The organism is Burkholderia sp. IO2 (assembly GCF_029522185.1).
Taxonomy (GTDB): domain Bacteria; phylum Pseudomonadota; class Gammaproteobacteria; order Burkholderiales; family Burkholderiaceae; genus Burkholderia; species Burkholderia cenocepacia.
The window spans coordinates 111,768-167,138 of sequence record NZ_JAKWFH010000003.1 but is presented as its reverse complement, the minus strand read 5'-3'; the positions used below and the strand labels follow the sequence as shown (position 1 = coordinate 167,138).

General features: G+C 67.4%; 55 protein-coding genes (2 of these 55 running past the window's edge). 32 read left to right on the top strand and 23 right to left on the bottom strand.

All coding sequences use genetic code 11. The annotated features are described in order from the left end of the window. Together MMB92_RS03130 and MMB92_RS03125 are read right to left on the bottom strand one after the other, a co-directional pair. A protein-coding gene (locus MMB92_RS03130) for an MFS transporter (protein ID WP_080747331.1) crosses the window boundary here: on the bottom strand, window positions 1–260 show its start. It extends 1,174 nt beyond the left edge of the window; 260 of the gene's 1,434 nt are visible here — the first part of the coding sequence; it begins with the start codon at window positions 258–260; its stop codon lies beyond the left edge, outside the window. Window positions 261–282: 22 nt separating this feature from the next. After that, on the bottom strand, window positions 283–984 hold the full coding sequence (locus MMB92_RS03125) for a flavin reductase family protein (protein WP_069353699.1): 702 nt from the start codon (window positions 982–984) through the stop codon (window positions 283–285). Between the two features lie 211 nt (window positions 985–1,195). Here MMB92_RS03125 and MMB92_RS03120 point away from each other — a divergent pair, with 211 nt between their 5' ends. Both MMB92_RS03120 and MMB92_RS03115 read left to right on the top strand, forming a co-directional pair. Further along, the gene (locus MMB92_RS03120; protein ID WP_006485487.1) at window positions 1,196–1,522 is read left to right on the top strand and encodes a thioredoxin family protein; all 327 of its coding nucleotides are present in this window, start codon (window positions 1,196–1,198) and stop codon (window positions 1,520–1,522) included. Window positions 1,523–1,532: 10 nt separating this feature from the next. Further along, entirely contained in the window at window positions 1,533–1,952 is a 420-nt protein-coding gene (locus MMB92_RS03115; protein ID WP_012493085.1) for a secondary thiamine-phosphate synthase enzyme YjbQ, read from the top strand. Between the two features lie 56 nt (window positions 1,953–2,008). On the opposite strand, the gene atsR is transcribed toward MMB92_RS03115, so the two are convergent. The 3 genes from atsR to MMB92_RS03100 form a co-directional block, all read right to left on the bottom strand. Next, window positions 2,009–3,829 (bottom strand): hybrid sensor histidine kinase/response regulator AtsR, encoded by a 1,821-nt coding sequence (atsR, locus tag MMB92_RS03110; RefSeq protein ID WP_264835972.1) that lies wholly within the window; start codon window positions 3,827–3,829, stop codon window positions 2,009–2,011. 1 nt (window position 3,830) lies between these two features. Continuing rightward, window positions 3,831–4,334, bottom strand: coding sequence for a molybdopterin-dependent oxidoreductase (locus MMB92_RS03105; RefSeq protein WP_264835971.1), 504 nt, complete (start codon window positions 4,332–4,334; stop codon window positions 3,831–3,833). 68 nt (window positions 4,335–4,402) lie between these two features. Next, window positions 4,403–5,278: a helix-turn-helix domain-containing protein gene (locus MMB92_RS03100; protein ID WP_034202876.1), complete on the bottom strand. Its 876-nt coding sequence runs from the start codon at window positions 5,276–5,278 to the stop codon at window positions 4,403–4,405. Window positions 5,279–5,642: 364 nt separating this feature from the next. Between MMB92_RS03100 and MMB92_RS03095 the strand changes: the two genes are divergently transcribed. The 3 genes from MMB92_RS03095 to MMB92_RS03085 all read left to right on the top strand — a co-directional run bounded on the left by MMB92_RS03095 (window position 5,643) and on the right by MMB92_RS03085 (window position 8,310). After that, window positions 5,643–6,230, top strand: coding sequence for a tetratricopeptide repeat protein (locus MMB92_RS03095; protein WP_006491392.1), 588 nt, complete (start codon window positions 5,643–5,645; stop codon window positions 6,228–6,230). 122 nt (window positions 6,231–6,352) lie between these two features. Then, window positions 6,353–7,180 (top strand): hypothetical protein, encoded by an 828-nt coding sequence (locus MMB92_RS03090; RefSeq protein WP_006498538.1) that lies wholly within the window; start codon window positions 6,353–6,355, stop codon window positions 7,178–7,180. 131 nt (window positions 7,181–7,311) lie between these two features. Next, window positions 7,312–8,310, top strand: coding sequence for a hypothetical protein (locus MMB92_RS03085; RefSeq protein WP_277562506.1), 999 nt, complete (start codon window positions 7,312–7,314; stop codon window positions 8,308–8,310). 199 nt (window positions 8,311–8,509) lie between these two features. On the opposite strand, the gene MMB92_RS03080 is transcribed toward MMB92_RS03085, so the two are convergent. Further along, window positions 8,510–9,526 carry a 1-aminocyclopropane-1-carboxylate deaminase gene (locus tag MMB92_RS03080; RefSeq protein ID WP_006485468.1) on the bottom strand — a complete coding sequence of 339 codons (1,017 nt, stop codon included), beginning with the start codon at window positions 9,524–9,526 and terminating at the stop codon, window positions 8,510–8,512. Between the two features lie 195 nt (window positions 9,527–9,721). Here MMB92_RS03080 and MMB92_RS03075 point away from each other — a divergent pair, with 195 nt between their 5' ends. The 6 genes from MMB92_RS03075 to MMB92_RS03050 all read left to right on the top strand — a co-directional run bounded on the left by MMB92_RS03075 (window position 9,722) and on the right by MMB92_RS03050 (window position 16,919). Next, window positions 9,722–10,222, top strand: coding sequence for an Lrp/AsnC ligand binding domain-containing protein (locus MMB92_RS03075; protein ID WP_058902658.1), 501 nt, complete (start codon window positions 9,722–9,724; stop codon window positions 10,220–10,222). A 146-nt stretch (window positions 10,223–10,368) separates the two neighbouring features. Next, window positions 10,369–12,090, top strand: a complete 1,722-nt coding sequence (gene poxB, locus MMB92_RS03070) for a ubiquinone-dependent pyruvate dehydrogenase (protein ID WP_034178655.1) — start codon at window positions 10,369–10,371, stop codon at window positions 12,088–12,090. 467 nt (window positions 12,091–12,557) lie between these two features. Continuing rightward, window positions 12,558–13,148, top strand: coding sequence for a methyltransferase domain-containing protein (locus MMB92_RS03065; protein WP_034202873.1), 591 nt, complete (start codon window positions 12,558–12,560; stop codon window positions 13,146–13,148). Window positions 13,149–13,301: 153 nt separating this feature from the next. Beyond that, a complete protein-coding gene (locus tag MMB92_RS03060; RefSeq protein WP_058902659.1) occupies window positions 13,302–14,735 on the top strand; it encodes an alkaline phosphatase in 1,434 nt (477 codons plus the stop codon). A 32-nt stretch (window positions 14,736–14,767) separates the two neighbouring features. After that, complete coding sequence (locus MMB92_RS03055) at window positions 14,768–16,159, top strand: alkaline phosphatase (protein ID WP_077021670.1); 1,392 nt, start codon at window positions 14,768–14,770, stop codon at window positions 16,157–16,159. Window positions 16,160–16,175: 16 nt separating this feature from the next. After that, window positions 16,176–16,919, top strand: coding sequence for a hypothetical protein (locus MMB92_RS03050; RefSeq protein WP_058902661.1), 744 nt, complete (start codon window positions 16,176–16,178; stop codon window positions 16,917–16,919). A gap of 105 nt (window positions 16,920–17,024) precedes the next feature. Here the strand turns inward: MMB92_RS03050 and MMB92_RS03045 are convergent, their stop codons facing one another. Continuing rightward, window positions 17,025–18,164: an acyltransferase gene (locus tag MMB92_RS03045; RefSeq protein ID WP_062885221.1), complete on the bottom strand. Its 1,140-nt coding sequence runs from the start codon at window positions 18,162–18,164 to the stop codon at window positions 17,025–17,027. After that, window positions 18,161–18,967 carry an OXA-1043 family class D beta-lactamase gene (gene blaOXA / locus MMB92_RS03040; RefSeq protein WP_277562505.1) on the bottom strand — a complete coding sequence of 269 codons (807 nt, stop codon included), beginning with the start codon at window positions 18,965–18,967 and terminating at the stop codon, window positions 18,161–18,163. Before blaOXA ends, MMB92_RS03045 begins: the two co-directional genes overlap by 4 nt. Before the next feature lie 328 nt (window positions 18,968–19,295). Between blaOXA and MMB92_RS03035 the strand changes: the two genes are divergently transcribed. After that, on the top strand, window positions 19,296–19,646 hold the full coding sequence (locus MMB92_RS03035) for a hypothetical protein (protein WP_058902662.1): 351 nt from the start codon (window positions 19,296–19,298) through the stop codon (window positions 19,644–19,646). Window positions 19,647–19,774: 128 nt separating this feature from the next. Then, window positions 19,775–20,341 (top strand): hypothetical protein, encoded by a 567-nt coding sequence (locus MMB92_RS03030; RefSeq protein WP_006492966.1) that lies wholly within the window; start codon window positions 19,775–19,777, stop codon window positions 20,339–20,341. Between the two features lie 27 nt (window positions 20,342–20,368). Here MMB92_RS03030 and MMB92_RS03025 read toward each other — a convergent pair whose 3' ends face one another. Continuing rightward, complete coding sequence (locus MMB92_RS03025; protein WP_006485479.1) at window positions 20,369–21,244, bottom strand: LysR family transcriptional regulator; 876 nt, start codon at window positions 21,242–21,244, stop codon at window positions 20,369–20,371. Between the two features lie 161 nt (window positions 21,245–21,405). On the opposite strand from MMB92_RS03025, the gene MMB92_RS03020 reads away from it, so the two are divergent. Together MMB92_RS03020 and MMB92_RS03015 are read left to right on the top strand one after the other, a co-directional pair. Then, a complete protein-coding gene (locus MMB92_RS03020) occupies window positions 21,406–22,725 on the top strand; it encodes a DUF3422 domain-containing protein (RefSeq protein WP_006495844.1) in 1,320 nt (439 codons plus the stop codon). Between the two features lie 34 nt (window positions 22,726–22,759). After that, window positions 22,760–22,960, top strand: coding sequence for a hypothetical protein (locus MMB92_RS03015; RefSeq protein ID WP_058902663.1), 201 nt, complete (start codon window positions 22,760–22,762; stop codon window positions 22,958–22,960). A gap of 107 nt (window positions 22,961–23,067) precedes the next feature. Here the strand turns inward: MMB92_RS03015 and cynR are convergent, their stop codons facing one another. Next, window positions 23,068–23,997, bottom strand: a complete 930-nt coding sequence (gene cynR / locus MMB92_RS03010) for a transcriptional regulator CynR (RefSeq protein WP_006495842.1) — start codon at window positions 23,995–23,997, stop codon at window positions 23,068–23,070. A 113-nt stretch (window positions 23,998–24,110) separates the two neighbouring features. On the opposite strand from cynR, the gene MMB92_RS03005 reads away from it, so the two are divergent. From MMB92_RS03005 to MMB92_RS02990, 4 genes are all read left to right on the top strand, one after another. Beyond that, window positions 24,111–24,770, top strand: coding sequence for a carbonic anhydrase (locus MMB92_RS03005; protein WP_006485475.1), 660 nt, complete (start codon window positions 24,111–24,113; stop codon window positions 24,768–24,770). Between the two features lie 30 nt (window positions 24,771–24,800). Next, complete coding sequence (gene cynS, locus MMB92_RS03000; protein WP_006495841.1) at window positions 24,801–25,271, top strand: cyanase; 471 nt, start codon at window positions 24,801–24,803, stop codon at window positions 25,269–25,271. A gap of 97 nt (window positions 25,272–25,368) precedes the next feature. Further along, window positions 25,369–25,836, top strand: a complete 468-nt coding sequence (locus tag MMB92_RS02995) for a nucleoside deaminase (RefSeq protein ID WP_006485478.1) — start codon at window positions 25,369–25,371, stop codon at window positions 25,834–25,836. A 163-nt stretch (window positions 25,837–25,999) separates the two neighbouring features. Further along, window positions 26,000–26,422, top strand: coding sequence for a GNAT family N-acetyltransferase (locus MMB92_RS02990; protein ID WP_124633937.1), 423 nt, complete (start codon window positions 26,000–26,002; stop codon window positions 26,420–26,422). Window positions 26,423–26,483: 61 nt separating this feature from the next. Here the strand turns inward: MMB92_RS02990 and MMB92_RS02985 are convergent, their stop codons facing one another. Next, window positions 26,484–27,380: a LysR family transcriptional regulator gene (locus tag MMB92_RS02985; protein ID WP_006485476.1), complete on the bottom strand. Its 897-nt coding sequence runs from the start codon at window positions 27,378–27,380 to the stop codon at window positions 26,484–26,486. A 138-nt stretch (window positions 27,381–27,518) separates the two neighbouring features. Here MMB92_RS02985 and tam point away from each other — a divergent pair, with 138 nt between their 5' ends. After that, window positions 27,519–28,304 (top strand): trans-aconitate 2-methyltransferase, encoded by a 786-nt coding sequence (gene tam, locus MMB92_RS02980; protein WP_124633938.1) that lies wholly within the window; start codon window positions 27,519–27,521, stop codon window positions 28,302–28,304. A gap of 30 nt (window positions 28,305–28,334) precedes the next feature. Here tam and MMB92_RS02975 read toward each other — a convergent pair whose 3' ends face one another. Beyond that, on the bottom strand, window positions 28,335–28,925 hold the full coding sequence (locus MMB92_RS02975) for a GNAT family N-acetyltransferase (RefSeq protein ID WP_034202864.1): 591 nt from the start codon (window positions 28,923–28,925) through the stop codon (window positions 28,335–28,337). 745 nt (window positions 28,926–29,670) lie between these two features. Here MMB92_RS02975 and MMB92_RS02970 point away from each other — a divergent pair. After that, window positions 29,671–30,843: a porin gene (locus tag MMB92_RS02970; RefSeq protein ID WP_112750960.1), complete on the top strand. Its 1,173-nt coding sequence runs from the start codon at window positions 29,671–29,673 to the stop codon at window positions 30,841–30,843. A 69-nt stretch (window positions 30,844–30,912) separates the two neighbouring features. On the opposite strand, the gene MMB92_RS02965 is transcribed toward MMB92_RS02970, so the two are convergent. From MMB92_RS02965 to MMB92_RS02950, 4 genes are all read right to left on the bottom strand, one after another. Next, window positions 30,913–33,360, bottom strand: coding sequence for a phospholipase C, phosphocholine-specific (locus MMB92_RS02965; RefSeq protein WP_124633940.1), 2,448 nt, complete (start codon window positions 33,358–33,360; stop codon window positions 30,913–30,915). Between the two features lie 41 nt (window positions 33,361–33,401). After that, on the bottom strand, window positions 33,402–33,539 hold the full coding sequence (locus MMB92_RS02960) for a hypothetical protein (RefSeq protein WP_226244975.1): 138 nt from the start codon (window positions 33,537–33,539) through the stop codon (window positions 33,402–33,404). A gap of 168 nt (window positions 33,540–33,707) precedes the next feature. Then, the gene (locus MMB92_RS02955) at window positions 33,708–34,385 is read right to left on the bottom strand and encodes an HAD family hydrolase (RefSeq protein ID WP_080330856.1); all 678 of its coding nucleotides are present in this window, start codon (window positions 34,383–34,385) and stop codon (window positions 33,708–33,710) included. A 23-nt stretch (window positions 34,386–34,408) separates the two neighbouring features. Further along, window positions 34,409–35,350 carry a choline ABC transporter substrate-binding protein gene (locus tag MMB92_RS02950; protein WP_034203411.1) on the bottom strand — a complete coding sequence of 314 codons (942 nt, stop codon included), beginning with the start codon at window positions 35,348–35,350 and terminating at the stop codon, window positions 34,409–34,411. A 267-nt stretch (window positions 35,351–35,617) separates the two neighbouring features. Here MMB92_RS02950 and MMB92_RS02945 point away from each other — a divergent pair, with 267 nt between their 5' ends. The 3 genes from MMB92_RS02945 to MMB92_RS02935 all read left to right on the top strand — a co-directional run bounded on the left by MMB92_RS02945 (window position 35,618) and on the right by MMB92_RS02935 (window position 37,594). After that, window positions 35,618–36,298: an MgtC/SapB family protein gene (locus MMB92_RS02945; protein ID WP_034202860.1), complete on the top strand. Its 681-nt coding sequence runs from the start codon at window positions 35,618–35,620 to the stop codon at window positions 36,296–36,298. 44 nt (window positions 36,299–36,342) lie between these two features. Next, window positions 36,343–37,110, top strand: coding sequence for a DeoR/GlpR family DNA-binding transcription regulator (locus MMB92_RS02940; protein WP_006482225.1), 768 nt, complete (start codon window positions 36,343–36,345; stop codon window positions 37,108–37,110). A 160-nt stretch (window positions 37,111–37,270) separates the two neighbouring features. After that, a complete protein-coding gene (locus MMB92_RS02935) occupies window positions 37,271–37,594 on the top strand; it encodes a LysR family transcriptional regulator (protein WP_006495828.1) in 324 nt (107 codons plus the stop codon). A 30-nt stretch (window positions 37,595–37,624) separates the two neighbouring features. Here MMB92_RS02935 and MMB92_RS02930 read toward each other — a convergent pair whose 3' ends face one another. The 5 genes from MMB92_RS02930 to MMB92_RS02910 all read right to left on the bottom strand — a co-directional run bounded on the left by MMB92_RS02930 (window position 37,625) and on the right by MMB92_RS02910 (window position 43,254). Further along, window positions 37,625–38,974 (bottom strand): DUF2325 domain-containing protein, encoded by a 1,350-nt coding sequence (locus tag MMB92_RS02930; protein WP_277562504.1) that lies wholly within the window; start codon window positions 38,972–38,974, stop codon window positions 37,625–37,627. Between the two features lie 119 nt (window positions 38,975–39,093). Then, window positions 39,094–39,642 carry a hypothetical protein gene (locus MMB92_RS02925; RefSeq protein WP_346828512.1) on the bottom strand — a complete coding sequence of 183 codons (549 nt, stop codon included), beginning with the start codon at window positions 39,640–39,642 and terminating at the stop codon, window positions 39,094–39,096. 119 nt (window positions 39,643–39,761) lie between these two features. Beyond that, on the bottom strand, window positions 39,762–41,243 hold the full coding sequence (locus tag MMB92_RS02920; protein WP_277562502.1) for an aldehyde dehydrogenase family protein: 1,482 nt from the start codon (window positions 41,241–41,243) through the stop codon (window positions 39,762–39,764). A gap of 22 nt (window positions 41,244–41,265) precedes the next feature. Further along, window positions 41,266–42,216, bottom strand: a complete 951-nt coding sequence (speB, locus tag MMB92_RS02915) for an agmatinase (protein WP_006495824.1) — start codon at window positions 42,214–42,216, stop codon at window positions 41,266–41,268. 153 nt (window positions 42,217–42,369) lie between these two features. Beyond that, on the bottom strand, window positions 42,370–43,254 hold the full coding sequence (locus tag MMB92_RS02910; protein ID WP_060267389.1) for a helix-turn-helix transcriptional regulator: 885 nt from the start codon (window positions 43,252–43,254) through the stop codon (window positions 42,370–42,372). Window positions 43,255–43,459: 205 nt separating this feature from the next. Between MMB92_RS02910 and MMB92_RS02905 the strand changes: the two genes are divergently transcribed. The 4 genes from MMB92_RS02905 (at window position 43,460) to MMB92_RS02890 (ending at window position 47,672) form a co-directional block, all read left to right on the top strand. Beyond that, on the top strand, window positions 43,460–43,804 hold the full coding sequence (locus tag MMB92_RS02905) for a cupin domain-containing protein (RefSeq protein WP_060267391.1): 345 nt from the start codon (window positions 43,460–43,462) through the stop codon (window positions 43,802–43,804). 85 nt (window positions 43,805–43,889) lie between these two features. Next, window positions 43,890–45,350: an FAD-dependent oxidoreductase gene (locus MMB92_RS02900; RefSeq protein WP_006495822.1), complete on the top strand. Its 1,461-nt coding sequence runs from the start codon at window positions 43,890–43,892 to the stop codon at window positions 45,348–45,350. A gap of 87 nt (window positions 45,351–45,437) precedes the next feature. Continuing rightward, entirely contained in the window at window positions 45,438–46,628 is a 1,191-nt protein-coding gene (locus MMB92_RS02895; RefSeq protein WP_060267393.1) for an MFS transporter, read from the top strand. Window positions 46,629–46,751: 123 nt separating this feature from the next. Further along, entirely contained in the window at window positions 46,752–47,672 is a 921-nt protein-coding gene (locus tag MMB92_RS02890) for a LysR family transcriptional regulator (RefSeq protein WP_012493096.1), read from the top strand. A 15-nt stretch (window positions 47,673–47,687) separates the two neighbouring features. Here MMB92_RS02890 and MMB92_RS02885 read toward each other — a convergent pair whose 3' ends face one another. Then, window positions 47,688–48,518 (bottom strand): helix-turn-helix transcriptional regulator, encoded by an 831-nt coding sequence (locus MMB92_RS02885; RefSeq protein WP_277562501.1) that lies wholly within the window; start codon window positions 48,516–48,518, stop codon window positions 47,688–47,690. A gap of 240 nt (window positions 48,519–48,758) precedes the next feature. On the opposite strand from MMB92_RS02885, the gene MMB92_RS02880 reads away from it, so the two are divergent. The 4 genes from MMB92_RS02880 to MMB92_RS02865 all read left to right on the top strand — a co-directional run bounded on the left by MMB92_RS02880 (window position 48,759) and on the right by MMB92_RS02865 (window position 54,636). After that, on the top strand, window positions 48,759–50,483 hold the full coding sequence (locus tag MMB92_RS02880) for an amidohydrolase (protein ID WP_060267396.1): 1,725 nt from the start codon (window positions 48,759–48,761) through the stop codon (window positions 50,481–50,483). Between the two features lie 177 nt (window positions 50,484–50,660). Further along, window positions 50,661–51,776, top strand: coding sequence for a polyamine ABC transporter substrate-binding protein (locus MMB92_RS02875; RefSeq protein WP_277562500.1), 1,116 nt, complete (start codon window positions 50,661–50,663; stop codon window positions 51,774–51,776). 88 nt (window positions 51,777–51,864) lie between these two features. Further along, window positions 51,865–53,463 carry a DUF3138 family protein gene (locus tag MMB92_RS02870; RefSeq protein WP_060267398.1) on the top strand — a complete coding sequence of 533 codons (1,599 nt, stop codon included), beginning with the start codon at window positions 51,865–51,867 and terminating at the stop codon, window positions 53,461–53,463. Between the two features lie 96 nt (window positions 53,464–53,559). After that, the gene (locus MMB92_RS02865) at window positions 53,560–54,636 is read left to right on the top strand and encodes a C45 family peptidase (protein ID WP_060267400.1); all 1,077 of its coding nucleotides are present in this window, start codon (window positions 53,560–53,562) and stop codon (window positions 54,634–54,636) included. A 64-nt stretch (window positions 54,637–54,700) separates the two neighbouring features. Here MMB92_RS02865 and MMB92_RS02860 read toward each other — a convergent pair whose 3' ends face one another. Further along, on the bottom strand, window positions 54,701–55,371 hold the 3' end of the coding sequence (locus MMB92_RS02860) for an MFS transporter (protein WP_060267402.1). 721 nt of this gene lie beyond the right edge of the window; 671 of the gene's 1,392 nt are visible here — the last part of the coding sequence; its start codon lies beyond the right edge, outside the window; its stop codon occupies window positions 54,701–54,703.

Sequence of the window (55,371 nt, the reverse complement as noted above, 5' to 3'; positions counted from 1 at the left end):
CTGCCGTACAGGTCGCCGATCAGGCCGCCCGTGAGCAGCAGCACGGCATACGCGAGGTTGTACGCGTCGATCACCCATTGCAGCGCACCGACGCGGGCGCCGAACGCGGTGCCGATCGGTTCGGTCGCGAGATTGACGATCGCCGTGTCGATCTGCGCGATCAGCACGGCGATGCACAGCGCCGGCAGTGCCAGGCGGTGCCGGGCCGGCGCGGCGACATCGGCCGCACGGGGGGCAGCAGGGCGGCGTATCGGATTCACAGGCGTTCTCCCACGCGCTTCATTACCGTGCGCTACCGGCCAGCATGCCCGCGTCGCGCGAACGCTCGATGTCGGGGCTGCGATACGCGCGTTCGGGAATCTCGGCGAGCCGCGACGGATGCACCTGCTGCGGCGCCAGCCCGTAAAACTTCTGGAAGCTCATGATCAGCGGCGACCACTTGTCCGGATCGATGCGGTCCGGATGACCGTCCATCAGCAGGTCGGGATGCACGTGCACGCGCTGGATGCGCAGCTCGAACACGCGGATGCGGCCGCGCAGGTCGGGCGTGTCGTCGCCGATTCCGTAGGTGGCCGCGACGATCGCCTCCATGTGCACCGGGCATTCGAGCGCGCGCGGCGGCGTGACGGTTTGCGATGCCGCTTCGGTCAGCCCAGCCGTGCCGAACTTGTCCGGTTCGAATACGTAGCCCTTCGCGCGTTTGCCGTCGGGTACCGGGTACGTGCCCGTCGTGCGCGCGATCCGGTCGACCGCGTCCGCCTGCGCCGACGACGGCAGGTTCAGCACGCATTCGCCGGTGCGCAGCAGGTTGCGGGTGGTCTGCGAACTGGCAGCGATGCCGATCACGCCGCGCCAGCCGAGCCAGAACGCGGACGAGATCGGCGCGAGATTGGCCGTGCCGTTTTCGTTCAGCGTGCTGACCAGCACGACGGGCGTGCCGAAGTAGAGGATGTTCGGTTCGGTGACGCAATGCGGTGCATTCATGGTCGAGGCCTTTGTTGACGGGATCGGTTCCCATGCTGATCCCGTCGCGGCGATGCGGCGCTCCGAATCTTGTCGTGTCATTCCGGACGATGCGCGCGGACCGCGCCGGCAGCGCGCGGGCTTTTCCGCTACAGTAAGAAATCGAAGGCCGCACCCGCCCGCATCGCGCCGGCGCGTGCAGTCACGTTCCGCCAACGCACACGAGGGCCTGATGGACACCGAGCAACGCTACACCGCCAACGCGCCGACCCGCGCGGAAGTCGACGCACTGGGCGGCGCAACCGTCATCGAATTCGGCGCGAACTGGTGCGGGATCTGCGCAGGCGCGCAGCCCGCGATCACGGCGTCGTTCTCCGCGCATCCTGCCGTGCGGCACTTGAAGATCGAGGACGGCCCCGGCCGTCCGCTCGGCCGCTCGTTCGGCGTGAAGCTGTGGCCGACGCTGGTGTTCCTGCGCGACGGGGTCGAAGTCGCACGCGTCGTGCGCCCCGCCGACGCGAAACAGATCGAAGCCGACGGCTTCGCCGCGCTGGCCTGAGGTCATGGCGATGCAACAGGCCATCACGCACGTCGGCGTCGACACGCGCGGCGGCGGCCTCGTCGAAATTACGCCGCAGGTGCGCGCGTTCGTCGACCAGCAGGCGATCCGAACCGGCCTGCTCACGGTGTTCTGCCGCCATACGTCGGCGTCGCTGCTGATCCAGGAGAACGCGGATCCGTCGGTGCAGCGCGATATCGAACGCTATTTCGCGACGCTCGCGCCCGAGGACGACACGCGCTACGAGCACGACACCGAAGGCGCCGACGACATGCCCGCGCATCTGCGCACGGCGCTCACGCAGGTGCAACTATCGATCCCGGTCGAGCACGGACGCATGGTGCTCGGCACGTGGCAGGGGATCTATCTGTTCGAGCATCGTCGCGCGGCGCACCGGCGCGATATCGTGCTGCATCTGCTCGGCGAGTAGGCGAGTAGGCGAATCGCGGGGCAACGGGCACGCGTGATGCCGCGCCGGCGCGCGGCTCAGGCGAGCAGTGTCTCGACGAGCGCGCCGAGCTCGCGCAGGTGGACCGGCTTCGGCAGGAACGCGTCGAACACCCGCTGGTTCTCGCGCAGCGCCGCCGATTCATACGCGCTGACGCCGAGGATCGCCGGATGCCGACCGTTGTCGTCGGGTTCCGCCACCGCCCGAATACGCCGCGCCACGTCGAATCCGCTCAGGTCCGGCAGTTCGAGATCGAGCACGACGAGGTCGTAGCGGCCCGTGCCGAAGCGCGCGACGCCTTCCTGCCCGGTGCCGCACAGATCGGCGTCGACGCCGAGCGCCGAGAGCATCGCGCCGAGCGTTTCGCGCGCGTTGTCGTTGTCGTCGACCACCAGCGCGCGCCGGCCGTGGCACGCCAGCGCGGGTGGCGGCGCGGGCGCATCGCCGGCGGCAGTGCCGGCCGTATCGACGCCCGGCACTTCGACCGGCAGCGTCACGACGAACTCGCTGCCTTCGCCGACCACGCTGCGCACGTCCACATGCCCGCGTAGCGTCGTCACGATTTCGCGCACGACCGCGAGCCCCATGCCGATCCCGTCGACGTGCAGCCCGACCGCGTCGTTCGCGCGATAGAACGGCTCGAAGATCTTCGACAGATGTTGTTTCGCGATGCCGGCGCCGGTGTCGCGCACGGCGATCTTCAATTGCTGGCCGGCCGCCGCGTCGGCAAGCGTGATCGCGACCGTGATCGAGCCGCCGACAGTGTACTTGACCGAGTTCTCGATCAGATTCGACAGCACCTGTCGCAGCAGCTTGCGATCGGAGCGGATCGCGAGGCCGGGCGGCTCGACGAGCTGCGTGACCGCGATCCGTTTCGCGACGATCTTCTCGCGTAGCGGTTCGAGCGCTTCGGCGAGCAGCGGCGCGATGCCGACGGTCTCCAGTTCGGCGACGCGCTTCGTCGAGCGCAGCTTGATGTAGTCGGTGAGGTCCTTGACGAGCGCCTCCAGCGACAGCGCGGAGTTCTGCAGCCGCCGAATCGTCTTCAGGTTCGCGTCGGACTGCGAGCGCGCGAGCAGGATCTCGATCGATCCGCAGATCGCCTGCAGCGGCGTGCGCAGTTCGTGGCTGACCATCCCGAGGAACGCATTCTTCGCCTCGATCATCTCGAACGCGCGGTCCGACGCCTTGCGCTCCGCATCGAGCGCGGCGTTTTGCCGTTCGAGCAGGTCGTCGCGCGTGCGCATCGTATAGAGCAGCAGCAGGAACAGCGCGCACAGGAGCACACCGAGCACGATGCCGAGGATCAGGATCGCGCGCTGTTTGTCCTTCAGTTGATGGAACGTGAAATCGCGCTGAGCCATTTCGATCGCGCGGAAGTAGTTCGCGAGGCCGTTAACTTTCGGCCAATACGCATTGACTTCGTCGATCACCTGCCGCGCCTGCATCGGCGACTCGCGCAGCAGCGGCACCTCGCGCTTCAGGCGCGTCATGAATTCGCCCAGCGCGTCGATCTCGTTGCGCGCGCGCGGGATGCGCAGCCAGTATTGGGACACTTCCGACGGCCGCTGCAGGAACCCGAACGACACCGACAGGCTGTCGAGCTGCATCTGCACGTGATCGAAGTCGTCGTCCTCGCGCGTCGCGTAAAGAATCAGCTGACGATCGAAGCGCGTATAGACGTTTCGGTATTGCGCGGCGGTCCAGAACACGCCTTCGCGCGGCCCCTCGAGCACGCCCTCGTTGACCGAGGTGGCGAGGAGATCCCACAGCAGGAACGCCCACGCGGCGAACCCCATGATCCACAGCGAGCCGAGGACCAGGATGATTTTTCTATTTTTCCATCGCCGCCGCGTCATGTCACTTCACGGTCAGACCGATGATCTGCCACGCGAACTTGGCTTCGCCGAGCGGCGTCTTCAGCTCGTCGGGATACTGGTCTCGCGGATACATGATCCACAACGGGCCGTAGTTGTCGTTGCCGAGCACCTTGCCGTTCATCGTCCGCGCGAGGATCACGCCGTACTTGTCGGCGTCCGACACGGGAATCGTGAACGTGTATTCGTCGATGCAGCGAAATTCGATCTGCGTGCCGTGCGCGCCGACCGTCTTCAGCACGTCGGACAGGCGCGGGCCGGTGAAGGTCGCCTTCGGCGTCCAGCTCGTCGACGTGACGATCGTATGCTGCGGCAGCGCCATCAGCGCCTGCTCGGAAAAGACGTAGCTCATCTTTCCCTGCTGGTTACTCTTGCTGATCTTGCCGTCGACGGTGAACGTGAACGACGACGCGGCCCATGCCGCAGCGGCCATCCCGAGCAGGCAGGTTGTCAGCAGGCTTTTGATCCAGATGGTTGAAATGCGCATGTTTTTCCCTCGGTCTTATGGTGCGTGTAGTGGGTTGTCGCGCCGGTCGCCGTTTCCGTGCTCGGTGCTCAGTTCGTCGCGGCCGCTGCCGCCGGCAGCGTGAGTTTCAGTTCGCGGGCGACTTCCGCGAACAGGATCGGCAGGCGCACGGGCTTTTCTTCGCAGCGCGCGTTGTAGTGCGACACGATGTGCGCAATCTCGTCCTCGCTCGCTTCGCCGGTCGAGATCTTGCCAGTCAGCAGGAAGATCGGCGCGCCGCTGTTCTCGCTCGAGCGGATGCCGCGCACGAGTTCGGCGGCCGTCTGGTCGCCGAGCATCCAGTCGAGGATGTAGCCATCGAAATCCTCGACCTCTAGCGCCTTGCGGAAGCTCACACCGTCGAAGTACGGAATCGCGTTCACGCCTTTCTCGATGAAGTATTCACAGACCGTTTCGGCGACGTCGTGCGAATCGTCGACCACGGCGATGCGCGCCGCGTACACGTTCGGCTGCGCCGAGCGCAGCTCGATCACGTCGACCGGATACGTGCGGCCCTCACGCGCATGCTCGCGTTCGGTGACGATCCATTCGCCCTGCCACTGCAGCGCGACGAAATCCGTTTCGATCTGGCTGGTCGCCTTCGTCGAGATCGCGGCGCGGCAGCGAAAGCGCTTCGACTCGATCACGAACGTCGCGTCGATCATCTCGGCCGCGGCCGGCTGCGTGCCCTTGTCGTCGAGCAGGATCGCGGGTGGCACGCCGAAGTGCGTCGCGATGTCCTGCAACTGCGACAGGTTCCACGGGATCAGGCCTTTCATCTTGCGCGTGACGACCGAGAAGCTCAGGCCGAGCACGTTCGCGATCGTCGTGTTGTGGCTGCGCGGCGGAATGCCGTTCCGGTTCAGGAGATCGCGCACCTTGTTGGCGGTGATGAGATCGACGTTGGCCTGCTCGGTGGTGGACATCTCGATGGGGTCTCCAGGGGTTTTGGGCGAGGTAGAGCATATCAAAGCTGACGTGTCACGCAAACTTCAAACACGCTAAGGGCCTTGACATGCCGTTTTTCTCCATTATTATTGCTCACCACGTCACTATTGTTTGTTGCGTCATGTTTGGAGATCGATTCCGGCCCTGATCGGACAGCGAAAAGCGGCAGCAATGAAGTAGTGATGGAACGATTCGAAGAGAGAACCTGAGAGAGCCTAGGACTGCGTGTCGGCGTTGGCGGATGGAATTGTATCCGCTGCGCCGCGCGCAACCGGGTACGAGCTCGCGGGGTGGGATAGCTCGAAGCATTGCGGCGCCGATAAAAATTTGAGGAAAGTACCCATGTATCGCCGTTTACTCGCACCGGGGCTGTTGTTGCTGTTGGCCGCGTGCGCGCAGGATCCGTCCGTCACCGGGAACACGGTACGGATCTGCGACGACACAGGTTGTTCCGATCGCCCTAAAGATCAGGTCTCCTATCAAAAAAGGGACGAGGCGGAAGACCGCGAAGAGCCGCGCATCGCCGCGCTCAAGCAGACCGCGAAGACCCAGCCGAAGGCCGCCTACGACCTCGGCCTGCGCTATTTCCGCGGCGACGGCGTGCGCCAGGACAGCTACCAGGCGCTCAAGTGGATGCGCGAGGCCGCCGAACGCGGCGACCTGAACGCGCAGAAGGCGCTCGGCAGTTTCTACCTGTTCGGCCTCGAGGAAATGGGCTCGGATGCGCGCGAAGCGGAGAAGTGGCTGTCGATCGCGGCCGGCCGCGGCGACAAGGAATCGAAAAAGCTGCTCGATCTCGCGCGCAAGGCGAAGAAAGAAGACGAAGAAGACTGGAAATGGCGCACGCAATGGCGTGACGTCTATTACGGCTACTGGTACTCGGGCTATCCGTACTACGGCGTCTGGCAGCAGACGTACTGGTACTACTGACCGGGCATCGAGCAACGGGGGCAGCCGCGGGGAGACCACCATCGCGCGCCACGCCGGGGGGCTTATCGAAGTTCGCACGGACACATAAGCCGAACAACGACTCTAATCGATCGACAACGACAATGAAGACCAACCTTCTCCAACGTCTCACTCAAGGTGCGCTGGTTGCAGCGCTTGGCGCGTCCGTCGCGGGTTGCGGCGGCGTGGTGACGCCCGGCGGGCAGAACGCCGGCGTGACGGGCGCCGCGGCTGGCGGCGCGAGCGCCGGCGCCGATTCGCAACTGCAGCGCTGCACGTCGCCGCTCGGCACGATCGCGGTCGACGACGGCCGCAATGCCGACTGGTGGGGCCCGTTCGGCAGCGCGACCAAGATGACCACAATCGACCCGCTGCTGCGCCTGGCGGTGCAGCAGTCGAACTGCTTCGTGATCACGTCGATCGGCAACCAGAAGAGCGACGCGCGCCTGTCGCGCATCACGCAGCTGCAGCGCAACTCGGGCGAATACCGCGCGGGCTCGAAGCAGCAGAAGGGCCAGCGTGTCGCGGCCGACTACTACATGGAGCCGCAGATCGTGATCAACGATTCGCCGATCGGCGGGATCGGCAGCATGATCGGCGGGCTGATCGGCAACAGCGCGGTGGCGGCGGTGGCGGGCCACCTGCAGACGAAGGCGTCGGTCGTGACGCTGACGCTGTTCGACGTGCGCTCGGCGGTGCAGATCGCGGCGTCGGAGGGCAGCTCGACGGCGACCAACTACGGCGCGGCGCTGGGTGGCTTCGGTGGCGGCGTGGGCGGCGCGCTGGCGGGCTTCTCGTCGACGCCGGAAGGCAAGGCGACGGTCGTCGCGTTCATCGATGCGTACAACAAGATGGTCGTCGCGCTGCGCAGCTACAAGGCGCAGGACGTCAAGGGCGGGCTGGGCCGCGGTGGCCAGCTGCAGGTCAACTGACGTCGCCGGGCCGGCGAGGGCCGCCGGCCGATTGCCTTGATTCCTGGTGTCCGATTCGTGAGGGTCGGTGCGTGCGGCACGATGCGCGCGTACCGGCTGCGTTCGTCCTGTTCGTTCGGAGGGTGATCCCGATGAAAGCCGTTGCACTGATTGCATTGACCTGTCTGGCGCTGACCGCTTGCGGCGGTGGCGACGACAATTCCTCGCCCGCGGCGTCCGGCGGGTCGGGCACGACCAACAACGGCGGCAGCGGCGGCACGGGTTCCGGCGGCAGCGGCGGTTCGGGTGGCTCGGGCGGCGTCACGCTGACGTGGCGCTACGAGGCGCAGCCTGTCGCGGCCGACAAGGCGAGCTTCCTGACGCTGATCAACAACGAAGGCGCGAAGGGCTATCGCTATCTGGGTGACTACTTCTACACTGCGGGCAATGGCGGAACGCAGTCGATCTTCGTGAACGATGGCACCGCGCAGACCTACACATACCAGTTGCAGACGGCACCGGCCGACATGACGTCCTTCGTTAATGCGGCCAACGCGCAGGGGGCGAGCGGCTACCGCTACGAAGGGCCGCTCACGTACGGCGATCTCTATCGCAAGGATGGCGGTTCATCCGCCACCTACACGTACACGACGACTAGCCTGCCGGCCGATGCCAACGCGTTCCTCACGCAGGCGAACGGCCAGGGCCAGTCGGGCTACTGGTTGCTCGGCCCGCTGATGGTGGGCGCCGTGCAGGCGAACGTGTACATGAAGAATAACGCGTCGAACGCGACCTATACGTACGACGCGCTGGCGCCGACGTCGACCGTCAACGACTTCATTGCACAGGCCAACAGCGAAGGGGCGAAGGGTTATCGCGCGAAGGGCGGCATGGCATTCGGTACCGCGATCTCGTGGATCTACGTGAAGGACCAGACGCAGTCGCCGACCTTCACGTACCAGTCGGCCGCGATCCAGTCGACCGGCGCGAGCTTCGTGCAGCAGGCCAATACGTTCGGCGCGCAAGGAGGCGCCTATCTGAGCGATCTGGCTCTGGGCACCCCCACGCCGGTGATGGCATCGTTCTATTTCACGCCGAAGAACTGCACGGGCTTCCTGTGCACGACGCTAAATCCGCTCACGCAGAATTAGGCGGGCGCGTTGCCCGCTGCTGCATTGCGCGAGTCGTTGCAACTAGCACGATCCGAGTACGTCGAATCGAGTGCCTCAGGTGCGCCACGTGATATGCGGCTGCATCTTTCGCCGCCGGCTTGCCGGCGGCATTTCAATTTATACGTGTGTCGGTTTGGGTACCGGGGCCGTTAAGTGCGAACTGTCTCGAAAAGCGACGTCACCCGTTGCGAAAAATCCCGTTATACGCACTCAACGCCGGCGCCCCGCCGAGATGCGCGTACAACACCTTCGACCCCGGCTCGAATTCCCCGAGCCGCACCTTGTCGATCATCCCGTGCATCGATTTTCCTTCATAAACGGGATCCGTCAGCATGCCTTCCAACCGCGCGCACAGCCGAATTGCTTCCAGCGTGCCGTCGCTCGGTAGCCCATATTCCGGGCCGCCGTAACGCGTGTCGAGCACGACATCCCGTTCGACGATATCGCGGCCGAGCCCGACTAGCTCGGCCGTATGCCGTGCGATGCGCGTGATCTGTTCGCGCGTCTGTTCCGGCTTCGCCGAAGCATCGATGCCGATCACGCGGTCCGCGCGCCCGTCGGCCGCGAAGCCGACGACCATCCCTGCCTGCGTGCTGCCCGTCACCGAGCAGACGACGACGTAGTCGAACCTGAAGCCGAGCTCGGCTTCCTGCGCGCGCACTTCTTCGGCGAAGCCGACGAACCCGAGGCCGCCGAGCGGATGCTCGGAACAGCCGGCCGGAATCGGATACGGCTTGCCGCCCGCCTGTCGCACGCTCTCCATCGCTTCTTCCCAACTACGGCGAATGCCGATGTCGAAGCCGTCGGCTACGAGCCGCACGTCGGCGCCCATCATCCGCGACAACTGGATGTTGCCGACCCGGTCGTACACCGGATCTTCATAGTTGACCCAGTGCTCCTGCACGAGCACGCACTTCATCCCGAGATGCGCGGCGACGGCCGCGACCTGGCGCGTCTGGTTCGACTGCACGCCGCCGATCGACACGAGCGTATCCGCGCCTTGAGCGAGCGCGTCGGGAACGAGATATTCGAGCTTGCGCGTCTTGTTGCCGCCGAACGCGAGACCGCTGTTGCAGTCCTCACGCTTCGCATACAGCTCGACCTTGCCGCCGAGATGCGCGCTCAGGCGCTTGAGCGGCTGGATGGGCGTCGGGCCGAACGTCAGCGGATAACGGGGGAAGCGTTGCAGATTCATCGGCGGGGCTCCGGAACAGGGGACGAGGCGGAAATCGGATCGTTCGGGCGCGGCCGGCAGGCCGTGGTCCGATGACGAAAATGATAGGCAGAAGCACGGGAAATGAGCTTGCGAAATCAATTGCGGCAGCCTACGTTATCGACGATATGAGCGGAAGATAAACAATTTCAATTCGTCTAAAACGAGGTTTGCGCAATGAAATTAGATCGAAGCAGTGCATCGCCGGCCGACGCCGCACCGGCGCTCGACCGGATCGACCGCGCGATCCTGCGGCAATTGCAGCAGGACGCGTCGATCTCGAACGTGAGCCTCGCGGCGAAAGTGAAGCTGAGCGCGCCGGCGTGCCTAAGGCGCGTCGAGCGGCTGAAGGAAATGGGGCTGATTCGCGGCATCGTCGCGTTGCTCGAGCCGAAGCCGCTCGGCGCCGGGATGCTGGTCGTGATCGGCTTCGTGCTCGATCGCTCGACGCCGGAAACGTTCGCCGCGTTCGAGAAGGCCGCGCAGAAGGTGTCGGGGTGCGTCGAGTGCCATGTCGTGACCGGCGAGTTCGACTATTTCATGCTCGTGCGCACGCGCGACAACGACAGCTTCAATCGGCTGCACGCGGAACAACTGCTGTACCTGCCGGGCGTACGGCAGGTGCGTTCGTTCATGGTGCTCAAGGAGATCCTGTCGACCCATGCGTTGCCGCTGTAGCGCGGCGGGACGGCCGGTTTCGCGTCGGTCGGCCGCGCGGAACGAATCGCGATTGCACCGTTCATACGTCAGTTCGCGTCCTTGACTATCATGCGCCGATGCAGGGCAGTGGCTGCATGTCGCGACAACCCAACTGTGAGGGCATCATGGCAAGACAGACGATGGCGGAATACCTGGCGAAGACGCTCGCGGCAGCGGGCGTCGAGCGCATCTGGGGCGTGACGGGCGACAGCCTGAACGGCCTGTCGTTCAGCCTGAGCCAGCTCGGCTCGATCCGCTGGATGCACACGCGGCACGAGGAAAGTGCGGCGTTCGCGGCCGGCGCCGACGCCGCGTCGACCGGGCGGCTCGCGGTGTGCGCGGGCAGTTGCGGCCCAGGCAACCTGCACCTGATCAACGGGCTGTACGACTGCCACCGCAATCACCAGCCGGTGCTCGCGATCGCCGCGCACATCCCGTCCACCGAGATCGGTCTCGGCTATTTCCAGGAAACCCATCCGCAGGAGCTGTTCCGCGAATGCAGCCACTTCGCCGAACTCGTGACGAACGCGTCGCAGTTCCCGCGCGTGCTGGCGCGCGCGATGCGCACCGCGATCGACGAGCGCGGCGTGGCGGTGATCGTGCTGCCGGGCGACATCGCGCTCGGCGACGGCCCCGACGAAGCGCCCGCGTGGAGCGACGCGGCGCCGCCGGCGATCCTGCCGGCCGATGCCGACCTCGACCGGCTCGCGGCGCTGCTCAACGGGTCGGATGCGGTCACGCTGCTGTGCGGCAGCGGCACGCAGGGCGCGCACGACGAGGTGGTCGCGCTGGCCGACACGCTCGGCGCGCCGGTCGTGCATGCGCTGCGCGGCAAGCAGTTCGTCGAATGGGACAACCCGTTCGACGTCGGGATGACGGGGCTGATCGGTTTCAGTTCCGGCTATCACGCGATGGAATCGTGCGACACGTTGCTGATGCTCGGCACGGATTTCCCGTACCGGCCGTTCTATCCGGCCCACGCGAAGATCGCGCAGATCGACTGGAAGGGCTCGCAGCTCGGCCATCGCGCGCCGCTCGCGCTCGGGCTGGTGGGCACCGTGAAGGAAACGATCGCGGCGCTGCTGCCGCGGCTCACGCGCAAGACGCAGCGGCGCTTCCTCGAGAATGCGCTGAAGCACTACGCGGCCGCGCGCAAGGGGCTCGACGATCTCGCGGTGGCCGAGCCGCCGGGCCGCGCGATCCATCCGCAGTACCTGACGAAGATCATCGACGAGGTCGCGGCCGACGATGCGATCTTCACGGCCGACGTCGGCACGCCGACGCTTTGGGCGGCGCGCTACCTGACGATGAACGGCAAGCGGCAACTGCACGGCTCGTTCAACCATGGGTCGATGGCGAATGCGATGCCGCAGGCGCTCGGCGCGCAAGGTGCGCATCCGGGGCGGCAGGTCGTGTCGCTGTCGGGCGACGGCGGGCTGTCGATGCTGCTCGGCGATCTGCTGAGCGCGCGCCAGCTCAAGCTGCCGATCAAGATCGTCGTGTACAACAACAGCCTGCTCGGCTTCGTGTCGATGGAGCTGAAGGCGGCCGGCTATCTCGACACGAACGTCGACCTGAGCCCGACCGACTTCGCGGCGATTGCGAAGGGCGCCGGCATCTTCAGCGTGCGCGTCGAGCATTCGGAGAACGTCGAACACGCATTGCGCACCGCGTTCGAGCATGACGGGCCGGCGGTGGTCGACGTCGTCACGTCGAAGTACGAGCTCGCGATGCCGCCGAAGATCGAGCTCGCGCATGCGAAGGGCTTCAGCCTGTTCATGCTGCGTGCGATTCTCAGCGGGCGCGGCGACGAGATCGTGGAACTGGCGAGAACCAACTTGCGGTGACGGTGTATCGCGCGTCGTGCGGCGAGCGTGACGCGCGGTTCGCAGGCGGGGCTGTACCGCTCACTTGCGCACGGTTTCGATGAACGGCGGGAACAACGATATGGCGGCCGAAGTGCTGACCCCATTTCGGCCGCCGTACCCATAAGGACCGCACTCGCGCCGCGATCGACACGGCGCTGCGGCAGGCCCGGTTGGTCGACGCGCGTTATCCCGCGCAGTCGCGGCAGCGCATCGATGATGGCTCGGCAATCGACGGCCGATCCGGCACGAATTGGTCAGGAGAATCAGGGTCAATCTTCACGTCGTCTTAAGTTTGCGTTTCCTAGAATCGATTGATCGTCGCGTGTCCCGCGGCGGACCGATTCGCCCAGGAGGATGCGCATGAACCTTGCCCGTGTCGCCGTAGCCCTGTCCCGCGCAGTCGTCGGCCTGTCGCCGCCGCGCGCGCATGCGCCGGAGGCCCGCCTATGACGTGGCCCAACGCGTGGCGTGTCTCGGCACTGTTCGTGCGCGAGTGGGTCGGCCGGCCGGCCGCGGTCGGCGCGTTGTGCCCGAGTTCGCGGCATCTGGCGCGCGAGATGGCCGACGCGGTGCCGGATGGCGACGGGCTGGTCGTCGAACTCGGCGGCGGCACCGGCGCGATCACCGCGGCGCTGCTGGAACGCGGCGTCGCGCCCCGGCGTCTCGTCGTCGTCGAACGCTCGCCGGCGTTCGTGCAGCATCTGCGACGGCGCTTTCCCGGTATCTCGATCGTGTCGGGCGACGCACGGCAGCTCGAGCGGTTGCTGCCGCCGGGCGCGACGGTCGACGCGATCGTGTCGTGCCTGCCGCTGCGCACGCTGCCCCGTGAAGCCGTGGCGGCGATCGTCGGTCAATGCCATCGCGTGCTGTCGGCCGACGGCGTGATGATTCAATTCACCTACGACCTGCGCCCGCCAGGCCGTCATCCGCTCGGCGACTCGGCATTCGTTGCCAGCGGCAGCCGGATCGTCTGGGCCAATCTTCCACCTGCACGAATCGTCACCGTGCGCTGCGCCGCCGCCGCATACGCCGGCTGAGCCCGGTCGCGCGGGGCGCCCGGACGCGGCGCCTCGTTCCATCCTTTCATCAGCCATACCGATCCTTCCAGTTTCCATTCATCTTGCCGTCACATCGGCTTCCTACCATCGCCTTTCATTTCGAAAGCATCAACGGCGGGGGAGATCGGCAACATGAATCGAATCAAAATGGCGGCGCTGCTGTGTGCCGGCGCCTTTGCGCTGGCCGGATGCGGCAGCGACGACGGCCCGACCAGCTCGACACCCGCCCCGGTGAAGACGGCGGCGCGCAACGTGATCTTTTTCCTCGGCGACGGGATGGGGATGACGACGCTGACGGCGGCACGCATCTACGGCGTCGGTGAAGACGGCGCGCTGACGATCGATACGTTGCCGGAATCCGCGTTCGTGAAGACCTATTCGAACGATGCGCAGGTGACGGACAGCGCGCCGTCGATGTCGGCGTACATGACCGGCGTCAAGACCAACAACGAAGTGATCTCGATGTCGCCCGACACGAAGGCGATCGAGCCGAGCGCGGGCCTCACCGGCAACTGCGGCGCGAACAACGGCAAGTCGGTGTCGACGCTGCTCGAAATCGCGAAGGCGAACGGGATGGCGACCGGCGTCGTGACGACCACGCGCGTCACGCACGCGACGCCCGCCGCGACGTATGCGCACGTGTGCCACCGCGATGCCGAGAACGACATCGCCGCGCAGCTCGTGCCGGGCGGCGCGGGCTACAACGGCGCGCTGGGCGACGGCGTCGACGTCGTGCTCGGCGGCGGCGCGCAATTCTTCGTGCCGAAGGACGGCGGCGGCAAGCGCACCGATGGCCGCAACCTGGTCAACGAGCTGAAGGCGAAAGGCTACGCGTTCGCGCAGAACCGCGACGACCTGCTGGCCGCCGATGCGACGAAGCGCGGCAAGCTGGTCGGCCTGTTCGCGTCGAGCCACATGAGCTACGACCTCGATCGCGGCGCGACCAGGGAGCCGAGCCTCGCCGACATGGCCACGCGCGCGCTCGACGTGCTGCAGGCCAACCCGAACGGCTATTTCCTGATGGTCGAGGGCGGCCGGATCGATCACGCGCTGCACGACACCAATGCGAAGCGCGCGCTGCAGGACACGATCGCGTTCGATAACGCGATCAAGGCGACGCTCGACAAGGTCCGCAAGACCGATCCCGACCTGACGAACACGCTGATCGTCGTCACGGCCGATCACGATCACACGCTGGTGCTGAACGGCTATGCGGCGCGCACCGGCAAGACGGAAGCGGGCAAGCCCGGCGTGCTGGGCGTGCTGCGCAGCTACCAGACGGGCGCGATCGCGAAGGACGCGGACGGCGCGCCGTACACGATCATCGGCTTCGGCAACGGCGAGAACCGCGTGCAGGGCAGCCGCGCGGGCACCGCGCTGACCGATGCGGTGACGGGCGCCGACGACTATCGCCAGGAGGCGGTCGTGCGAATGGACAAGGGCAGCGAGACGCACGGCGGCACCGATGTGTTCCTCGGTGCGATCGGTCGCGGCGCGGATGCGTTCCACGGCGTGATCGAGAACAACAGGGTCTTCGAGCTGGTGCGCAACGCGGTGCAGCTTTGAGCGCCGACAACACGGGTACAGGGGAATACAGGATGTCGACCATCAAGTGCATCGCGGCGGCGCTGGCCGTCGCGGGTTTCGCGTGCGGCGCGGCGCAGGCCGCCGGCCAGGCGAAGAACGTGATCTTCTTTCTCGGCGACGGCATGGGGCCGACGACCGTGACCGCGAGCCGGATCTACAAGGTCGGCGAATCGGGGCAACTGACGATGGAGAAGCTGGCCCGCACCGCGCGCGTCAAGACCTTCTCGAACGACGCGCAGACGACCGACAGCGCGCCGTCGATGGCCGCGTACATGACCGGCGTGAAGATGAACAACGAAGTGCTGTCGATGTCGTCCGACACGCGCGCGGTCGCGCCGGGCAGCGACGTCAACGGCAACAAGACCGTCAACCATTGCGCACCGGGCAACGGCCAGCCGGTCGCGACGCTGCTGGAACTGGCGAAGGCGCGCGGCAAGGCGGTCGGCGCGATCACGACCACCGAGCTCACACATGCGACGCCGGCCGCGACCTATTCACACATCTGCCATCGCGATGCGCAGTACGACATCGCCGCGCAGGCCGTGCCCGGCGGCGCGGGCTACAACGCGGCGCTCGGCGACGGCGTCGACGTGCTGATGGGCGGCGGCCGCAACCACTGGACGCCGTTCGATCCGGTGTCGAACAAGCGCGGCCGTGCCGACGGGCGCAACCTGCTCGACGAGATGAAGGCGAAGGGCTACACGGTCGTCGCGACCCGGGATCAGCTCGCGCAGGTCGGCAACGGCAAGCTGGTCGGTCTCTTCAGCTCGACCAGTCATCTCGAGTACGAACTCGATCGCGTCGCGGGCAAGGGCGAAGGGCCGACGCAGCCGAGCCTGGCCGACATGACGTCGAAGGCGATCGACGTGCTGTCGAAGAATTCGAACGGCTATTTCCTGATGGTCGAAGGCGGCCGGATCGATCACGCGCTGCACGGCACCAACGCGAAGCGCGCGCTCGAAGACACGGCGGCGTTCGACGAAGCGATCCGCGTCGCGCTGTCGAAGGTCGACCTGGCGAATACGCTGATCGTCGTGACGGCCGACCACGACCACACGATGACGATCAACGGCTATTCGAAGCGCGGCAACCCGATTCTCGACATCAGCCGCAACTATCGCGACGGTCAGCCGAGCAAGGATGCCGACGGCAATACCTACACGACGCTGGTGTTCGGCAACGGTGCCAACCGGCCGAACGTGCGCGCGTCGGTCGATTCGGCCACCGCGATGAACGAAGCGTACCTGCAGGAAGTCGGCGTGCGGATGGGCAGCGCGGGATCGGAGACGCACGGGGGCGGCGACGTGATGCTGTTCGCCGACGGCGCGGACGCGAAGGCGTTCAAGGGCACGATCGACAACACGAAGGTGTTCGGTCTCGTGCGCTCGGCGTTCGGCTTCTGAGCCGGATGACGTCACGATGAAACGTCAGCTTCTCTGCGTGCTCGCTTGCGGGTGGGTGGCACTGCCCGCGGTGGCCGCCGCCGATCTCGACGCCGTGCTGCAGCACGAAAGCCGCACGGTCACGGCCGACGGCGTGACGCGCACGACGCTGTATCGTGAACGGATGGTGCGGCGCGACGGCCACGTGTGGGTCGAGCGCGTGCTGCCCGCGGCGGCGGCCGGTGGCGAGCATGGCGACGATCACGGTCATGACCACGATCACGATGCGGGTCGCCGCGCCGGGGTAAAACCGGCCGCGGCCCACGCCGGCCACGAGCATTTCAACTTCCAGGCCGCCGCGCGGCACGTCACGTACGACGGCAAGTCGGCTCGCATCGAGTACGTGGACGTGGCGAACCGGACGGTCGTCAGCGTGCCGCCGGCCGAGTACGAAACCACGGGCTTCGACGGCTCGTGGGACAACGCGTACTACGTGACGCCGCCGTCGCAGTTGAAGCGGCTCGCGGTCGCCAAGCGCGGCGACGCGCCCGGCACCGTCTGGTACGAGCAGGCCGTGGACACGCCCGGCGCGCGCGGCGCGAACCGGATTCTGTGGAGCGAGCGGTTGCAGGCGCCGCTGTCGGTCGAATACCGCAGCGCGGACGGCCGCGTGACGCGCAAGCTGACGTTGACGCCGGCACCGGCCGCGCGGCGGGACACGTTGCCGTGGCAGACGCTCGCCGGCTATTCGCGCAAGGAATACGCGGACTATCTCGATTGAGCGACGCGGCGCAAGAGGCGCTTGCGGTCGGGCCGGCCGGTATCGTGCAGGCGATACCGCGTGGCCCTGGCCGCTTCCGCCTTGTTCGCCGCGACGTGCGGGAAGCTACACGCGCGCGCTGTCCGTCACTGGCGCCGCGGGCCGCGACGCCGCACGCTTGATGAAGCGATCGAGCGGCGTCGCATAGCCGCGCGCGATGACCGCACTCACGCCGGCCGACAGCGCCAGATACGCGATGAGCAGCACCAGCTTGCCGTCGCCATGCGTGGCAGACGGCGGCCAGAACGTGCGCAGCGTGCCGAGCACGATCAGGTGGAACAGATACAGCTCGTAGCTGAGCCGGCCGCTCCAGCGCAGCGGCGCGAGCAGGCGACCGCGAGCGGGGGCGCGTTCCGCATGGGCGCCGATCAGCAGCACGGCCGTGCCGAGCGCCATCGCGGACACGCCGAGCACATGGCTTTCGGCGATCGGCCACGCGAGATAGAGCGCGGTCATCAGTGTCGCGACAAGCCACTGCACGGGCGTGGCTGCAAGCTTGCGCCATTGCGCGCGTTCGGCGAGCAGCGCGGTGCAGCAGCCGATCGCGATGCCGTCGAAGCACGCGAAGTACGCATAGAGGAACCCGCCTTCGTCACCCGGATGCGTGTAGCGGTACACGGGGCCGATCGCGGCGATCAGCAGCCAGAACGCGAGCAACCGCGTGTCGCGACGCAGTGCGATGCACAGCAGCGGAAACGACAGGTAGAACACCTCTTCGACCGACAGCGACCACAGCACGGCGAGCGCGTAGTTGACCCATCCGTACGCGCCGATCAGCACGTTCATCCAGAACGTGAGCGACGCCAGATTCACGAGCCAGTACGACACGGCGACGCCCTGCGGCGCGTGGTTCGCGAAGATCGGCACGCCGGCCGCCGCGAGGCCGTTGACGAGCGCGAGCAGCAGAAGCAGGCACGGGACGATCCGCGCGATGCGCGACACGTAGAACGCGCGCACGTCGAGCGCGCCGAGGCTGCCCCAGCGGCGGCGCGCGTTCGACGTGATCAGGTAGCCCGAGATCGCGAAGAACATCGTCACGCCGTAGTTGCCGTTGCGCACGATCGCATGGATCGTGTCCCAGCCGGGCACGCGCGCGAGCGCGGTGTCGCGCAGCGAATACGCGATGTTGAAGTGATGCAGCAGCACGAGCAGGATCGAGATGCCGCGCAGCAGGTCGATGCGGGCGTTGCGGGGCGCGGCGCTCATTGCGGCCGGGCCGGTTCGGCGAGCGTCGGCAGCGCCGCGAGGAGCGTGTCGCGCGCGCGCAGGCCGGCATTCGGCGTCTGCCGCGCGTCGTCCTGGATCAGGTTCGCGAACACCAGCGTGCGCGCACCCTGCGTCGCCCAGCCGACGAACCAGCCGTATGCGTGTGCGGCGTCGTACTGGATACCGGGCGAGCCGGTGCCGGTCTTGCCGTGCACCGTCCAGCCGCCCGGTTGCGCGTCGATCAGCGTGATGCGCGCGATCATGTCGTACGCGTGCGCGCTGACGGGCAGCGTCCGTTGCGCGATCCTGCGCATGAACGCGACCTGTTCGAGCGGCGAGATGCGTAGCGACGCATTGACCCACGCGCCCATCACCCCGGGCCGTTCGCCCTCGTTGCTGGTGACGTCGGCGTTGCCGTAGCCGAACGCGCTCGTGTACTGCTGGAAGCGCGCTTGCCCCAGCGCCTGCGTGACCTGCTGCGAATACCAGAAGATCGACAGCTTCATCCAGCGTGCCGGGTCGGTCGGCTCGCGCCACGGCGCCCCGCCCCAGTCGGGGTAGCCGGCATGGAAATCGAGCGTGGGCGTGTGCGCGTCCTTCAGCACGCCGGCGTCGAAGCCCATCAGGCCGATTGCGACCTTGAACGTCGATGCCGGCGTCACGCGGGTCGTGCAATCGCCCTGCTGCACGAGCACCTTGCCGGTGGCGGCGTCGGCGACGACCGTGCAGACGGGATGGGCGCCGGAAGACGCGGCGGCCAGGAGGCCGGCGAAGGCGAACAGCGCATGGCGCCAGGGCTTCAAGTGCAACTCCTTGGAAAGGTGCGGAAGGTGCGCGGGGCGGGCGGGAAGCGGCAGGCCATGCGCAATCGAAGCCGGCGGCAGGCATCGGTGACATCGATCGAGGCCGTCGGGACGGCACACAGTGTATCGGCGGATTGCCGGCTGTCGACCTGTCATGGTTGACGGGGCACGCGCGACGGCCGAGCGGCCGTATCACGTCGTCAAGACGGGCCAGCGCCCGGCCGGCATGCCGTTTTTTGCACGGGCACACCGTTTTTTTGCACGGCGTTTATACGGTCCCTTCTAAGCTGGGGACGTGTTGACAGCCGGGACGGCTTCCGTCCGCGCCATGACCTTCATTCATCCCTTTCCCGCGTTCGATGTCGCAGGCCGCCGGTTGCGCGCCGGCCCATCCGGCCACGTCGTACCGTTCCCGCCGCCGCGCCCGCGCCTGCAACTGCCGGTCACGCTGACGGCCGGCTCCGCCGCGGCCGCGCACGCCCGGCTTGCCGCATTGCTGCATTCCCCGCTCGGCGTGTACGTCGTCAGCGCCCGCGCGGTGCGCAACGTGATCCACGTGCATTTCGACATCGCCGCGGAAGATCTGGATTTCACGCTGCACACGCTGATCGCGCAGCAAGTCGATGCGGTAATCGGGCCGATCGCGCGCCGGTTGCGGCTCCCGGCCGACGCTGGCTGAGCCGGGAACGGCGATTGCTTGGCTAATCCGCCGCCGATTCGCCGGCCGCGGTGCTGTTCGCCGGCTGGCGATGGTGGACGTTTGTGCGCTGCGTCGAACGCGGCGCGACCCCTGAACAGGGAGGGCCCATGTACCTTACGGAAGAAGTGCGTGTTGCGCGCCCGGCTGCCCGTCGCGCGCATACCGCGGCGTTGCCGTCGGGCAGGCAGCTTGCCCGGCAGTTGACGGTGACGGTTCGCGCGGCGGACGTGCTGCTGCGCCAGGCGATTCGCGTGCCCGATCGCCATCAGTGGTCGGTCGACGCCGAACGCGTCGACGCGGCCGGCGGGCCGCTCGCCGCGTGGGATTCCCACGTGACGTTCCGCATCGTCAAGGCATTCGCACCGGCGTTCGATGCGGATGCTTGTGCGGCCGACCCTGATCAAGCGGCGGTTGAGATCCGATTGTTTCTTCCCGAACAGGCTTACGTCGCCGAACGGCGTATCGGCATCTTCGGCCGCCGGCACGGCCAGCGGTTCAGCGCGACGCTGTCGGTCACGGCCGGCTCGCAGTGGGGCGGCCGGCGCAGCGAGCACGTTCCGCCTGCCGGGCGACACGTGCACGGCGACACGCTGGAAGCGCTCGTCGATACGGTGGCCGGCATCGTCAACGCGGCGTTGCGCGCGGCCGGGCATGGCGCGACCGGCCATCGCTGACCTTGCTGCGAGCCGGCGCCGGCGTGCTCACGCGTCGCCGGTCTGCCCGGTCTGCCGCTGCAGGTCTTCCATCAATTGTTCCGCGAGGAAGTCGCACGGCGGCCGTTTCGACTTGGTGCTGCGCGCGAGGATCAGCTCGAGCGGCGGCAGGTCGGGCAGCCCGTGCGAGCGGCCGAGCATCGACAGTTGCGCGGGAATCGCGCAGCGCGCGAGCGGCGCGACCGCGAGGCCGGCCTCGACCATGCTGAGCAGCCCGAGCAGGCTCGGGCTTTCATACGACGTGCGATAGGGGACTTTCGCGCGTTCGAGGCTGCGGATCGCGTTCTCGCGCGCGACGCTGCCCGGCATGAACACCGCGATCGGCAGCGGCCGTTCCTCCCAGACGCGCGGCCCGTTCGTCATCGCGGCCCACGCCATCGGCTCGTGGCGGATGAAATCGCCCGACAGCCCCTTGATGCGCGTCCCGCACACGAGATCGACGGTGCCTTCCTTGATCAGCGGCGCGAGCGCGCTGCTCGGCAGCCCCATCACCTGGATCTCGACCTTCGGGTAGGTCGCGGAGAATTTCTTCAGCACCGACGGCAGCAGCGACGACGCATAGTCGTCCGGCACGCCGATCACGACCTTGCCGGTCACTTCCGGCCGCACCACGGCCGCCCATGCCTCGTCGCGCAGCGCCAGCATTCGTCTGGCGAATCCCAGCAGCACCTCGCCCTCGCGCGTCAGCACGATGCTGCGCGGCTTGCGCACGAACAGCGGCCGGCCGATCGCGTCCTCCAGGCTCTTGATCTGCATGCTCACGGCCGACTGCGAGCGGTTCACGGCCTCGGCCGCGCGGGTCATGTTGCCGGTTTCCGCGACGGCGACGACGGTGGCCAGCACGTCGTGATCGAGCATCTTCATGGGTATCAGGAAAACTGAACGTAACGATCAGCATTATGCGTTTTTATTGTTGCTGTGTGTCTGCCATAGTGCGATCACGCTGGTGTTTCGCCCCAGGGCGGCGCGGCGTTCAGGCCGGTTGATCCGGCGTGCAGCACCGAACAAGGAAGCGTGGTGTATCGATGATCGACCATCCGTTGCGCGCCGCACTGGCCGCGGAATTGCATGCCCGGCCGTTCCTGCGGCTCGCCGAAGCCGTGTCGCTCACGCATTACGCGATCTATGCGGACGGCCAGCCCGACATCCACGAAACGCTGCTGCATGCGCTGTGCCGCGACACGGGGATCGACGCGCCGCACGAAGGCGCGACGCACCATGCGGTGCAGTCGCCGTGCGGCTGGTACCTGAAGTGGGAACGCCACACCGAATTCTCGACCTTCACGTTCGTCGCGCCGCGTCGCGACACCGGTTATTTCGACGATCGCGCGATCGCCGGCATTCCGGCCGCGTGGTTCGCGCGGCTGGCCGGCATCCGCTTCGTCGCGGTGCGGATGGAACTGCTGTCGGGCGACGCCGCGCGGCGCGTGTGCGGCGACCTGCGGCGCTGGATCGACGGGCCCGCGCTCGTCGGCAGCCACGTGCTCGGCGGCGGCAAGGTGTTCTGCGACTGGCACGTGCGCGACGACGGCTTCATGCGCTTTCTCGTCGTCGACGAGGATTTCCGCGAGGAGCAGGGCGGCCGGCTGTTGCAGCGTCTGTACGAAATCGAGACGTACCGGATGATGGCGCTGCTTGCGCTGCCCGTCGCGCGCCGGATGAGCCGCGAGCTCGACGAGATCCATGCGGCGCTGCATGCACTGATGCAGCGGATGGACGCGAGCGGCGCCGACGGCGACGACGCGGCGTTGCTCGTCAAGCTCACGCATCTCGCGGTGCGGGTCGAATCGTTGTCGGGATCGGGGGCGCGCTTCAGCGCGTCGCGCGCGTACGAAAAGCTCGTGCTCGCGCGTATTCAGGAGTTGCGCGAGGAGCGTATCGAAGGCATGCCGACGCTCGCCGAATTCATGGAGCGGCGCTTCGCGCCGGCGATGGAAACCTGCCGCAGCGTATGGGCGCGCCACGAACAGATCGCCGCGCGAATCGCGCGGGCGGTCGACCTGCTGCGCACCCGCGTGAATCTCGCGCAGGAAAAGGACGTCACGCGGCTCCTGGCCGGCATGGAGCGCACCGCGCGCAACCAGCTTCATTTGCAGCACGCGGTCGAAGGGCTGTCGGTGGCCGCCATTTCGTACTACGTGCTGTCGCTCGCGACCGCGGCGTTCAAGGCGCTGCACGTGATGAACCTGCCGGTCGATCCCGAATTGGCGGAAGGGCTGTTGATCGCGCCGGTCGTGTTCGCGGTGATCCACATCACGCGGCGCACGCGCGCCCAGCTGGCGCGGTCCGAGGCGGCGCACGACGGCGCGCCTGTGCAGGCGGTCGCGTTGAAGCAGGCCAGCTAGACCATCAACGACATATCAAAGCAAAGGAATGGAGATGACTTTCATGCAAACGCAATCCGACTGCCTCAGCGGTATCGATGCCTTCGATCAACCGGTTCGGGACGAAGCCGGCGCGCCGGAAGCGGGGCGCGTCACTTCGTATCAGGCCGTGCTGCAGGAGCCGACGACGTCGCTCGTCGGCGGCGCGATCGACCGGCCGGAGGTCGCGGCGGTGGCGATCCTCGGGTACAACTGACGCGCGTTCCCTGCGCCTGGGGATCAACGACACGCGGGCGTTTCGGTCGAGTGAAACGCCGGACGTCCGCGCGGGACGGCGTTGCTTGCCGTCGCGCATGACGGCATTCAGCCGGACGCCTTGTTGCGCGTCGCACGCGCGCTGCCTTCCCGCCTCGATCTTTCCGCCCCGTGCGCGAGCGCCAGCTCGACGAACGCACGCGCGGCCGCACTCCGATACGCGCCCCGGCGCTGCAACAGCACGGCCGTGCGCCGCAGCACCGCCGGATCGAGCGCGACGGCAACGAGATCGTCGTGCTCGACGGCGATCGTCGCCGGCAACAGCGTCGCAAGCGTCGTGCGGCGCACGATCTCGATCACCGCACCGAGCGAATTCGCTTCCATCAGCACGCGCGGCTGCACGTCGTGCGCGCGGAAATAACGGTCGATTTGCGTGCGCGTCGCGAATTCCGCGGTGAGCAGCACGAGCGGTGCGTCGTGCAGCGCGCGCAACCCGGCCTTGCGTTTGCCGCCGAGCGCGTGCCCGCGGTTCACGACGAGTGCGAGCGTTTCGACCAGCAGCGTTTGCGCGTCGATATCCGCCGTCTGCACGTCCTCGAATGCGATGCCGACATCGAGCTCGTCGTCGACGAGCAGCGCCTCGATCCGCTCCTGCGACATCTCGCGCACCGACAGCGAGACGTCCGGATAGCGGCCGTGAAACGCCTCGACGAGCGGCCCGACGAGATAGCTCGTGAAGGTCGGCGTGACCGCGAGGCGCAGCGAGCCGCGGCTCAGATCCTGTACGTCGTGGATCGCACGCCGGCCTTCCGCGAGATCGTGCAGCGCCTGCCGCGCATAGCGGAAATACACGTCGCCGGCATCGGTCAGCCGCGTGACGCGTCCGGTGCGGTCGAACAGTTGCGCGCCGAGCGTGTCCTCGAGCTGGCGGATCTGCTGCGACAGCGCGGGCTGCGACACGTGCAGCGCGGCGGCCGCGCGCGTGAAGCTGCGATGTTCGGCGACGGCCAGGAAGTAGTGGATGTGACGCAGCAGCATGGCGGTTCCCATAAGTCGTGCTTATCCGGTGGATCATAAATCAGTCTTTTACGTTATCGGAAGTCGGGCGTAACCTGCCCTTCATCGATTCCACCCGCACCGGAGAACACGCGATGAAGGACATCATCGAAGGCTTCCTGAAGTTCCAGCGCGACGCCTACCCGGCGCGCGCCGCGCTGTTTCGCGATCTCGCGCGCAGCCAGAACCCGCGGGCGCTGTTCATCTCGTGCTCGGACAGCCGGCTCGTGCCCGAACTCGTCACGCAGCGCGAGCCGGGCGACCTGTTCGTGATCCGCAACGCGGGCAACATCGTGCCGTCGTACGGCCCGGAGCCGGGCGGCGTGTCGGCGTCGGTCGAATATGCGGTCGCCGCGCTGCGCGTGACCGACGTCGTGATCTGCGGGCATTCCGATTGCGGCGCGATGACCGCGATCGCGACCTGCCAGTGCATGGATCACATGCCGGCCGTCGGCCACTGGCTGCGCTATGCCGATTCGGCGCGGGTCGTGAACGAGGCGCGCACGCACCGCAGCGAGCGCGAGCGGATCGACTCGATGGTGCGCGAGAACGTCGTCGCGCAACTGGCCAACCTGAAGACGCACCCCGCCGTGCGGCTCGCGCTCGAAGAAGGGCGTCTCGCGCTGCACGGCTGGGTCTACGACATCGAATCGGGCTGCATCGACGCCTACGACGGCGCGACCGGCCGGTTCGTGTCCCTCGCGGACCATCCCGGCGTCCGCGCCACCCCCGCGACGCTGCCCGTCGCGGCCTGAATCGCTCCCACTCCACTACGAGGCATTACCATGATCCAGTCCCAGCACAGTCAGACGGCGCGCCACGCGCTGGCGGAAACCGTCGTCCTCGCGAAAGCGCGCAAGAACCTGTCGTTCGCGCAGCTCACCGAGGGCACGGGCCTGAGCGAAGCGTTCGTCACGGCCGCGCTGCTCGGCCAGCATGCGTTACCGGCCGACGCGGCGCGCATCGTCGCCGACAAGCTCGGCCTCGACGACGACGCGGTGCTGCTGCTGCAGACGATCCCGCTGCGCGGCAGCATCGACGATCGCGTGCCGACCGACCCGACCATCTACCGTTTCTACGAAATGTTGCAGGTGTACGGCACGACGCTGAAGGCGCTCGTTCACGAGAAGTTCGGCGACGGCATCATCAGCGCGATCAATTTCCGGCTCGACGTGAAGAAGGTCGACGATCCCGAAGGCGGCTCGCGTGCGGTGATCACGCTCGACGGCAAGTACTTGCCGACCAAGCCGTTCTGACGCCGGTGCGGCGCCGCCACGCGGTGCCGCGCGGTGCCACCCGACGTGCGCCGGCCGGCGCACGTTCCCGCCATGCCGTTTCAACGAGGACGCAACCATGGATTTTGTGAAACGCACGATCGATCTCGCGATGAAGAACGTGGAAGAGGGCGGCCGCCCGTTCGCGACGGTGATCGTCCGCGACGGCGAGATCGTCGCGGAGAGCCCGAACCTCGTCGCGCAGACCAGCGACCCGACCGCGCACGCGGAGATCCTCGCGGTGCGCGACGCGTGCCGCACGCTCGGCACCGAGCACCTGACCGACTGCGAGATCTACATCCTCGCGAGCCCGTGTCCGATGTGCCTCGGCTCGCTGTACTACTGCAGCCCGAAACGCGTGATCTACATCACGACGCGCGAGGATTACGCGCCGTTCTATCGGGATGACCGCAAGTATTTCGAGCTCGATACGTTCTATGCCGAATATGCGAAACCGATCGAGGAACGCCGGCTGCCGATGGTGCAGCGAAAGCATGACGGCGCGATCGACGTGTACCGGCGCTGGAAGGAGCTGAACGCGAAGTGACATGCTTCATCGCGGACGCGATACCGGCGTGGCGGGCGCGATCGTCGCGGTCCGACGGCGGCGTTCGCGATGGCGTGAACGCGTGACGACGCGCTATAGTCGTGCGACGTCCGCCGCGGCTGCCGCACACCCGGCGATCCATTCACGCACGTGTTCGCCTCCGATGACACCGCATCCCGACGTTATCCTTCAACTGACCGACACCGGGCAACCGGCCGCCCGAGACTTCATCAGCCGCAAGCTCGGCGAATTCAACCATGCGATGACGGGGCGCGCCGATGCAGCCGCGCTTGACGTCTACGTGACCGGCGAGGTATTGGGCGGTCTCACCGGCCGGACGTCGCTCGGCCTGTTCTTCATCGACCTGTTCTATCTGCCCGAATCGCTGCGCGGCGGCGGCTTCGGCAGCCGGCTGCTGCGCGAGGCCGAAGCGGAGGCGAAGCGGCGCGGTTGCGCGCGTGCGGTGCTGTACACGATCTCGTTCCAGGCGCCCGACTTCTACCGGAAGCACGGTTACGAGACGTTCGGCGAAGTGCCGTGCGAGCCGGCAGGCGCGGCGCGCGTGTTTATGGTCAAGGTGCTTTGAGCGGCAACCGGTCGTTGCCTGGCATCCCGTGACACGCGGGTCGTACCGCACCGCTCCCGGATCACCGCCCGGGCGCTGCCCGCTCGACGATCATGTCGTACAGCGCCCGCGCCGCGGGCGACAGTTGCGCGCTCCTGCGGGTGACGAGCACGAGCGTGCGCGACACCGACGGTTCGACGAGCTCGATCGTACGGATCATCGGATACGCGTTCTTCTGGATCGCGAGCTTCGGCACGACGGCCGCGCCGAGCCCTTCCGCGACGAGCCCGAGCGCCGTCGAGCTGCGCTGCACCTCGTAGAACGAATGCAGCGACACGCCGCTCGTCTTCAGCGCGCCTTCGAGCAGCCCGCGATTGCCGCTCACTTCGCCGGCGAAGATCAGTGGATGCGGCTGCAGCGCCGCCCAGCGGATGCGCCGCCGCTTCGCGAGCGGGTGATCGTCGCGGCACACGAGCACATAAGGATCATGTGTGAGCGGCACGCTGACGAGTTCCGGGTGCTGGTCGCCGGCGATGCTGATGCCGAATTCCGCTTCGCGCCGCAGCACGGCCTGCAGCACCGACGCCGACGCATGATCGAGAATCTTCACGCGATCGTGCGGCCGATGCCCGGAGAACGCGCGCAGGATGCGTGGCAGGTACTGCACGCCGACCGTCGGCACGCACGCGATCGTGACGTCGCCGCGCTGGCTCAGGCCGGTCTCGCGGATTTCGGTCAGCGCGTCGGACAGCTCGTTCAGCAGCCGGCGGGCCTGCGGCAGGAAACGCCGGCCGATCTCGGTCAGCGTGGTGCGGCGCGTCGTGCGCTCGACCAGTGCGACGCCGAGATACGATTCGAGCTTGCGCAGCCGCTGCGTGATCGCCGTTTGCGTGACGTGCAGCGTATCGGCTGCCTGCCTGAAGCTGCCGCCGTCGGCGATCGCGACGAAAGCCTGGACACCGAGCGTATCGATCTTCATCAGAATTTTGAATCAATCACGATATTAAATTCATTTTACTGAAGGTCGGCGGCAGTCGCAGAATGCGCTGAATCGATGGCCCGTTGCATCGCCGTGCGCGATGCAACGCAGCCGCTCATGCCGACCAGGAGATCCATCGTGACGACCCCGCTCGATCAATACGCGACCCAGTACGTGCAGTTCGAGGACGAACGGACGCGGCCGGTGCGCGACCTGCTGGCCGCCGTGCCGAAGACGCCGATCCATACCGCGATCGATATCGGCTGCGGGCCGGGCAATTCGACGGAAGCGCTGATCGCGCGCGCACCGGACGCGACGACCCACGGGATCGACGCGTCGGCGGACATGATCGCGGCTGCACGCAAGCGCCTGCCGGCACTGCGTTTCGACCTTGCCGATGTCGCCGCCTGGGACGATCCGGGCGGCTATGACCTGATCCTGTCGAATGCGGTGCTGCAATGGGTGCCGGCGCACGACACGCTGTTCCCGATGCTCGTCGGCCGCCTCGCGCCGGGCGGCCATCTCGCGGTGCAGATGCCCGACAACCTCGATGAACCGGCGCACCGGCTGATGCGCGAAGTCGCCGCGGACGGGCCGTGGGCCGACAAGCTGAAAGGCGCGGCGCGCACCGAGCGGTTCGACGCACGCTACTATCATGCGCTGCTCGCGCCGCTGTGTTCGCGCGTGGACGTATGGCGCACGACCTATTACCACCCGCTGCGCGGCGGCGCGGATGCGGTCGTCGAATGGTTCAAGGGCAGCGCGCTGCGGCCGTTCCTCGCGGCGCTCGACGCGCCCGAACAGCGCGCGTTCGTCGCACGCTATCGCGACGCGCTGGCCGGGCCGGACGGCTATCCGGCGCAGGACGACGGTACGGTGCTGCTGCCGTTTCCGCGCCTGTTCATCGTGGCGACGCGGAAGTAGCGCGGTATCGACGCGACGGCCGGCCGTGCCTCAGCGCACCGCCGGCACCGATGCCGGGTCGACCGTGCGGCTTCGCGCGGTCTGCCCGTCGCGCAGGTCCTTGTACCAGAACAACGCGACTTCCCCGGCGTTCTCGCCATCGGCGTACAGGAAGCGGTCGTGGCCGCCGAGCGCGAAGCCCGCGCGTGCATAGGTCGAGCAGGCCGCGACGTTGTTCGCCTGCGTTTCGAGCCGCATGAAGCCGAACCCGTGGCTGCGCGCCCACGCTTCGGCGGCTGCCAGCAGGAACTGCCCGATCCCCTGGCGCCGGCACTGGCGGTCGACGGCCAGCTCCGCGATCTCGGCCATGCCGTTCCAGCTTTCCTCGATCGCGACGAAGCCGGCGAGCCGTTCGCCGGCCGTCGCGCGAAACAGCGCCGTGCGGCCCGACGCGCCGCTCGCCCAGCCGGCCGGATCGAAGCCGTAGTCCTTGCGTCGCACCGGCAGCGCGCGAAGATCGAGCAAGTCCTGATACGGCGCGTTCAATTCCCACGCGATGTCGAACGAGAAATCGCATCCGTCCAGTTCGTCGGCGGCAAGCGCGAGCGCCGGTTCGATGCTGATGTGTTCGGCTCGGTCCATATGTCGGTGTCCTGTCTTCGCGGGATGGCGTGGTGTGGTCCGTGATGCGATCGTCGTCACCATGACGAGCGGCGAATCGCATTCTCGTCGTTGCGTGGTTTTTTGCACCTGCACAATTCGTCGCGCGTGGAGCCGGCACAGGCCGGCTGCGTGCGCGACGGTCGAATGCATGCGGCCGACGGATCGGGCGACACCGCATACGTTTGCGGCATTCGCGCGCGGGCCGCGGCGCTCGTTCGACCGCCTGATTATGCGGGAATTCGGCGCCGACCAGCTGCGTCGCGATGCGATGGCGCCTGACGTGCATCGCGGCTTCGCGCCGGGCTCGTCGCCGCTTGCCTGTGGATGAATGACGACAGGAACCCGAATAATTGTTTACCGTTCGGTGACAAATCGTTATATTCCGAAAAATATATCGAAGGTCGTGATGCCGTCCGGCGTCACGCCGTCCATCTGCTCCACGACAGCCGGAAGCGCGTCTGACCTGCATCGCCGGAGCAATACGCCGGCACGCATGCGCCACCGATGCGCACGCGTGCCGACGCCGCAACACGAGCGGCCGCCCTGCGGCATGCCGCTTCCGCAAGCCCACACCGGCATCGAAACGGAACATCGTGCACGCGCACGAGGCACGCGCGCGTCTGCCGGTGCGGGCTGGCGTTCGTCCGTCGTACGGTTTCTCGTCAACACGCCGCGCGTCCTGCCGCGACGCAGGCGCGCGCGTCCACAACAAAAAGGAAGCAACATGAAGAAGACTATCGTGGCCGCGGCCGCACTCGGGATGTTCGGCACGGCCGCGCACGCGCAAAGCAGCGTCACGCTCTACGGGTTGATCGATGCGGGCGTCACGTATTCGAACAAGGTCGCGACGACGGGCGGGCACGGCAAGCTCGTCAAGTACGGCGACGGCGTCGCGTCGGGCAGCCGCTGGGGCATCCGCGGGAGCGAGGATCTCGGCGGCGGGCTGAAGGCGCTGTTCGTGCTGGAAAACGGCTTCAGCAGCGGCGACGGCTCGATCGGCCAGGGCGGGGCGCTGTTCGGCCGGCAGGCGTTCGTCGGGCTGTCGAAGAACGGCATCGGTTCGCTGACGATCGGCCGTCAATACTCGTTCTCGACCGACTATATCGGCGCGAACTACACGATGGGCAGCCAGACGCCGGCCGGCAACTACGCGTATCACATCAACGATCTCGACCAGCTGACGTCGAGCCGCATCAACAACGCGGTGAAGTTCCAGAGCGCGAACTTCGCGGGCCTCACGTTCGGCGCGATGTACGGGTTCTCGAACTCGACGCAGTTCGCGGGCACGCCCACCACGACCGGCACGAACGGCGCGCAGGGTGCGCAGGGTGCGTCGAGCGCGTACAGCTTCGGTGCGAACTACGCGCAAGGGCCGTTCGGCATCGGCGCCGCGTACACGAACATCCGCTTCCCGAACGGCGCGACGCCGGCGTTCGGCGTGAGCATCGCGAACATCAACACGTTCGGGTTGCGCGACCTCGAGACGGTCGGCGTCGGCGCGCGTTATGCGATCGCGGCGGGCCTCGTGTGGGCGAACTGGACGCATACGAAGTTCACGCCGCTGTCGGGCGAATCGTCGAAGCTGAACCACTACGAAATCGGCGGCCGCTATGCGTTCTCTCCGGCGTTGAGCGGCGGTCTCGGCTATACGTTCTCGAAGCTCGACGGCCGCTACGACGGCAAGTGGCACCAGGTCAACGCCGCGGTCGACTACGCGCTGTCGAAGCGTACCGACGTGTACGTGAGCGCGGCGTACCAGAAGGCGTCGGGCAGCAACACGATCAACGGCCGGGTCGTGCCGGTACAGGCTGAAATCGGCTCGTCGCCGTCGTTCGTCGGCAGCGCGGGCGCGAACACGCAGTTCGTCACGCGGATCGGCCTGCGTCACAAGTTCTGATCGACGCGTAGCCCGGGCGACCCGCCCGGCGGCGCGCATCGTGTTTGCGCGCCGCCGGGACGGGCGACGTCAGATACTGATCGCGACGGGGCCGGCGAGCGGCGTGTAGCCGTCGTCGAACAGGAACCACGCATCGTATTGGCCCGATGCGAGCGCGCTGTTCGCAGTCGACGAGAACAGCAGCGAGCCGGTGCTCTTGGGCAGGTACGCCCACGACTTGTAGCCGCCCTTGGTCGGCTGCGCGCCGCGCGGATAGATGCCGACCCAGTTCTTCGGGCTGTGGCGCCACGGCGGCACGACGTAGTCGAATCGCAGCGTGCCATACGACGCGCCCTGCGACGACAGTGCCGCGACGAACTTGCCGTTCGTATTGCCGATCGCCGAATCCGTCAGCAACGTGCCCGATTGCGCCTGGACGCAGCCGGCGATGCGGCGCAGGAAGCCAGGGTCGTTCGCATCGCGGATGCTCGCGTCGTACCAGCCGGCGTCGCCGTACCACGTGACGGTCCGCGTCGCGCCGGCCGGCACGCTGACCGACTGCGCGCTGTTCATTCCGTACGCGTTGTCGACGAGCTGGAACGTCGTCGCGCTGGCGCCGGCGGCATTGTCCAGCGTGATCAGCACGTTGCCGTTCTGCACGTCGTAGCAGAGGCTGACTTCGGCCGTCGAACCCGCGCTCCCCGCTGCGCCGATGTTGCCGCGCAACGTCTGCAGGAAGCCGTTCGGGCCGTAGATCGAGTAGTCGTAGCCGCCGCCCGAATTCAGCGCGAGCGCATCCGTGACGCACGTGCCCGTGCCGGCGCCGATCGTGTAGTGCCGCGGTATCGTGCTCGTGCCATCGACCCACGCCTGCAGATGCACGGCGGCCGCGCCGGTATTCGTCATCGTCAACCCGAGCGTCTTGCCCGAGCGGTTGACCTTGCCCTGGACGAAGAACTCGTACGGCAGCCGGCACGCGGGAGTGCGGCCGGCCGTTTGTGCCGGCACCGCGGTGGTGGTGGCAGGGGGAATCAGGACCGTCGAGCCGTTCGGGTCCATGTTGCTGGTCGCGGCCGGGATCGCGGGAATCGTCTGGTCCGGATTCGCGAAATCGAATGCCGAAGTGAGATCGCCGCACACGGCACGCCGCCACGGTGTGATGTTGGTTTCCTGCAGCCCGAAGCGCGCTTCGAGGAAGCGGATCACCGACGTATGGTCGAACACTTGAGAGTTGACCTTGCCGCCTTTCGACCACGGCGAGATCACGAACATCGGCACGCGCGGGCCGAGCCCGATCGGCGTGTCGCCGCTCGCCGAGCCGTCCGATGCGGCGCCGCCGCCCGCGACGAATTCAGCGGCGGTCGAGACCGTCGAGCGGCCGGTGCCGGCGGCGGCGCTCGCCGGAACGGCCGGCGGCACGTGATCGAACAGGCCGTCGTTCTCGTCGTACATCACGAGCAGCACGGTGCTGGCCCACACGGCCGGATTCGACGTCAGCGCATCGAGCACGTTGCTCACGTACCATTCGCCGCCGCTCGCGGCCCACGACGGATGCTCGCAATAGGCGTAAGGCGCGGCGATCCACGACACCTGCGGCAGCGTGCCGTTCGCGACGTCGGCCCGCAGCTGGCTGAAGAGATTCGTGTCGTATTCCTTGCCGCCGCCGGTCGGATCGATCTGCGTGCCGTTGAGCGCCGGCGCGAGCGGATCGTTGGCGCCGAGGTTCTGGTACTGCCGGAAGTTCAGGATGACGTTGTCGCCGTAGTTGCCGTTCCACCAGAGATCGCGCTTCGAGCCGTTGTATTCGCCGTAGCCGTGACCGGCATCGAGCCCGTTGCCCTTGTCCTGGTAGAACTTCCACGTGACGCCGGCCGTGTTCAGGCGTTCCGGCATCGTGGTCCAGCCGGTGCCGGTCATCGTGTTGTTCGTGTAGGGCGAATAGCCGGCGACGTTGCCGCAGCAGCCGGTCCACAGATACAGGCGGTTCGGGTCCGTCGGGCCGAGCATCGAGCAGTGGTACGCGTCGCACACGGTGAAGGCGCTCGCCAGCGCGTGGTAGAACGGGATGTCATTCTGCGTGAAGTAGTACATCGTGCCGCTGGTTTTGGCGCCGACCCAGTTGTCGTAGCGGCCGTTGTTCCATGCGCTGTGCGTGCCATTCCAGCTGTGATCGAGATCGCCGTAGTACGTGTCGCCGTTCGCGACGCCGGAAACGGGTGGCGACGGGTTGAACGGAAACACGTAGGACAACGGCGCCGGCTGGCGCCACACCGGGTAGCCGCTGGAAATCACGACCGGCCGCGGATCACCGAAGCCGCGTGCGCCGCGCAGCGTGCCGAGATAGTGGTCGAACGACCGGTTTTCCTGCATCAGGATGACGACGTGCTTGACGTCCTGCAGGGTGCCGGTGACGCTCGCCGCCGGAATCGACTGCGCGCGCAGGATGCTTTCGGGCAGCATGCCGGTCACCGCGGTGGCGCCGGCGAGTTTCAGCGCGTCGGCAAGGAACCGACGTCGTGTCGTGGGTGTGTTTTGCATGATCGCTCTCTGTCGTGGGTGACGGATGGGGCGTGCGTCGGTCAGTGGCACGCGGTCGCGCAATGCACGACCGGCGCGGACGTCGAGGCCGGCGCCGATGCCCGCGCGGCGGCGATGTTGCCGGCCGGGCTAGAGTCGCCGTCGCCGCAACCGGCCAGCGTGCACAGGAGCGCGATCATGAAAACGACGCGCCAGTGCGGAATACGGCTTGCCGCAGGGCGACGCGGGACGGTTCGTGGATGACCCTGATCGAGTCGGATTCCTGAATGATTGGAATGAGTGCTGCGTGTTCCGTATTTCATTTCCCCTCCAGACATGAAAATGGACAGCAGAGCATATCGCCCGAATCAGAACAACTTCATGACAGGCCAGCCGCGCGTGCCGGCCACCCCGGAAAGCTTCGCGTCGGGATTGGTCGCGACCGGATGCGTGACGTAGTCGAGCAGCGGCACGTCGTTGATCGAATCGCTGTAGAAGTAGGTCCGTTCGAAATCGGAAGCCGCGTAGCCGAGCGAGGCCAGCCACGCGGCCGTGCGCACGATCTTGCCTTCGCGGAAACTCGGCACGCCGATGCTGCGCCCGGTGAACCGCCCGGCCGGCGTGCCGTCGTCGGTGTCGAGCTCGATGCCGAGCAGATGCTCGATCCCGAACTCGGCCGCGATCGGGCGCGTGACGAAGACGTTGGTGGCCGTCACGATACAGCAGAGGTCGCCGTTCTCGCGATGCCGGTCGACCAGCGCGCGCGCCTGCGGCATGATGGCCGGCCGGATCACTTCGTCCATGAACTGTGCATGCCAGCGTTCGAGCTGCTCGCGCGGGTAGCGCGTGAGCGGCGCGAGCGTCACGGCGAGATACGCGTCCATGTCGAGCGTGCCGGCCGCATAGTGGCCGTAGTGCTCGTCGATCAGCGCCGTGTGCGCGTCGTCCTCCTGCCCGACCCGCGTGATGAAGCGGCTCCAGGCCTGGTCGCTGTCGAGCGGCAGCAGCGTGTGATCGAGGTCGAACAGCGCGAGATTCTTGTGCATGAGTGGTTCCTTGTATCGCGTCGTCACGCGCCGATGAGTTTGTCGATCGCGTCCTTCGCGTTCTTCCCGTCGATGGTCGTGACGCCGTCGAGCCACTTCGACAGCACGCCGGGGTTCTTCTTCGCCCATTCCTTCGCGACCGCGATCGGGTCGGCGTGATTCATGATCGGCGCCATCAGCTGGTTCTCCTCGTCGGTCGTGAATGTCAGGTTGGTCAGCAGCCGGCCGACGTTCGGGCAGCGTTCGAGATAGCCGGGCGAGACCAGCGTATAGACCTTCGCGGAGCCGTAGTTCGGGCCGAACACGGTGTCGCCGCCGTCGAGATACGCGATCTTGTATTGGAGGTTCATCGGATGCGGCTCCCACGCGAGGAACACGATCATCCGGTGCTCCTGCACCGCGCGCGTCACCTGCACGAGCATCCCGGCTTCGCTCGATTCGACCAGCTTGAAGCCGCCCAGCCCGAACTCGTTCTTGTCGATCATTCGCTGGATCAGCGCGTTGCCGTTGTTGCCGGCGCCGATCCCGTAGATCTTGCCGTCGAGCTGGTCGCGAAACCGGGCGATGTCGGCAAAACGCTTGAGGCCCTTGTCCGACGCGTATTGCGGCACGGCCAGCGTGTAGCGCGCGCCGACCAGGTTCGGTTGCGGCAGCAGGTGAACGGCGCCGGCGTCGACGAACGGTTTCACCGTCGGCGTCATGCTCGGATCCCAGTAGCCGAGGAAGGCATCGATCTGCGCCTTCTTCACGCCGGCCAGCACGATCGGCGGCGACGCGATCGTCTTGGTGGCCTCGTAGCCGAGCCCGTCCAGCAGCATCATCGCGACGCCGGTGGTGGCCGCGATGTCGCTCCAGCCGACGTCGCCGAGCGTCACCTTCCTGCACACGTCGCCTTCCGAAGCGTGAGCGGGGGCCGTTGCCAGCGCCGTCAGCAACGTTGCAGCCAGCATCCATGCCTTCTTCATCATGTCGGTCTCCTAAGCAGTGTTCCGGATCGTGTTACCTGATTGGTCTGACGATTGATCGTGTGGATCGGATGAAACAAACAAACTTGGGTCTGGCTTTGTCGTTTTGCGTACCGTATATTAGAACGCACAAAATCGCAAGATCGCACAAAAATACAAATCGTCGGGTGGCCCGTGCGACGTGGGCGGGACGAGGGCAGGGAAAGTCGGGGCGGCCCGCACGGGTTGCGCGTCATCGAGTGGAACCGCAGGACAAGGAGACTTCGCATGATCAGTCAGCTGGAAATCATTGCCCGCCTGTTGCTGGCGGCCTTGCTCGGCAGCCTCGTCGGCATCGAGCGCGAACGGCTGTCGTGGGCGGCCGGGTTGCGCACGCACATGCTGGTGGCCGTGGGGGCCGCGCTCGTGATGGTCGTGTCGGCGTTCGGCTTCGCCGATATCCAGGACGCGAAGAACGTGTCGCTGGATCCGTCGCGCGTCGCCGCGCAGGTCGTGTCGGGCATCGGCTTTCTCGGCGCGGGGTCGATCATGCTGCGCGGCGAGATCATCCGCGGGCTGACGACCGCCGCGAGCCTGTGGGTCGTCGCGGCGGTCGGGCTCGCCGTGGGCGGCGGGATGTACGTGGCCGCGATCGCCGCGACCGCGATCGTGCTGGCGATCCTGGCCGGGCTGAAGCCGATCGAGAAGCGCTTCTTCGCGACGCGGCAGCGCTGGGGCGTGCGCATTCTCGCGAGCCGCGGCGCGGTGAAGCTCACGTCGCTGCAGGCGATGCCCGGCATCGACCAGGCACGGATCGTCCGGTTCATCATCGAGCAGGACGACGCGACGCCCGACGACGATCGCATCCATGTGGTGTTTTCGAAGATGACGAGCAGCGAGTTCCAGGTGGCACGTCAATCCCTGCAGACCCTCGCCGGCATCAAAAAGTTGGAGGAAAGCGCTGGGTAGACGGTCATTCGAATAATATTGACGAACATTTCCGAGGACATTTCATGTGGCAAGAAGAGCGATACCAGAGGATTCGGCTTCTGTTATCGAAGATGCAGCGCGTTTCCACCGACCGGATCATGGCCGAGCTGAACGTGTCGCGCGAAACCGTGCGCCGCGATCTGGTCGACCTCGAGGCGCTCGGTGAACTGAAGCGCGTGCACGGCGGCGCGGTGCAGGTCGGCGACGAAGCGCCGATCGCCGAGCGTGCGCAGACGCATGTGAAGGCGAAGCTGGCGATCGCCCGCGCGGCCGCCCGGCTGGTGTCGGGCTCGCAGACGCTGTTCATCGACGCGGGCACGACCACGACGCTGCTGGCCGAGGAACTGGCGAAGCTGTCGGGCCTCACGATCGTCACGAATTCGATCGACGTCGCGCTGAAGATGCGCTCGGGCGACCCGGCGCAGGCGAAGAACGAAACGATCCTGCTCGGCGGGATGATCGGCAGCCGCGCGGCGGCGACGGTCGGCGACGGCACGGTCGCCGAAATCTTCCGCTATCGTGCCGATCTCGCATTGCTGTCGCCGGTCGGCGTCGACCACGTGCGCGGCGCGACGAACTACGACCGGATGGAAACCGAAGTGGCGCGCGCGATGGTCAGCAACGCGGCGGAAGTCGCGATCCTCGCCGATTTCAGCAAGCTCGGCACGAACAGCCGGATCGGCTTCTGCGAACCGGCGCGGATCGGCACGCTGGTCACCGACCAGAAAGCGGAGTCGGTCGACAGCTACAAGAACATCCGGAAGGTCATCAAGAACATCGTGCTGTCCTAGGCGGCTGGCGGGCATCGTCGCGCGCGTGCTCGAGGGCTGAACCAGGCAGGTGGACGGCCGGCATTCGCCGTGCCGGCCATCGTGTATGCTTGCCCGCATCGATCTAACGGCGGACAACATGAAGACTTCGGCACACCCCAAGCCTGAGGTGCGGTTCAGGATGCGTATCCAGCAGGCCGACACGATCGCGCTCGGCCCGGGCAAGGTCGCGCTGCTCGAAGCGGTGCGCGAGCACGGCTCGATTTCGGCGGCGGCGCGCAGCCTGAACATGTCGTACCGGCGTGCGTGGCTGCTGATGGACGAGCTGAACCGTTCGCTGAAATCGCCGGCGACGGTGTCCGAGCATGGCGGCCAGAGCGGCGGCGGCAGCGTGCTGACGCCGGTCGGCGAGGAAATCATCCGTCTTTATCGCGGGATCGAGGCGCGCGCGTACGCGGCTTGCGCGGACGAGATCGCCGCGCTCACGAAAATGGTGCGGCGCTGAAGGGTGCGTCGCGCTGACGTGCGCGCCGGCCTACCCGTGCCGCAGGCAGAAGCGTGACGACGTATCGCTCGCGGCGGCATTCGGCATGATGACGTCGCGCGCCTGCGCATCGAGCCGCGCGATCAATTCGACGAAGCTCGCCACGCTGGCGGTCCGCAGCGGGTAGTACGCGATGTGATGCCGCTCGCAGGTGCGCTTGAGCAGGTTCATCGAATCGTGGTCGATGCAGTCGACCGGAAACACGACCATCCGCGCGCCTGGCAGCGCCGCGGCCAGCAAGCCCTTGCGATCCTCGATGCCGCCGTCGTGCAGCGTCACTTCGCCGCCCGCCGTTTCGACGATCCGCCGGATCGCGCGGTTCGAGCCGGGCCGTCCGCCGACATAGACGACGCGCGTGCCCCGCAGTATCGACAGCGAATGCGCCGCGTGCTCGGCCGGGTCGTCCGTCGACGCCTGCACCGCCTGTTCGAGCGCGCTTGCTTCGGCGCGCAGCGTCTTGACCATCGCCATCAGGTCGTCGAGCCGCGCGCGCATTGCACGGGCGCTTGCCTGTTCCGCGGCGATCCGCTGCTCGGCCGCCTCGCGGCGGCTCGTGTGCAGCGCGAGCCACTCGTCGCGCGCCGCCAGCGCTTCGCGCAACGCGTGTACTTCGTCGCGCAGCACGCTTTCGGCCGCAAGCGGTTGCGCGTGCCGGTGTGCGTGGAGCGCATCCCGCTCCTGCAGCGCCACGTCGCGCTGCGTGCTCATTTCGTGCAGGCGTGCCTGCTGTCGTTCGAGCTTCGCGTGCAGTTCCGCGTTCTCCCGTTCGAGCGCGACCAGCCGCCGGATATCGGCGCGATTGGCCGCGCCGACCAGATGCGACAGCATGTGCACGTCGCCGAACGCGACCTGGCGCACGGCCATCGTCGCGCGCGGATGCGTCATCAGCGCCCAGTACGCCGGGGGAATGTCGCCGCTCGCGAGCGCGTCCTTCCAGCGCGCGACGAGTGCGTCCGCGTCCTTCGCGCCGTCGAATGCGCGGATCGCTCCGGCATAACGCTCGTCGAGCGCCTTGTGCAACGCCTTGGCGCCGGCCGTGCCGCCGATCGCGAGTTCGACGGCCGCGTGATGGATCTCCAGATCGGTCGCGCGCTGACGGTCGACATCGGCGAATTTCGGCACCAGCTTGCGCAGTTCGTGCGTGGTCAGGCACGTGCCGATGATCGAGCAGTGCAGGTTCGCGTCGAGTTCGGACAGGCGCGCGCGGCGCGTCAGTTCGACCTGTTGCGCGCGGGACGGCGCGCAGCAGGCGTCGATCCGCGTGCCGGCTGCCGCGGGCGAATGGCCGCCGGGCGACGAGAGGTCCGCCGTGCGGGCCAGGCGAAAGGGCGGAGCGTGCATGTTGACCTCGATCCGGCACGATCGGGCCGGAGACGGATGCGCGAAAGATGGTTCGAAATATACCACGGAATATAACGAGGCCGATGCCGGGGAAATACCGGGCAACGGGGATCGTGCGGTCAGCAGAGCGCCGTTGAACGGTCGATCGGCTGCGGCACGACGGCAGGCGCAGCGGGCGGAACCGGGGCCGATGCCGAGGCCGGCGCATGGCGCGCGATCACGGATTCGACGCACAACCCGACGAACAGCACGTCGACGCGTTCCAGCGCGATGACCGCGCGGCGCATCGCGGCCGGGTCGTTGCTGAACGCATCGGAAAACACGTCGTCGCGCGTGCGTTCGAGGCGGCGCGCGTGGCCGATCGCGCGTTCGAGTTCGGGCAGCCGCGTGAAGCGGGCGGTACGCGCTTCGTGTTCGAGCATCGACAGCAATTCTCGAAGGCCCATGGCCGACAGTGCGTCGTCCGGCATGGCTTCGGCGTGCGCGGCCGAGAACATCCGGATGAAACGTGCGACGCTGCCGCGCAGGCGGCGGAACGCATCGACGACATCGGTGACCTGCTGCGCCCGCGCGTCGCTCGACAGCGGCTTGAGCGCGCTGATCTTGCGCGCGAACGGCTGTTCCAGAGCGCTGTGCAGCGGGGTGCGATCCGTCGCCGTGCGGGTCATGATGGTGCTCCTGGTATGCAGGTCTCGATATATTCTACGGAATATATCGAATTCGCAAAAAAAGGCGATACCGTCGCCGCGCGACACGGTATCGCCCATGACCCGAACGGCCGCACCGGTCAGTCGATCGCGTGCATCGCGTGGCGCAGTTCCTGATAGCTGCGCAGCCCCGCGACGCCGAGTTCGCGCCCGATCCCGCTGAGCCCGAAGCCGCCCCAGCACACGTGCGGGTAGATCAGCTGCGGCGCATTGATCCACACGAGCCCCGCGCGCACGCGCCGCTGGAACCGCGGTGCGGCGGCCGTATCGCGCGTGATGACGGTCGCGACGAGCCCGTAGCGCGTGTCGTTCGCGAGCGCGATCGCTTCGTCATCGGTGCGGAACGATTTCACGCACGCGACGGGGCCGAACAGTTCGTCGGTCCATAGCGGGTTGTCCGCGGCCGGTTCGGCGATCACGACGGGCGCCATGAAGAAGCCGGTGCCGCCGGCGTCCGCGACGCGGCCGCTGAACGCGATGCGTGCGCCCGCATCGACGCCGTGTTCGAGCATCGCCTCGACTCGCGCGCGGTGCGCGGCGGAGATCAGCGGCCCCATCGCGACCTCGTCGGTGCCCGGCGGCGCGACGACGAGCGCGCGCACGGCCGTCTCGAACGCGGCCATGAAGCTGCGATAGAGGCTGTCGTGCACGAGGATGCGCGCGGTGGCCGAGCACATCTGGCCGGCGTTGGTGAACGCGCCCGCCACGGCGAGCGACACCGCGACATCGAGATCGGCATCGTCGCGCACGATCAGCGACGACTTGCCGCCGAGTTCGAGCGTCACGCGCTTCATGTCGATGGCTGCGGCCTGCATCACCTTGCGGCCGGCCGCCGTGCTGCCCGTAAACGAAATCTTGTCGATCAGCGGATGCGCGGTCAGCGCCGCGCCGATCTCGGCGTCACCGTTCACGACGTTGACGACGCCGGCCGGCACACCCGCTTCGATGACGATGTCGAGCAGCGCATGCTCGGTCGGCGACGTGAGCTCGGACGGCTTCAGCACGACCGCGCAGCCGGCCGCGAGCGCGGGCGCGAGCTTCCATGCGGTCGTGACCATCGGGAAGTTCCACGGCATCACCAGCGCGGCGACGCCGACCGGATCGTGGAAGCGTTCGGCCGTGACGCCATCGCTCGGCAACGCAACCGGTTCGGCCGCGAACAGCGCCGGGTCTTCGCACAGCTTCGCGTAGTACGCGAAGGTCGCGACGACATCGCCGACGTCCGCGTCGGCCTCGAGCGGCGGCTTGCCGCTCACTAGCATCTGCAGCGCGGCGAGACGCTCGCGCGCGGCGTCGACCCGCCCGGCGATCGCCGCGAGCACGCGGCCGCGCTCGGCGGGCGGCGTATCGCGCCAGCCGGCGAACGCGTCGCGCGCGGCGCGCACCGCGGCGTCGACGTGCGCGGGCGTCGCGAATTCCTGCCAGCCGATCGTATTGCCGGTCGATGCGTTGAAGACCGGCGCGCCGATCGTGTCGGAATGCGTGCGCACCGGCTGGCCGGCGATGCGCGCGGCGGGCAGCACGAACGGGTGCGTGGAACGGGAAAGTTCGGCGGTGGACATGACGGTCATCCTGTCGATCGGGTTAGCGGTAGGCGACGCCCGGCATCACGCAGAGCATTTCGAACGCGAGGTTCGCGCCGGTGAGCGCGGTGGTGCCGGCCGGATCGTACGGCGGCGATACTTCGACGAGGTCCGCGCCGACGATGTTCAGGCCCTTCATGCCGCGCACGATCTCCAGGCCCTGTTGCACGGTCAGGCCGCCGATTTCCGGCGTGCCGGTGCCCGGCGCGAACGACGGGTCGAGGCCGTCGATGTCGAAGCTCAGGTACACCGGCGTGTCGCCGACGCGTTCGCGCACCTGCGCCATCAGCGGCGCGAGCGACTTGTTCCAGCAGTCTTCCGCCTGCACGACGGTGAAACCCTGCTGCCGGCACCAGTCGAAATCGTCCGCGTGATAGCCGGTGCCGCGCAGGCCGATCTGCGTGACCTTGTCGCATTGCAGCAGGCCGTCTTCCACCGCGCGGCGGAACGGCGTGCCGTGCGCGATCTTCTCGCCGAACATCGTGTCGTTCACGTCCGCGTGCGCATCGACGTGCACGACCGCGACCTTGCCGTACTTCCGGTGCAATGCGCGTAGGATCGGCCACGCGATCGTGTGATCGCCGCCGAGCGTGATCGGCCGGCAGCCGTTCGCGACGATCGCGTCGTACGCCTCCTCGATGCGGCGCACCGAGTCCTTCAGGTCGTACGGGTTGGTTGCGACGTCGCCGATGTCGGCCACCTGCAGCGAATCGAACGGCGCGGCGCGGGTGGCCATGTTGTACGGGCGCAGCAGCACGGATTCGGTGCGGATCTGGCGCGGACCGAAGCGCGCGCCCGAGCGGTTCGACGTGCCGAGATCGAGCGGCACGCCAACGAAGCACGCGTCGAGCCCGTCGGTCGTCGTGGCCTGCGGCAGCCGCATCATCGTGGCGATGCCGCCAAAGCGCGGCATCTCGTTGCCGCCCATCGGTTGGTTCAGTTCGCGGGGCATGGGGCCGTCTCCTCTTCTGGTGTCAAGCGATCGGCCGATGGTAGAGGAGAACGCACGCGCGAAGATCCTGAAGTCGCAACGTTTACATCGACGGGTCTCGATGCAAGTGGCGCCGCCGCATCGACGCGGCGCGACCGAACGCGGCGGGGCGGGTCAGCGCGGGATGGCCGGCGGTGCGTCGTCGTCGTGCGCTCCGGCGGCGGGAAGCGCGGCTGCCGCCGACCCCCATGCGGCGAGTTCGCGCTTGGTGCGCACGCCCAGCTTCGCGAAGGCACGCTTCACGTACGACTCGGCCGACGCGACGCGCACGCCGAGAATCGCGGCGGCTTCGGGCACGGTCTTGCCGGACAGCAGGTGCTTGCAGGTCTCGTATTCGCGTTTCGACAGCTTCACGTCGTCGGCCGCGAGCCGCGCGTCGAATTGCGCGAGCGGATGGACGTCGGGCGTCGGGTGCGCGATGCGCCGCGCGGCGGTGGTCGACGCATGCAGCTCGAGCAGCGGGAACAGCACGTCGCTGATGCTGCGGAAGCGGTTCATCTCGGCGAGCGTGAACGGCGGACGGTCGCGGCCGCGCTCCAGCGCGATCGAATGCTGCGAATAGCGCGTGCCGCGTGCGAGCACGCATTCGTGACCGATATGCACGTCGTCGTAGATCCGCTGGCGGAATTCGCCGGGCGGGATCGCCGCGATGTCGCGCACGACGAGCATCGTGCCGGTCTTGCCGCGCAGCCCCGCGAACAGCGGGTCGCTGTCGAGAAAGCGCTCGTAGTAGAGCGTCATCACGTCGGAGATTTCGGTGGCTTCGGTCCCGATGCCGCTGCTGCCGATCCATTCGCAGCGGTAGCCGGTGGGCATCGTGCCGTCGACGCGCGAGCGTTCGACGTGCGCGACGTCGAGCGGCACGACGTCGTTCAGCAGTTGCGTGAGGCGCGGCACGAAATGCGGCGTGCCGACCGTCTCGATCAGCTCGCCCAGCGCCTTGAACGACACGTTGAAATGGTCGTCGTCGCGGTGGAAGGGGTTCACGTTGAGCAGCATGCGGGTCCCAGGAACCGGCCCTTGAAGCGGCGCGATTGTAGCGATCCGCGCCCGAAAAGGTCATTAGGGGAATTACCGTACGGAGTCCTGCTGCCTCGCGTACCTCCGAAAACGCGGCTTGTCCCCCCCGAAGGGGGGCATACCGGGGCAGTGTAAATGAGTAACTTTGTCTCTGCTTTTTTCATTCGAGAGACGAAAGATTCAGATGACCAAACTGATCAAGGACATCCTGCCACTGGGCGCAGGCGTGGGCGAATTCACGAAGCTCGACTTCGGGATGGACGAAAGCGACTGGCGCGCGGCCGAAGGCAGGAGCGGCAACTACATCGTCGGCTGGTGGGAGGGCAAGGCCGGCTCGGTGGAGTTTCCGGAAACGGCAGCCGACGAAGCGGTGTGGCTCGTCGAGGGCCGGATCGCGCTGACCGACGTCCAGGGCAACCGCAAGGAATTCACGCCGGGCCAGGGCTATCTGCTGCCGGCCGGTTTCGCGGGCCGCTGGGAGACGATCGAGGACGCGAAGAAGTTCTACGTGCTGCTCGAGCAGTCGTGATGTCGGAAACCGCCGCCGCGGCATCGTCGTCCGTGTGACGCGAATCCGGCGGCGGTTTCGTTTTTCGCGTGTGATGGCTGGGATCATGGAAATGGAAGTCAACGAAGCAAAACGGACCGCGCCGGTCGACGCGCACGCGCTGCGCGGCGCGCCGGTCGCGCTGGGCGTCGAAGCGGCGCTCGCGAATACGAAACTGTTCCCGTACTGGCTCGACAACCCGGCCGCGCCGGCCGCCGAGCCGGCCCTCGTCGGCGACGTGACGGCCGACCTGCTGATCGTCGGCGGCGGCTTCACGGGGCTGTGGTCGGCCGTGCAGGCGAAAGAACAGATGCCGCACCTGAACGTGGTGCTGATCGAGGCCGGCAAGGTCGCGCACGGCGCATCGGGCCGCGCGGGCGGGATCATCTCGACGTCGGTGATGCACGGGCTGCCGAACGCGGTGCGCGTGTTCCCGAACGATATCGCGCAGCTCGAAGCGTTCGGACACCGCAACCTCGACGGTTTCGAGGAAACGCTGAAGCGTTACGACATCGACGCCGACATCGAATGGAACGGCGAGATGACGGTCGCGGTCGATCCCGGGCACCTCGTGCACCTGAAGGGCGACTACGACCTGCATCGCGAATACGGCCACGACGTCGTGCTGCTGAACCGCGACGAAACACTCGCACAACTGAATTCGCCGCTGTTCGCGGGCGCGCTGTGGTCGCGCAACCGCAGCGGCATCGTGCATCCGGCGAAGCTCGCATGGGGGCTGAAGCGCGCGGCGCTGCAGCTCGGCGTGACGCTGTACGAGCACACGCCGCTCACGAGCGTGACCGACGAAGGCAGCACGGTGTTCGTGAAGACGCCGAAGGGCAGCGTGCGCGCGCCGCGCGTCGTGTTCGGCAGCGGCACCGCGAAGGTCGGGATTCCCGACATCAACCGGCGCGTGATGCAGGTGCGCGACCACGTGCTCGCGACCGAGCCGCTGACGGACGCGCAACTCGCGCGGATCGGCTGGAAGAACCGCCAGGGCGTGTACGACACGCGCACGCAGCTCAACTACTTCCGGCTGACGAAGAACAACAACATCATCTTCGGCGGCCTGGTCAGCTATCACTTCGACGGTGACCCGGAGCCGCATCAGGACGGCCGGCGCGAAACCTACTACCGGCTCGCGGAAGCGTTCTACCGCACGTTCCCGCAACTGAGCGACGTGCGCTTCTCGCACGCGTGGGGCGGCCCGATCGACTACTGCTCGCGCGGCTCGGTGTTCGCGAAGCGCTATCTCGGCGACAAGGCCGTGTTCGTCGCCGGCTATACGGGCTTCGGCGTCGCGGCGAGCCGGTTCGGCGCGTTCATGGGGCTGAACATCCTGTTCGACCGCGACAGCCCGGAGCGCAAGCTCGACATCGCGAACCAGAGCCCGAGCTACATCCCGCCGGAGCCGATGCGCTGGGTCGCCGCGAAGATCACGTTCCATGCGTTCGACGGCGCGGATGCCGAAGGCGGCTGGAAGCGTGCGTGGATCAGCGGCCTCAAGGCGATGGGCTTCCCGATGTAAGTGACACGGCGGCCCCGCGCGGGCCGCCGCCATGACTCGCTCCCCCGAGGAGACGGTCCGCACGGCGGACACGGAGAGAGACACCCCATGAACGTTGTGAACCTGCAGGATGAAGCGCGGCAGGAAAGCGCGCTGTTCGTCGTCGTGATGCTGCTGCTCGGCATGCTCGGGCCGACGGTCTTTCTCGGTCTGCCCGCGATCGTCGGGCAGGTCGAACGCCACTGGGGCTTCGGCGAAGCGGCGCTCGGGCTGTCGAGCTTCATCGAGGTGCTCGGCGAATCGACGGGCACGCTGCTCGTCGCGTTCGTGCTCGGCCGCCAGCCGGTGCGGCTCGTGCTCGCGGGCGCGGTGACGCTCGCGGCCGGTGCGAATCTCGGCACGCTCGCGACGCACGGGCTCGTCGCGTATTCGATGTTGCAGTTCGTCGCGGGCGTCGGGTCGGGCGGGCTGAACGGCATCGCGCTGCGCTACCTGTCGTATTCGCGCGCGCCGGAGCGCAATCTCGGGATCATGCTGATGGGGCAGGTGATGTGGAGCATGGTGCTGCTCGCCTATATCTTCCCGCTGCTGAGCGGCACGTGGGGCGCGTATGGGGTGTTCGGCTTCGTGGCCTGCGTGCTCGGCATGTTCGTGCTCGCGACGCCGCTGTTTCGCCGCGGCGAAACGATGGCCGCGCCGACGCCGGCCGGCGCCGTCGGCGGCATCGACCGCAAGGGCGCGATGCTCGTGCTGTGCGCGCAGCTCGCGCTGTACGGCGGCGTCGGCGTCGTGTGGACCTTCCTCGAGAAGATCGGTACCGATGCGGGCCTGAGCGGCCGGTCGGTCTCGCTCGTGCTCGGCGTCGCGAATGTCGCGAGCCTCGTGATCTGCGCGGCGATGCCGAAGCTCGGCGCCGGCGCGGGCCTGCGCCGCTGGACGCTGATGAACCTCGGCGGCTGCGCGGTCGCGGCGGTGCTGCTCGCGATGCCGGCGTCGGTCGCGACGTTCACGCTCGGCGCGATCGTGTTCATCGGCTGCTGGACCGGCGGCGCGCTGCTGATCTACGCGACGATTCCGCAGTACGACCTGATCGGCAAGTCGGCCGCGCTGTCGCCGGGCTGCGTCGCATTGGGCTATGGCGTTGGCTCGGTCGCGGGCGGCTCGCTGATCGAACGTGCGGGCACGCAGTCGGCGCTGTTCGCGGCGATCGTGCTGTGCGCGGTCGCGTTCCTCTGTTACGGGCGGCTGCGGCCGGCCGTGTTCGGCATGGCGCGCCCGCTCGCGGTGGCGCCCGAGTGACGGTTGCGACGCGCGCCGCTGCCGATGGCGGCGCGCGTCAGGTTCGGTTCATCGGCGAAGGCGGTCAGGCAGCGCACGATTCGCGCCGTGCCGGCCGTGCGTACACGGGCAGCGGCTTCCAGCATGTTTTCGAATACCACCGATCTCGATCTCCGGCTCATCCGGGTCTTTCTGGCCGTCGTCGACGCACGCGGCATCACCGCCGCCGAGGCGTCGCTCGGCGTGCGGCAGTCGACCATCAGCACGCAGCTGTCGGCGCTCGAAGCGCGCGTCGGCTTCAAGCTGTGCGATCGCGGGCGCGGCGGCTTTCGCCTGACGTCGAAGGGCGAACGTTTCGCGGCCACCGCGCGCACGCTCGTCGCGGCGACGTCCGAATTCGTCGCGCGCGTGCGCGACATCGACCGCAAGCTGGTCGGCACGCTGTCGATCGGCTTGATCGGCCAGGCGCCGCTCGTCGAGAACGCGCGCGTGGCCGACGCGATCGGCGCGTTCCGCCAGCGCGACCAGGCCGTCACGTTCGCGATGAAGGTCGCGTCGCCGCAGGAGCTCGAGGAAAGCCTCGTCAACAACCAGCTCGATCTCGCGATCGGCTATTTCTGGCATCGCGTGCCGGGCCTGCTCTACACGCCGCTGTTCACCGAGCAGCAGGTGATCTACTGCGGGCGCGGGCATCCGCTGTTCCATGCGTCGCGGCCCGTGACGGCCGACGATCTGCAACTGCACGACTGGGTATGGCGCACCTATCCGGTGCCGGAGGAGCAGTATCCGCTGCCCGAGCGGCGCGTGACCGCGAGCGCGGACAGCATCGAGGCCGCGACGATCCTGATCCTGTCGGGCGGCCATCTCGGCTACCTGCCCGCGCATTACGCGGAGCCGTTCGAGCAGCGCGGGCTCGTGAAGGCGGTCGGCCGCGCGACGTTCAGCTTCGACGTGCCGCTGCATCTCGCGATGAAGCGCAGCACGAGCGACAAGCCGATCGTCGACGCGTTCTGCGAGGACCTGCTGCGCGCGTTCAACATCAAGGCGGCCGCGCTCGCCGCGTAGGTTCGCGCCCCGCGCTCAGCAGTCGACCAGTACCCAGTCGAACAGCTCGCGGCGCGTGCGCACGCCGAGCTTCGCGAACGCGCGCTTCACGTACGACTCGGCCGTCGACAGCTTCACGTCGAGCTGCTGCGCGGCCTCGGGCACCGAGCGCCCGCACAGCATCAGCCGGCAAATCTCATGCTCGCGGCGCGACAACTGCACGTGCTGCCGTTCGAGCCGCGCATCGAAGCTCGCCTGCGACGCGGCATTCACCGACACCGCCGCCACGCGCCGCGCCGCACAGGTGCGCGCGTGCAGCTCGAACATCGGAAACAGCAGATCGACCATCTGCCGGAAGTGGAACAGCTCGTCCGTCGTGAACGCGGCCCGCTCGACCGTGCGCGCGAGGCCGAGCGCGTATTGCTGATGCGCATTGCCGTGCACGAGCAGGCATTCCTGAGCGATGCCCGGTTCGTCGAAGATGCGCCGGCGGAATTCGCCTTGCGCGATGCCGGCGACATGGCGCTGCACGAGCAGTGTCCCCGCCTTGCCGCGCAGCGGCGCGACCAGCGGGTCGGTCTGGCAGTAGTCCTGGTAATAGACGTCCATCACGCGCAGCGTATCGGCCGCGAAGCGCAGGCTGCCGCTGCCCAGCCATTCGACGACGAAGCCCGACGTGCTGGCCGGGTCCGCGCGCCAGCGTTCGAGATGCACGGCGTCGGCGTCGATGCTGTTGTTGACGAATTCCGTGACCGCACCGACGAAATCCGGCGTGCCGACCGCGCGTAGCGTCGCGCCAAGCGTGTCGGGACGCACGCCGATCAGGTAGTGGCCGCGGGCGGCCGGGTCGGGCTGGAGAAGTCGCATGGTCGGGCGAGGCGGTCGGAGGGGACAGCGCGACGTTACGCGAACGTCGCGCACGCGTCAGCCGGGAATTCACCGGATCAACCGCGCGAATTTCGTGCGTTGTCCCCAAAACGACGACAAGACCGCGCGGCGGGTGGGCCGGAAATCGCAAAAGCCCCCGCGCCGGGGGGGCATACCGGCGCGAATCGTCTGCCTATAGTGAAAGCGCTTCGAAAACCTGACGACCAGAAAGGACAGGCCATGCCGATTCAACCGACGCCGGCCGCCGCGACGCCGGCGGATTTCGTTTTGACCCACGCGAGGGTTTACACCGTCGATCCGCACCGGCCGTGGGCGCAGGCCGTTGCCGTGCGCGACGGCCGGATCGTGCATGTCGGCGATACCGCGTCCGTGCACGCGTACGTCGGCGCGAACACGAAAGTCGTCGATGCGGCCGGCCGGCTCGTGCTGCCGGGCTTCGTCGAATCGCACTGGCACTTCGAGACGACCGCGTTCGCGTTCCAGGCGTTCGTCAACTACGAGGATCCGCACCAGGTGCTCGCCGCGTTACGCACCTACGTCGAATCGCATCCCGATGAGCCGGCGATCACCGGGATGGGCTGGGTGCAGGCGACCATCCCGCCGGCGATGCTGCGCAAGGAGACCCTCGACGCGGTGTGCGCGGATCGCCCCGTGTGCCTGCTGTCGACCGATTTCCATTCGATGTGGGTGAACTCGAAGGCGCTGGACATCGCCGGCATCGACGCGTCGACGCCACCCGTGCAGGAAGGCGCGAGCTGGTTCGAGAAGGACGCGGCGACGGGCGAGCCGACCGGGCTGATCGTCGACGGCGCCGCGTACTCGCTGCTGCTGCAGCGGATCAGCGCGGCCGGCCTGCTGCCGACCGGCATCGACCTGTATCTGAAATCGATTCCGCCGTGGCAGGAGAAGCTGTGCGCGGCCGGCGTGACGACCGTGTTCGACGCGGGCTTCTTCGATGCGAGCGGCGACCAGTCGCTGCTGTACGAGACGCTGCAGACGATGGAGCGCGCGGGCGACCTGAAGCTGCGCGTGGTCGGCAGCGTCGCGGTGATCGGCGAGATCGACGATCCGGTCGGCACGCTGGTCCGGTATCGCGAGCGGTACGATTCGCCGCTCGTGAAGGCGCGCGCGCTGAAGCTGTTTCTCGACGGCACCGAGGCGAACCACACCGCGTACCTGCTGGAACCGTATGCGGACCGCCCCGATACCTGCGGCGCGCCGACGATGCCGGCCGACACGTTCAATCGCTATCTGGTCGACGCGGATCGCGCGAACGCGAACGTGATGGTGCACTGCGTCGGCGACGCGGCCGTGCGGATGGCGCTCGACGGCTTCGACGCCGTCAACCGCACGAACCCGCCGCGCGATCGCCGTCATGTGATCACGCACGCGTTCCTCACGCATCCGGACGACATTCCGCGCTTTCGTCGAGCGGGCGTGATGGCGAACACGCAGTTGCAATGGGGCGTGGTCGACGCGTACACCGAGCAGTTGCGCGACCATTACGGCCACGAACGCTGGAGCAACATGTACACGTTCCGCACGTTCGTCGACGCAGGCGTGACGGTGTCGATCGGCATGGATGGCCTCGCGTGCCAGTGCCGCTGTCAGCACAAGCCGCTCGAACACATCGAGTCGGGCCATACGCGGCAGCTCGCGGGCGAGCCCGATGCGCCGGTGTTCCCGGACATCGCCGAACGCCTGAGCATTCCGCAGCTGATCGCCGCGTACACGATCCACGGTGCGTACCAGCTCGGCATGGAGCACGAGGTCGGCTCGCTGACGCCCGGCAAGCGCGCGGATCTCGTCGTGCTGGAGCGCGACCTGTTCGAGGTCGGGCAATACGACATCGGGCGCATCGACGTCGGGCTGACGATGATGGGCGGCCGCATCACGCACGTGGGCGACGATTTCGGCGCGCGGACGGGCCTGCAGGCGTCGTGAACGGCGGCGGGCCGGCGATGCGGCGACGGAAGCTTTCAAGGCGCTTCCGTTGCCGCCGATTGTGCGGCGTGTCCCCCTGTTGGCAGGGCAGACCGGCCAATTTCCTCTGGCTACATTTTTCCGGACCGAAGCACGCGCCGCTCATCGCGGGCGGATCATGACATCGACGGAGGAAACATGGCAGGGGACTGGAAACATCGGGTGAAGAACGCATGCGCGGCGCTCGCGCTGGGTGGTTTCGCCGGGGCGGGCGTGCCCGTCGCGCAGGCGGCGGACGTCGTCAACGTGTACAACTGGGGCAATTCGATCGGCAAGGCGACGATCGCGAACTTCGAGAAGGCGACCGGCATCAAGGTCGTCTACCAGGAGTTCGATTCGAACGAGACGCTGCAGGCGAAGCTGCTGTCGGGTACGTCGGGCTACGACGTCGTCGTGCCGTCCGACATCTTCTGGACGCGGCAGCTGCAGGCCGGCATCTACCGCAAGATCGACCGAAGCCAGGTGCCGAACTACGGGTTGCTCGATCCGGACATCATGAAGGTGCTGTCGAGGGATGACCCGGGCAACCAGTTCGGCATTCCGTGGACGTGGGGCACCGACGGGCTCGGGATGAACGTCGAGAAGGTGAAGGCCGCGCTCGGCGCCGACGCGCCGCTCGACAGCTGGTCGCTGCTGTTCGATCCGAAGTACGCGAAGAAGCTGAAGCGCTGCGGCGTGTCGGTGCTCGATTCGCCGGTCGATGCATTCGGGATGGCGTTCGTGTACCTGAAGAAGGATCCGAACACGACGAACCCGGCCGACTACCAGGCCGCGTACGAGTTGCTGAAGACGGTACGGCCGTACATCACGCAGTTCAATTCGAGCAGCTACATCAACGATCTCGCGGGCGGCGACATCTGCCTCGCGCTCGGCTGGTCGGGTGACGTGAATTCCGCGCGGATCGCGGCCGCCGCCGCGAAGAAGCCGTATCGGATCAAGTACGTGATCCCGACCGAAGGCAGCGCGATGTGGTTCGACATGATGGCGATTCCGAAGGATGCGCCGCATCCGGACGCCGCGCTGAAGTTCGTCAACTTCGTGCTGTCGGAGCAGGAGAGCGCCAACCTGACCAACGACACGTCGTATCCGTCGGCCGTGCCGTCGTCGCGGCACCTCGTGCGCGCCGAGGTGACGAGCGATCCGGCCGTGTTCCCGCCCGCCGACGTGATCCGCCGGCTGAGCCTCAGCAAGCCGGTTCCGCCCGAGCTGATGCGGCTGCAGAACCGTCTGTGGACGAAGCTGAAGACCGAGTAAGCCGCCCCGCACACCCGCACCTCTTTCGCGCGCCCCGCCGTCGATCGCGGCGGGCGGGGGCGCGTGCGTCCCGACGACCACCGACACCATGAACATCAAACACATGACGGCGCTGTGCGCGCTCGCGTTCGACGCGGCCGCGGCATTCGCCCATACACCGCACGGGACCGACGCGAGCCGGATGAAGGCGTTGCAGGCGCAGGTCACCGCGCTGCAGCGGCAGGTGAACGCGCTGCGCGCGAGCATGTTGGCGGCGAAGCCGGCCGGCGCGGCAACGACCGCCGCGCCTCCCCCGACCGTCACGACCGCCGCATCGGCCGGCGCGAAGATCGGCACGATCAATACGGCCGCGGCCGCCGCGCAGGCTGCCGAGTCGGCGCCCGCGTTCACGAACGACGACCTGCAGCAGATGCGCGAGCAGATCGCGAACGCGTCGCTGAAGGTCGATGCGTTGCAGGAGGCGGCGACGACCGGCCCGCTCGCGGGCCTGAGCATCACCGGCTACGTCGATCCCGTGTACCTGTTCAACCGCGCGCAGCGAACGTCCGGCTTCCAGTTCCTGAACCACGATCCGGGCGCGTACGACTACTTCAACAGCACGATCGGCGACGTCTACCTCGACATCAGGAAGACCTTCGGCGTCGGCCCGATGGCGCCGTCGGCGGAGATCGTGATCCAGCCGAACCGCGGCTTCGGCAACGTGTTCAGCAATGCGCACGGCGGCATCGGCAACAACATCGTCACGCAGGCGCAGGTCAACGTGCCGCTCGGCACGACGCGCACGTTCGAGATCGGGATGATGCCGAGCCTCGCCGGCTACGAGGTGCAGCCGTCCAACCAGATGCTCACGCTCACGCACGGATTGCTGTACGACTTCAGCGAGCCGGGCAACCTGGTCGGTATCGGGCTGAAGGGCTCCAACGCGGCGATGACGCGCTTCTGGCAGGTCGTGATCGGCAACGAGGTGCTGCGCACGGCCGGCGCGATCGCGAATGCGGCGAACAACACGACGAAGCCGAACTGGACGCCGACGATCACCGCGCGCTTCGACAACGCGACGTCGACGGCGTTCGACTTCGGCCTCTCCGGGATGCTCGGCCGGCAGTCGCTGTTCTCGCCGTGCGCGGCGGGCGGCTACGGCTACCAGTGCAACGGCTCGTCGCCGACCGGCCTCTACAAGTACGTGGAAGCCGACATGACCTATACGCACGACAAGACGCAGATCAACGCACAGGTCGACTACGGCGAGCTGCAGAAGGGCGCATGGAACGGCGGCACGGCGCGCTGGTACGGGATGTCGCTGCTCGGCCATACGAAGTGGACGACGTCGTGGCTCGGCCGCATGGGCGCGACGCTGCGCTTCGACTACCTGAACAACGCGTCGAACGGCGGCGGTGGCACGAACATCCAGTACGGGCTCGCGGGCGGCAACCCGTCGGTGAACGGGTCGAGCGGCTTCGGCATCGATCCGTCGTGCTTCCAGGGCTCGGCGACGAACGGCACCGAGTGCAAGGGCGCGCAACGCTATGCGATCACGGCCGACCTGTTGTTCTATCCGACGCAACAGATCACCGTGAAGGTCGAATACCGCCACGACGCGGCGAATCATCCGGTGTTCCTGAAGAGCAACGGCACCTATGCGCGCAGCAACGACCTGGCCGGCATGCAGTTCATCTACTCGTTCTGACCGTTCCGACGGCCGGCGCGCGCCGGTTCGTTCGTAAAACGCATCCCATGCCGGGCCGCGCGGGCCCGGCGCTCATTCGACACAGGAGGTTTGATCTTGAAGCTGCACACTTTCGCGACCGACGTCACCGATCCGCGCGAGCGGGGCCGCCTGATCGGCGCGCGCTTCGCGCCGGCGATCCGCGAGACGGTCGCGCTGTATCTCGCGTTCTTCCCGAAGCTCGGCATCGATCCGCAGCGCGCGCGGGCGATCGGCGAGGCGAGCCTCGCCGCGCTCGACGCATGGTGTCCGCGCCTCGCCGCCGAGGTGGAGGCGACCGCCGACGGCGCCGACCTGCCGCGCTGGCAGCTCGCGTGCCTGAACGCGCGCACCGAGATTCTCGCGACCGCGCCTGCGCCGGCCGAAGGCGAGTGCTCGACGACCGTGTACGCGCCGGCCGGCCCGCATGCGCCGCGCACGCTACAGACGTGGGACTGGCACGACAGTCTCGCGCCGCAGGGGCTGCTGGTGCGGTTCGCGACGCCGCAGGGCCGCACCGTCAAGCTGTTCACCGAATTCGGGATGCTCGCGAAGCTCGGCGTGAACGACGCGGGGCTCGGGCTGCACTTCAACATCCTGCATCACGCGAGCGACGACGATGGTGGCGGCGTGCCGGTGCACGCGATCGCGCGACGGCTGCTCGAGGATGCGACGACGGTGCAGGAGGCGGTCGAGCTGGCGCGCACCGCGCGCGTCAGCGCCTCGACGGTGCTGACCGTGTTCACGCGACACGATGCGAACCCGCGCGCGGCGAGCATCGAGCTGAGCCCGTCCGGCGTCGGCGTGGTCGTGCCGCGCCCGGACGGCTGGCTGCTGCATACGAACCACTTCCTCGATCACGCGTTGAGCGGCGGCGAATGCATGCCCGACAGCTCGACCACGCGCGAGCGCTTCGCGCACCTGAACGCGGTCGTGGCGGGGATGACGGGCGCCGATGTGCGCGGACGCGCGGCGGCGATGTGCGGCGCGGCGGGCGACGCGGCCGTGGTGTGTTTCCACCCGGATCGGTCGATGCCCGACACCGAGCGCTGGGAAACGCTGCTGACCGTCGGCATCGATACCGACGCGTGCGCGCTCGACTACGTGGCCGGCAATCCGCACGACCTTGCGCGCGACGGGTTCATGCGGTTCTGACGCGACGCGCGGGCGACGGTCGACAGGGCGGCACGGCGGCACGCGTGGGCCGCCGTTGTGGCGCTCAGGCGTCGATGCGCTCGACCTTGCCGACGAGCAGCCCGTACGACAGGCTGCCTGCGAGCGCCATCGCGGCGATGTAGGTGATCGCGTGCGAGAAGTCCGCACCGTCGACCAGCAGCCCGATCACGATCGGCGTCGCGATCGCGGACAGGTTGCCGACCAGGTTGAACACGCCGCCCGTGAGGCCGAGCAGCCGTGCAGGCGCGAGCCCCGACACGAGCGACCACGTGATCGACGCGAAGCCGTTGCCGAAGAATGCGATCGTCATGAACGCGATTACCCAGCCGCTCGAGCTCACGTAGTTCGCGCCGATGATGCAGGTCGAGATCAGCAGCCCCGAGATGATCGGCAGCTTGCGCGCGAAGCCCTGCGATGCGCCGCGCCGCATCAGCCAGTCCGACAGCACGCCCGAGCACAGCACGCCGACGAACGCGGCGAGGAACGGCAACGACGCGAGGAAGCCCGACTTGATGAAGTCCATTCCGCGATACTTGACGAGGTAGGTCGGGAACCACGTGAGGAAGAACCACAGCGTCGAGTTCAGCGCGAACTGGCCGAGGTAGATGCCCCACAGCTTGCGCCGGCCGAGCACGACGCCGAGGTCGCGCCACGTCGACGGCGCGCGTTCGCTGCGCGCCGCGACGCGGTCCTCCAGATCGACGAGGCCGCCGC

Excerpts from the sequence above, each read along its gene's own strand:
- MMB92_RS02985 (WP_006485476.1), bottom strand. The coding sequence starts at position 27,380 with ATGAAGATCGATACGCTCGGTGTCCAGGCTTTCGTCGCGATCGCCGAC.
- MMB92_RS03095 (WP_006491392.1), top strand. The coding sequence starts at position 5,643 with ATGTATCGCCGTTTACTCGCACCGGGGCTGTTGTTGCTGTTGGCCGCG.
- MMB92_RS02870 (WP_060267398.1), top strand. The coding sequence starts at position 51,865 with ATGAACATCAAACACATGACGGCGCTGTGCGCGCTCGCGTTCGACGCG.
- MMB92_RS03055 (WP_077021670.1), top strand. The coding sequence starts at position 14,768 with ATGTCGACCATCAAGTGCATCGCGGCGGCGCTGGCCGTCGCGGGTTTC.
- atsR (WP_264835972.1), bottom strand. The coding sequence starts at position 3,829 with ATGACGCGGCGGCGATGGAAAAATAGAAAAATCATCCTGGTCCTCGGC.
- MMB92_RS03100 (WP_034202876.1), bottom strand. The coding sequence starts at position 5,278 with ATGTCCACCACCGAGCAGGCCAACGTCGATCTCATCACCGCCAACAAG.
- MMB92_RS03020 (WP_006495844.1), top strand. The coding sequence starts at position 21,406 with ATGATCGACCATCCGTTGCGCGCCGCACTGGCCGCGGAATTGCATGCC.
- MMB92_RS02880 (WP_060267396.1), top strand. The coding sequence starts at position 48,759 with ATGCCGATTCAACCGACGCCGGCCGCCGCGACGCCGGCGGATTTCGTT.
- MMB92_RS02935 (WP_006495828.1), top strand. The coding sequence starts at position 37,271 with ATGCGTATCCAGCAGGCCGACACGATCGCGCTCGGCCCGGGCAAGGTC.
- MMB92_RS03005 (WP_006485475.1), top strand. The coding sequence starts at position 24,111 with ATGAAGGACATCATCGAAGGCTTCCTGAAGTTCCAGCGCGACGCCTAC.
- MMB92_RS03090 (WP_006498538.1), top strand. The coding sequence starts at position 6,353 with ATGAAGACCAACCTTCTCCAACGTCTCACTCAAGGTGCGCTGGTTGCA.
- MMB92_RS02925 (WP_346828512.1), bottom strand. The coding sequence starts at position 39,642 with ATGACCCGCACGGCGACGGATCGCACCCCGCTGCACAGCGCTCTGGAA.
- MMB92_RS03105 (WP_264835971.1), bottom strand. The coding sequence starts at position 4,334 with ATGCGCATTTCAACCATCTGGATCAAAAGCCTGCTGACAACCTGCCTG.
- MMB92_RS03025 (WP_006485479.1), bottom strand. The coding sequence starts at position 21,244 with ATGAAGATGCTCGATCACGACGTGCTGGCCACCGTCGTCGCCGTCGCG.
- MMB92_RS02940 (WP_006482225.1), top strand. The coding sequence starts at position 36,343 with ATGTGGCAAGAAGAGCGATACCAGAGGATTCGGCTTCTGTTATCGAAG.
- MMB92_RS02960 (WP_226244975.1), bottom strand. The coding sequence starts at position 33,539 with ATGATCGCGCTCCTGTGCACGCTGGCCGGTTGCGGCGACGGCGACTCT.
- MMB92_RS02965 (WP_124633940.1), bottom strand. The coding sequence starts at position 33,360 with ATGCAAAACACACCCACGACACGACGTCGGTTCCTTGCCGACGCGCTG.
- poxB (WP_034178655.1), top strand. The coding sequence starts at position 10,369 with ATGGCAAGACAGACGATGGCGGAATACCTGGCGAAGACGCTCGCGGCA.
- MMB92_RS03075 (WP_058902658.1), top strand. The coding sequence starts at position 9,722 with ATGAAATTAGATCGAAGCAGTGCATCGCCGGCCGACGCCGCACCGGCG.
- MMB92_RS02905 (WP_060267391.1), top strand. The coding sequence starts at position 43,460 with ATGACCAAACTGATCAAGGACATCCTGCCACTGGGCGCAGGCGTGGGC.
- MMB92_RS02875 (WP_277562500.1), top strand. The coding sequence starts at position 50,661 with ATGGCAGGGGACTGGAAACATCGGGTGAAGAACGCATGCGCGGCGCTC.
- MMB92_RS02975 (WP_034202864.1), bottom strand. The coding sequence starts at position 28,925 with ATGGACCGAGCCGAACACATCAGCATCGAACCGGCGCTCGCGCTTGCC.
- MMB92_RS03080 (WP_006485468.1), bottom strand. The coding sequence starts at position 9,526 with ATGAATCTGCAACGCTTCCCCCGTTATCCGCTGACGTTCGGCCCGACG.
- MMB92_RS03045 (WP_062885221.1), bottom strand. The coding sequence starts at position 18,164 with ATGAGCGCCGCGCCCCGCAACGCCCGCATCGACCTGCTGCGCGGCATC.
- MMB92_RS02995 (WP_006485478.1), top strand. The coding sequence starts at position 25,369 with ATGGATTTTGTGAAACGCACGATCGATCTCGCGATGAAGAACGTGGAA.
- MMB92_RS02930 (WP_277562504.1), bottom strand. The coding sequence starts at position 38,974 with ATGCACGCTCCGCCCTTTCGCCTGGCCCGCACGGCGGACCTCTCGTCG.
- MMB92_RS02900 (WP_006495822.1), top strand. The coding sequence starts at position 43,890 with ATGGAAATGGAAGTCAACGAAGCAAAACGGACCGCGCCGGTCGACGCG.
- MMB92_RS03115 (WP_012493085.1), top strand. The coding sequence starts at position 1,533 with ATGCAACAGGCCATCACGCACGTCGGCGTCGACACGCGCGGCGGCGGC.
- MMB92_RS02955 (WP_080330856.1), bottom strand. The coding sequence starts at position 34,385 with ATGCACAAGAATCTCGCGCTGTTCGACCTCGATCACACGCTGCTGCCG.
- cynS (WP_006495841.1), top strand. The coding sequence starts at position 24,801 with ATGATCCAGTCCCAGCACAGTCAGACGGCGCGCCACGCGCTGGCGGAA.
- cynR (WP_006495842.1), bottom strand. The coding sequence starts at position 23,997 with ATGCTGCTGCGTCACATCCACTACTTCCTGGCCGTCGCCGAACATCGC.
- MMB92_RS02895 (WP_060267393.1), top strand. The coding sequence starts at position 45,438 with ATGAACGTTGTGAACCTGCAGGATGAAGCGCGGCAGGAAAGCGCGCTG.
- MMB92_RS03120 (WP_006485487.1), top strand. The coding sequence starts at position 1,196 with ATGGACACCGAGCAACGCTACACCGCCAACGCGCCGACCCGCGCGGAA.
- MMB92_RS03030 (WP_006492966.1), top strand. The coding sequence starts at position 19,775 with ATGTACCTTACGGAAGAAGTGCGTGTTGCGCGCCCGGCTGCCCGTCGC.
- speB (WP_006495824.1), bottom strand. The coding sequence starts at position 42,216 with ATGCCCCGCGAACTGAACCAACCGATGGGCGGCAACGAGATGCCGCGC.
- MMB92_RS03035 (WP_058902662.1), top strand. The coding sequence starts at position 19,296 with ATGACCTTCATTCATCCCTTTCCCGCGTTCGATGTCGCAGGCCGCCGG.
- MMB92_RS02885 (WP_277562501.1), bottom strand. The coding sequence starts at position 48,518 with ATGCGACTTCTCCAGCCCGACCCGGCCGCCCGCGGCCACTACCTGATC.
- MMB92_RS02910 (WP_060267389.1), bottom strand. The coding sequence starts at position 43,254 with ATGCTGCTCAACGTGAACCCCTTCCACCGCGACGACGACCATTTCAAC.
- MMB92_RS03125 (WP_069353699.1), bottom strand. The coding sequence starts at position 984 with ATGAATGCACCGCATTGCGTCACCGAACCGAACATCCTCTACTTCGGC.
- MMB92_RS02970 (WP_112750960.1), top strand. The coding sequence starts at position 29,671 with ATGAAGAAGACTATCGTGGCCGCGGCCGCACTCGGGATGTTCGGCACG.
- MMB92_RS02920 (WP_277562502.1), bottom strand. The coding sequence starts at position 41,243 with ATGTCCACCGCCGAACTTTCCCGTTCCACGCACCCGTTCGTGCTGCCC.
- MMB92_RS03065 (WP_034202873.1), top strand. The coding sequence starts at position 12,558 with ATGACGTGGCCCAACGCGTGGCGTGTCTCGGCACTGTTCGTGCGCGAG.
- MMB92_RS02945 (WP_034202860.1), top strand. The coding sequence starts at position 35,618 with ATGATCAGTCAGCTGGAAATCATTGCCCGCCTGTTGCTGGCGGCCTTG.
- MMB92_RS02950 (WP_034203411.1), bottom strand. The coding sequence starts at position 35,350 with ATGAAGAAGGCATGGATGCTGGCTGCAACGTTGCTGACGGCGCTGGCA.
- MMB92_RS03015 (WP_058902663.1), top strand. The coding sequence starts at position 22,760 with ATGACTTTCATGCAAACGCAATCCGACTGCCTCAGCGGTATCGATGCC.
- MMB92_RS02890 (WP_012493096.1), top strand. The coding sequence starts at position 46,752 with ATGTTTTCGAATACCACCGATCTCGATCTCCGGCTCATCCGGGTCTTT.
- MMB92_RS03060 (WP_058902659.1), top strand. The coding sequence starts at position 13,302 with ATGAATCGAATCAAAATGGCGGCGCTGCTGTGTGCCGGCGCCTTTGCG.
- MMB92_RS02990 (WP_124633937.1), top strand. The coding sequence starts at position 26,000 with ATGACACCGCATCCCGACGTTATCCTTCAACTGACCGACACCGGGCAA.
- MMB92_RS03050 (WP_058902661.1), top strand. The coding sequence starts at position 16,176 with ATGAAACGTCAGCTTCTCTGCGTGCTCGCTTGCGGGTGGGTGGCACTG.
- MMB92_RS03085 (WP_277562506.1), top strand. The coding sequence starts at position 7,312 with ATGAAAGCCGTTGCACTGATTGCATTGACCTGTCTGGCGCTGACCGCT.